The 47,689-nt window shown below is 54.4% G+C and carries 45 protein-coding genes; 29 read left to right on the top strand and 16 right to left on the bottom strand.

Features of this window, described 5'->3' with window-relative positions; translation table 11 throughout:
* Positions 1-61 precede the first annotated feature (61 nt).
* Entirely contained in the window at positions 62-1,342 is a 1,281-nt protein-coding gene (hemL, locus tag IM290_RS16950; protein ID WP_015572714.1) for a glutamate-1-semialdehyde 2,1-aminomutase, read from the bottom strand.
* A 177-nt stretch (positions 1,343-1,519) separates the two neighbouring features.
* Between hemL and clcA the strand changes: the two genes are divergently transcribed.
* Both clcA and erpA read left to right on the top strand, forming a co-directional pair.
* Entirely contained in the window at positions 1,520-2,920 is a 1,401-nt protein-coding gene (clcA, locus tag IM290_RS16945; protein ID WP_017383743.1) for a H(+)/Cl(-) exchange transporter ClcA, read from the top strand.
* Positions 2,921-3,005: 85 nt separating this feature from the next.
* Entirely contained in the window at positions 3,006-3,350 is a 345-nt protein-coding gene (erpA, locus tag IM290_RS16940; RefSeq protein WP_003856230.1) for an iron-sulfur cluster insertion protein ErpA, read from the top strand.
* 58 nt (positions 3,351-3,408) lie between these two features.
* On the opposite strand, the gene IM290_RS16935 is transcribed toward erpA, so the two are convergent.
* From IM290_RS16935 to mtnN, 3 genes are read right to left on the bottom strand one after another with little or no spacing between them, the layout of a single operon-like run.
* On the bottom strand, positions 3,409-4,032 hold the full coding sequence (locus tag IM290_RS16935; RefSeq protein ID WP_003856227.1) for a TRIC cation channel family protein: 624 nt from the start codon (positions 4,030-4,032) through the stop codon (positions 3,409-3,411).
* Between the two features lie 23 nt (positions 4,033-4,055).
* Complete coding sequence (btuF, locus tag IM290_RS16930; protein WP_017383741.1) at positions 4,056-4,865, bottom strand: vitamin B12 ABC transporter substrate-binding protein BtuF; 810 nt, start codon at positions 4,863-4,865, stop codon at positions 4,056-4,058.
* Positions 4,858-5,556, bottom strand: coding sequence for a 5'-methylthioadenosine/S-adenosylhomocysteine nucleosidase (gene mtnN / locus IM290_RS16925; protein ID WP_003856223.1), 699 nt, complete (start codon positions 5,554-5,556; stop codon positions 4,858-4,860). Before mtnN ends, btuF begins: the two co-directional genes overlap by 8 nt.
* 82 nt (positions 5,557-5,638) lie before the next feature.
* Between mtnN and dgt the strand changes: the two genes are divergently transcribed.
* The 3 genes from dgt (at position 5,639) to IM290_RS16910 (ending at position 10,023) form a co-directional block, all read left to right on the top strand.
* Entirely contained in the window at positions 5,639-7,153 is a 1,515-nt protein-coding gene (dgt, locus tag IM290_RS16920; protein WP_193041412.1) for a dGTPase, read from the top strand.
* A 132-nt stretch (positions 7,154-7,285) separates the two neighbouring features.
* Positions 7,286-8,719: a serine endoprotease DegP gene (gene degP / locus IM290_RS16915; protein ID WP_015572718.1), complete on the top strand. Its 1,434-nt coding sequence runs from the start codon at positions 7,286-7,288 to the stop codon at positions 8,717-8,719.
* Between the two features lie 146 nt (positions 8,720-8,865).
* Entirely contained in the window at positions 8,866-10,023 is a 1,158-nt protein-coding gene (locus tag IM290_RS16910) for a CdaR family transcriptional regulator (protein ID WP_003856217.1), read from the top strand.
* A gap of 89 nt (positions 10,024-10,112) precedes the next feature.
* Here the strand turns inward: IM290_RS16910 and IM290_RS16905 are convergent, their stop codons facing one another.
* The 4 genes from IM290_RS16905 to map all read right to left on the bottom strand — a co-directional run bounded on the left by IM290_RS16905 (position 10,113) and on the right by map (position 15,003).
* On the bottom strand, positions 10,113-10,502 hold the full coding sequence (locus IM290_RS16905; RefSeq protein WP_015572719.1) for a DUF3461 family protein: 390 nt from the start codon (positions 10,500-10,502) through the stop codon (positions 10,113-10,115).
* A gap of 111 nt (positions 10,503-10,613) precedes the next feature.
* The gene (dapD, locus tag IM290_RS16900) at positions 10,614-11,438 is read right to left on the bottom strand and encodes a 2,3,4,5-tetrahydropyridine-2,6-dicarboxylate N-succinyltransferase (protein ID WP_003856214.1); all 825 of its coding nucleotides are present in this window, start codon (positions 11,436-11,438) and stop codon (positions 10,614-10,616) included.
* A 32-nt stretch (positions 11,439-11,470) separates the two neighbouring features.
* Positions 11,471-14,146 carry a bifunctional uridylyltransferase/uridylyl-removing protein GlnD gene (gene glnD / locus IM290_RS16895; protein WP_032666890.1) on the bottom strand — a complete coding sequence of 892 codons (2,676 nt, stop codon included), beginning with the start codon at positions 14,144-14,146 and terminating at the stop codon, positions 11,471-11,473.
* Between the two features lie 62 nt (positions 14,147-14,208).
* Positions 14,209-15,003 (bottom strand): type I methionyl aminopeptidase, encoded by a 795-nt coding sequence (gene map / locus IM290_RS16890; protein ID WP_032652626.1) that lies wholly within the window; start codon positions 15,001-15,003, stop codon positions 14,209-14,211.
* Between the two features lie 321 nt (positions 15,004-15,324).
* Here map and rpsB point away from each other — a divergent pair, with 321 nt between their 5' ends.
* From rpsB to tilS, 20 genes are all read left to right on the top strand, one after another.
* Positions 15,325-16,050 (top strand): 30S ribosomal protein S2, encoded by a 726-nt coding sequence (gene rpsB / locus IM290_RS16885; RefSeq protein ID WP_003856207.1) that lies wholly within the window; start codon positions 15,325-15,327, stop codon positions 16,048-16,050.
* Between the two features lie 117 nt (positions 16,051-16,167).
* Positions 16,168-17,019 (top strand): translation elongation factor Ts, encoded by an 852-nt coding sequence (gene tsf, locus IM290_RS16880; RefSeq protein WP_015572722.1) that lies wholly within the window; start codon positions 16,168-16,170, stop codon positions 17,017-17,019.
* Positions 17,020-17,168: 149 nt separating this feature from the next.
* Positions 17,169-17,894 (top strand): UMP kinase, encoded by a 726-nt coding sequence (gene pyrH / locus IM290_RS16875; RefSeq protein WP_002889306.1) that lies wholly within the window; start codon positions 17,169-17,171, stop codon positions 17,892-17,894.
* Between the two features lie 167 nt (positions 17,895-18,061).
* Positions 18,062-18,619: a ribosome recycling factor gene (frr, locus tag IM290_RS16870; RefSeq protein ID WP_017383739.1), complete on the top strand. Its 558-nt coding sequence runs from the start codon at positions 18,062-18,064 to the stop codon at positions 18,617-18,619.
* 92 nt (positions 18,620-18,711) lie between these two features.
* The gene (gene ispC / locus IM290_RS16865) at positions 18,712-19,911 is read left to right on the top strand and encodes a 1-deoxy-D-xylulose-5-phosphate reductoisomerase (protein WP_015572723.1); all 1,200 of its coding nucleotides are present in this window, start codon (positions 18,712-18,714) and stop codon (positions 19,909-19,911) included.
* Between the two features lie 185 nt (positions 19,912-20,096).
* The gene (gene ispU / locus IM290_RS16860; protein WP_003856176.1) at positions 20,097-20,855 is read left to right on the top strand and encodes a (2E,6E)-farnesyl-diphosphate-specific ditrans,polycis-undecaprenyl-diphosphate synthase; all 759 of its coding nucleotides are present in this window, start codon (positions 20,097-20,099) and stop codon (positions 20,853-20,855) included.
* A gap of 12 nt (positions 20,856-20,867) precedes the next feature.
* Complete coding sequence (gene cdsA, locus IM290_RS16855; RefSeq protein WP_003856175.1) at positions 20,868-21,725, top strand: phosphatidate cytidylyltransferase; 858 nt, start codon at positions 20,868-20,870, stop codon at positions 21,723-21,725.
* A gap of 11 nt (positions 21,726-21,736) precedes the next feature.
* A complete protein-coding gene (gene rseP, locus IM290_RS16850; protein ID WP_023303108.1) occupies positions 21,737-23,089 on the top strand; it encodes a sigma E protease regulator RseP in 1,353 nt (450 codons plus the stop codon).
* 31 nt (positions 23,090-23,120) lie between these two features.
* Entirely contained in the window at positions 23,121-25,538 is a 2,418-nt protein-coding gene (bamA, locus tag IM290_RS16845; protein WP_003856172.1) for an outer membrane protein assembly factor BamA, read from the top strand.
* Between the two features lie 123 nt (positions 25,539-25,661).
* Complete coding sequence (gene skp, locus IM290_RS16840; RefSeq protein ID WP_006810039.1) at positions 25,662-26,156, top strand: molecular chaperone Skp; 495 nt, start codon at positions 25,662-25,664, stop codon at positions 26,154-26,156.
* A gap of 3 nt (positions 26,157-26,159) precedes the next feature.
* The gene (gene lpxD, locus IM290_RS16835) at positions 26,160-27,185 is read left to right on the top strand and encodes a UDP-3-O-(3-hydroxymyristoyl)glucosamine N-acyltransferase (RefSeq protein ID WP_015572726.1); all 1,026 of its coding nucleotides are present in this window, start codon (positions 26,160-26,162) and stop codon (positions 27,183-27,185) included.
* A 104-nt stretch (positions 27,186-27,289) separates the two neighbouring features.
* A complete protein-coding gene (gene fabZ / locus IM290_RS16830) occupies positions 27,290-27,745 on the top strand; it encodes a 3-hydroxyacyl-ACP dehydratase FabZ (protein ID WP_003856165.1) in 456 nt (151 codons plus the stop codon).
* A 3-nt stretch (positions 27,746-27,748) separates the two neighbouring features.
* The gene (gene lpxA, locus IM290_RS16825) at positions 27,749-28,537 is read left to right on the top strand and encodes an acyl-ACP--UDP-N-acetylglucosamine O-acyltransferase (RefSeq protein WP_023295949.1); all 789 of its coding nucleotides are present in this window, start codon (positions 27,749-27,751) and stop codon (positions 28,535-28,537) included.
* A complete protein-coding gene (gene lpxB, locus IM290_RS16820; protein WP_003856161.1) occupies positions 28,537-29,685 on the top strand; it encodes a lipid-A-disaccharide synthase in 1,149 nt (382 codons plus the stop codon). The genes lpxA and lpxB overlap by 1 nt, the downstream gene beginning before the upstream one ends.
* Positions 29,682-30,278 carry a ribonuclease HII gene (rnhB, locus tag IM290_RS16815; RefSeq protein WP_015572727.1) on the top strand — a complete coding sequence of 199 codons (597 nt, stop codon included), beginning with the start codon at positions 29,682-29,684 and terminating at the stop codon, positions 30,276-30,278. The genes lpxB and rnhB overlap by 4 nt, the downstream gene beginning before the upstream one ends.
* Positions 30,279-30,316: 38 nt before the next feature.
* Positions 30,317-33,799, top strand: coding sequence for a DNA polymerase III subunit alpha (dnaE, locus tag IM290_RS16810; protein ID WP_193041411.1), 3,483 nt, complete (start codon positions 30,317-30,319; stop codon positions 33,797-33,799).
* A gap of 12 nt (positions 33,800-33,811) precedes the next feature.
* Positions 33,812-34,771: an acetyl-CoA carboxylase carboxyl transferase subunit alpha gene (gene accA / locus IM290_RS16805; RefSeq protein ID WP_193041410.1), complete on the top strand. Its 960-nt coding sequence runs from the start codon at positions 33,812-33,814 to the stop codon at positions 34,769-34,771.
* A 100-nt stretch (positions 34,772-34,871) separates the two neighbouring features.
* Positions 34,872-37,004 carry a lysine decarboxylase LdcC gene (locus IM290_RS16800; RefSeq protein WP_015572729.1) on the top strand — a complete coding sequence of 711 codons (2,133 nt, stop codon included), beginning with the start codon at positions 34,872-34,874 and terminating at the stop codon, positions 37,002-37,004.
* Positions 37,005-37,070: 66 nt separating this feature from the next.
* Positions 37,071-37,460 (top strand): VOC family protein, encoded by a 390-nt coding sequence (locus IM290_RS16795; RefSeq protein WP_003856151.1) that lies wholly within the window; start codon positions 37,071-37,073, stop codon positions 37,458-37,460.
* A 58-nt stretch (positions 37,461-37,518) separates the two neighbouring features.
* Positions 37,519-38,805 carry a tRNA lysidine(34) synthetase TilS gene (tilS, locus tag IM290_RS16790; protein WP_193041409.1) on the top strand — a complete coding sequence of 429 codons (1,287 nt, stop codon included), beginning with the start codon at positions 37,519-37,521 and terminating at the stop codon, positions 38,803-38,805.
* A gap of 26 nt (positions 38,806-38,831) precedes the next feature.
* On the opposite strand, the gene rof is transcribed toward tilS, so the two are convergent.
* Positions 38,832-39,092: a Rho-binding antiterminator gene (rof, locus tag IM290_RS16785; RefSeq protein ID WP_003856148.1), complete on the bottom strand. Its 261-nt coding sequence runs from the start codon at positions 39,090-39,092 to the stop codon at positions 38,832-38,834.
* Entirely contained in the window at positions 39,079-39,279 is a 201-nt protein-coding gene (locus IM290_RS16780; RefSeq protein WP_003856146.1) for a YaeP family protein, read from the bottom strand. The genes rof and IM290_RS16780 overlap by 14 nt, the downstream gene beginning before the upstream one ends.
* Before the next feature lie 195 nt (positions 39,280-39,474).
* On the opposite strand from IM290_RS16780, the gene IM290_RS16775 reads away from it, so the two are divergent.
* Genes IM290_RS16775 through nlpE form a run of 3 tightly spaced genes read left to right on the top strand, consistent with a single transcriptional unit; the run spans position 39,475 to position 41,171 of the window.
* Positions 39,475-40,020, top strand: a complete 546-nt coding sequence (locus tag IM290_RS16775) for a YaeQ family protein (RefSeq protein WP_193041408.1) — start codon at positions 39,475-39,477, stop codon at positions 40,018-40,020.
* The gene (arfB, locus tag IM290_RS16770; protein ID WP_006810027.1) at positions 40,017-40,433 is read left to right on the top strand and encodes an alternative ribosome rescue aminoacyl-tRNA hydrolase ArfB; all 417 of its coding nucleotides are present in this window, start codon (positions 40,017-40,019) and stop codon (positions 40,431-40,433) included. The genes IM290_RS16775 and arfB overlap by 4 nt, the downstream gene beginning before the upstream one ends.
* Before the next feature lie 39 nt (positions 40,434-40,472).
* Positions 40,473-41,171: an envelope stress response activation lipoprotein NlpE gene (nlpE, locus tag IM290_RS16765; protein ID WP_063135050.1), complete on the top strand. Its 699-nt coding sequence runs from the start codon at positions 40,473-40,475 to the stop codon at positions 41,169-41,171.
* A gap of 45 nt (positions 41,172-41,216) precedes the next feature.
* Here nlpE and proS read toward each other — a convergent pair whose 3' ends face one another.
* The 6 genes from proS to metN all read right to left on the bottom strand — a co-directional run bounded on the left by proS (position 41,217) and on the right by metN (position 46,796).
* Positions 41,217-42,935 carry a proline--tRNA ligase gene (proS, locus tag IM290_RS16760; protein WP_045333695.1) on the bottom strand — a complete coding sequence of 573 codons (1,719 nt, stop codon included), beginning with the start codon at positions 42,933-42,935 and terminating at the stop codon, positions 41,217-41,219.
* A 112-nt stretch (positions 42,936-43,047) separates the two neighbouring features.
* Positions 43,048-43,755 carry a tRNA (N6-threonylcarbamoyladenosine(37)-N6)-methyltransferase TrmO gene (gene tsaA / locus IM290_RS16755; protein WP_193041407.1) on the bottom strand — a complete coding sequence of 236 codons (708 nt, stop codon included), beginning with the start codon at positions 43,753-43,755 and terminating at the stop codon, positions 43,048-43,050.
* Positions 43,752-44,156 carry an Rcs stress response system protein RcsF gene (rcsF, locus tag IM290_RS16750; RefSeq protein ID WP_015572735.1) on the bottom strand — a complete coding sequence of 135 codons (405 nt, stop codon included), beginning with the start codon at positions 44,154-44,156 and terminating at the stop codon, positions 43,752-43,754. The genes tsaA and rcsF overlap by 4 nt, the downstream gene beginning before the upstream one ends.
* 106 nt (positions 44,157-44,262) lie before the next feature.
* Positions 44,263-45,078, bottom strand: coding sequence for a methionine ABC transporter substrate-binding lipoprotein MetQ (gene metQ / locus IM290_RS16745; RefSeq protein ID WP_003856132.1), 816 nt, complete (start codon positions 45,076-45,078; stop codon positions 44,263-44,265).
* A gap of 40 nt (positions 45,079-45,118) precedes the next feature.
* Complete coding sequence (locus IM290_RS16740) at positions 45,119-45,772, bottom strand: methionine ABC transporter permease MetI (RefSeq protein ID WP_003856130.1); 654 nt, start codon at positions 45,770-45,772, stop codon at positions 45,119-45,121.
* Complete coding sequence (gene metN, locus IM290_RS16735; RefSeq protein ID WP_006810022.1) at positions 45,765-46,796, bottom strand: methionine ABC transporter ATP-binding protein MetN; 1,032 nt, start codon at positions 46,794-46,796, stop codon at positions 45,765-45,767. Before metN ends, IM290_RS16740 begins: the two co-directional genes overlap by 8 nt.
* Positions 46,797-46,984: 188 nt before the next feature.
* Between metN and gmhB the strand changes: the two genes are divergently transcribed.
* A complete protein-coding gene (gene gmhB, locus IM290_RS16730; RefSeq protein WP_193041406.1) occupies positions 46,985-47,551 on the top strand; it encodes a D-glycero-beta-D-manno-heptose 1,7-bisphosphate 7-phosphatase in 567 nt (188 codons plus the stop codon).
* Positions 47,552-47,689 lie beyond the last annotated feature (138 nt).

The raw sequence follows: 47,689 nt of genomic DNA, 5'->3' as shown, positions 1-47,689 counted from the left end.
TACTGGGGAACCCTCTCCCCCTGTGGGAGAGGGTTGGGGTGAGGGCATCAAGCCGCACATTTTACAGCTTCGCAAACACCTTACGCGCTGCGTCGATGGTGTTATTGATATCTTCTTCGCTGTGTGCCACGGACATAAAGCCCGCTTCAAACGCTGACGGGGCCAGATACACGCCTTCTTCCAGCATCAGATGGAAGAAGCGTTTGAAGCGTTCCACGTCGCATTTCACCACGTCCTGATAGCAGGTCACGGTTTTCGCATCGGTGAAGAAAATCCCGAACATCCCGCCGACGTGGTTTACCACCAGCGGAATACCCGCGTCTTCTGCGGCTTCCAGCAGGCCGTTTGCCAGCTGCGTCGTCCGGTCCGTCAGGGTTTCGTGGATACCCGGCTGCGCCACTTCGGTCAGACAGGCAAAGCCCGCCGCCATCGCAATCGGGTTACCGGAGAGCGTACCTGCCTGGTAAACAGGACCGGTTGGCGCCAGCGCGTCCATCACGTCCTTACGGCCGCCAAACGCGCCGACAGGCATGCCGCCGCCAATGATTTTGCCGAGGCAGGTCAGATCCGGCTCTACGCCGTAGTATGACTGTGCTCCCGCCAGCGCGACGCGGAAACCGGTCATCACTTCGTCGATGATCAGCAACGCGCCGAACTCATCGCACAGTGCGCGCAGGCCCGGCAGGAAATCCGGCTGCGGTGGAATACAGTTCATGTTGCCCGCCACCGGTTCAACGATGATGCAGGCGATCTCCTGCGGATACTGCTCGAACGCGGCGCGAACGGTGTTCAGATCGTTATAGGTGCAGGTCAGCGTGTGTTTCGCGAAATCAGCCGGCACCCCCGGGGAGTTCGGTTGACCGAGCGTCAGCGCGCCGGAACCGGCTTTTACCAGCAGGCAGTCGGCGTGGCCGTGATAACAACCTTCGAACTTGATGATCTTGTCACGACCGGTAAAACCGCGCGCCAGACGGATAGCGCTCATGGTCGCTTCGGTACCGGAGTTCACCATACGCACCATGTCCATCGTTGGCACCAGCTCGGTGACCAGCTCCGCCATTTTGACTTCCATCTCGGTTGGCGCGCCGAAGCTCAGGCCGCGCTGAGCGGCTTCAATCACCGCGTTGCGGATCGCCGGGTGGTTGTGCCCCAGTACCATCGGGCCCCAGGAGCCGACGTAATCGACATAGGCTTTACCATCCACATCATACAGATATGCCCCATCCGCACGTTCGATAAACAGCGGGGTGCCACCCACGCCGGTAAAGGCGCGCACGGGTGAGTTCACGCCGCCTGGGATTAGCTCGCGGGCTGCGCTGTAGAGGTTTTCAGACTTGCTCATGGCGTCGTTCCTGGTTCGTAGAAATAAGTTAAGGCAACTATTCTAAGTGATTCGGAAGAGGTTATAAAATTTTTGCCCCTCAGAAGGCTTAACAATTGTTAAGTATTTTTCAGGGGACGAGGGGATTGTCTCTGGTAGAATCCCTGCGGCCTTTTGTATGACGAAACAGAACAGGTAATGAACGAGAACACACCTTCTTTTGAACAACAACAGTTTACGCGCGCGAAGCACCGGGTCAGTATCCGGCGGCTGCTCAACCGTGACAAAACACCGTTAGCCATTCTGCTGGCAGCCGCCGTGGTCGGTACGCTGGCCGGGCTGGTGGGGGTCGCATTCGAGAAAGCGGTCAACGCGGTGCTCAACTGGCGCATAGGTACTGTCGCCAGCTTTGCCGATCGGGAATGGCTGGTCTGGGTGTGGGCCTTTGGCCTTTCGGCGCTGTTTGCCATGGTGGGGTATTTTCTGGTGCGTAAATTCGCACCTGAAGCAGGTGGCTCGGGGATCCCTGAAATTGAGGGGGCGCTGGAGGAGCTACGCCCGGTTCGCTGGTGGCGGGTGCTTCCTGTGAAATTTATCGGCGGGATGGGAACCCTCGGGGCGGGCATGGTGCTCGGTCGGGAAGGGCCAACGGTACAGCTGGGCGGTAACGTCGGGCGCATGGTCGGCGATCTGTTCCGTATGCGCAGCGCCGAAGCACGGCATACACTGCTGGCGACGGGGGCCGCAGCGGGGCTGTCTGCGGCGTTTAACGCGCCGCTGGCGGGTATCCTGTTTATCATTGAAGAGATGCGCGCCCAGTTCCGCTACAACCTGATCTCCATTAAAGCGGTGTTTACCGGCGTGATTATGTCGAGCATTGTCTTTCGCGTCTTTAACGGCGAAGGGGCGGTGATTGAAGTTGGCAAGCTGACCAATGCGCCGGTCAATACCCTGTGGCTGTATCTGGTTCTTGGGATGATTTTTGGCGTCGTCGGCCCGCTTTTTAACACCCTGATTTTACGGGCGCAGGATATGTTTCAGCGCATCCATGGCGGAAATACCACGAAATGGGTGCTGGTGGGAGGCCTGCTTGGCGGCGTGTGCGGGATCCTCGGTTTCATCGAACCGAATGCGGCGGGCGGCGGTTTCGGCCTGATTCCCATTGCCGCGGCGGGGAATTTCAGCGTAGGCCTGCTGCTGTTTATGTTTATTTCACGCGTCATCACCACGGTATTGTGCTTCTCCTCTGGCGCCCCGGGCGGCATTTTTGCTCCGATGCTGGCACTGGGGACGCTGCTGGGTACGGCGTTCGGGATGGCGGCGGCGGCAGGTTTCCCGGCCTACCATCTGGATGCGGGGACGTTTGCGGTTGCGGGAATGGGGGCGCTGCTGGCGGCCTCCCTGCGCGCGCCGCTGACCGGGATCGTACTGGTGCTGGAAATGACCGACAATTACCAGCTCATTTTGCCAATGATCATTACCTGTCTCGGCGCGACACTATTAGCCCAATTCCTGGGTGGAAAACCACTATACTCCACCATTCTTGCCCGTACCCTGGCAAAACAGGAAGCTGAACAGGCCCTGAAGCAGAATACTTGAATGAATTACCAGGGTATTAGATAATGACAAAAAGAATTGGGTGATTTTTGCCCAATAGCAGTCGCAGTATTCATGGGAGCATAAGATGAGTGATGACGTAGCGTTGCCGCTGGAATTTACCGAAGCAGCAGCGAAAAAAGTGAAAACCCTGATTGCCGACGAGGACAATCCGGATCTGAAACTGCGTGTTTATATTACCGGCGGCGGCTGTAGTGGCTTCCAGTATGGTTTTACCTTTGACGATCAGGTTAACGATGGTGATATGACTATCGAGAAACAGGGCGTCGCGCTGGTGGTTGACCCGATGAGCCTGCAATATCTGGTGGGCGGTTCAGTGGACTACACTGAAGGTCTGGAAGGTTCGCGCTTTGTGGTGACTAACCCGAATGCGACCAGCACCTGCGGGTGTGGTTCTTCGTTCAGTATTTAAGCCTGAATGCAGATTGTAGGCCCGGTAAGCGAAGCGCTACCGGGCTTATAAACGACGCCTATCTTGAATTTTCATCCAGCGCAAACGTCGGCAGCTTCAGGTGCCAGCGTATCGCCGCTAAACGGATCACCAGCGTGACCACCATCCCCAGCATCGCCGCATTCTCCAGCGGGACAGCAAAGGTGTAATACGCCGTGGCGTGAACAATCCCCCCGATGATACAGGCCGTCGCGTAGATTTCCGTTCGCAGGATCATCGGGACTTCTCGCGCCAGTATGTCGCGAATAATCCCTCCGCCCACGCCGGTTAACACGCCCATACAGATCGCCACCAGCGGGCCAGTCCCGGCAATAAAGGCTTTATTCACGCCTATTCCCACAAAGACCGCCAGACCGACGGCATCCAGCACCGGTAATATCCATTTTGGCAGTCTGCGAGGCTGACGAACCAGCACGATGGTTAACAGGCAGGTGACCATCGCCACCACCAGATCCGTGGGATCTTTTACCCAAAATACCGGGCCATTTGCCAGCGCCATATCGCGGATCGTTCCGCCTCCCACCGCCGTAACAACGCCGAGTACCAGTACGCCAAAAGGGTCCATGCGCAGTTTTCCGGCAAGCAAAACGCCGGAGATAGCAAAAACGGCTGTGCCAAGAATATCCAGCCAATACACGAGCATCGTTAAATCCTCGAAGGGGGTATTTATCTGTTTGAGTGACTCTCTGCCAGTTCGGCGCAGAGTTGTTTTGCGGCGAGGATAATACGCGGGCTGGCGCGTTCAAACCAGTCGCTGTTGAGTGCGATAACCGGAATTTTAAGCTGCCGATGCCAGAATTGTTCTATTTTAGGAATCTCGCTCGCATTTCCGACCACCACAATGGCCTGCGGTTGTCGCGCAAGAACCTGCTCACGACTGACCTGGGGCCAGGGAACCCGGCTTTCGGCAAAGATATTTTCACCTCCACAGGTTTCAAGCACCTGGTTCTGGATCGAGCCTTTCCCGGTAGTGAACAGCGGCTGGCTGCCAAATTGCAGAAAAACGCGTTGTTTCGGTTGCGTGCCGTATCGGGCTTTTAGCGCGGCATAGTCGTTGAGCATCTGCTGTGCAGCCTGCCCGGCGCGTTGGGGGGTAGGGCTGAAAGGCGCGAGGTCACGGAGGGTTTGCGCCACCTGTTCGATGCTCACCGCGTCCACCCATTTTACCGTTATTCCCAGCGAAGAGAGCTGGTTCACCTGCCGTTCGGCATTACCGCCGCGCCAGGCGAGGACCAGATCGGGCTTTAGCGCCACGATGCGTTCCAGGTTCATTCCCTGCCAGGTGGCAACCTGTTCGATATGGGCGGCCTGCGGTGGATAATCGGAAAAGCTGCTCACCGCAACGGGCGTGATCCCGGCGGCAAACGCCAGTTCCGTATTGGCAGGGGAGAGAGTGATCACCCGCGGTGCGGCGATGAGCCAGGCCGGAGCGAGCAGAAGCAGGGCGACCAGCGCCCTGAATGACACCTTACCCACGCGCCAGTTTCTGCACCAGGGTTTCCACCATCACGGTGGACTGTTTGGCCGCAACGGCCAGGAATTCGTCGAAGCTGATGTGGGACTGCTGGTCCGCCACGTCAGAGATCGCGCGAACGACCACGAACGGCACGCTGAAGTTATGGCATACGTGCGCGATGGCCGTGGCTTCCATCTCCACGGCCACAGCCTGCGGGAAGTTATGACGGATTTTCGCCAGACCGACAGAGCCGTTGATAAAGGCATCGCCGCTGACGATCAGGCCACGCACCGCATTGAGGTTCAGCTCGTTAATGCAGCTTTCAGCGGCGGCAATCAGCTTATCATCCGCTTTAAACCCGGCCGGGCAGCCCGGAAGCTGACCATATTCGTAGCCGAATGCGGTGACATCTGCATCGTGATAACGCGCTTCGTCGGAAACCACGATATCGCCCACTTTCAGCGTCGGCGCCAGACCGCCCGCAGAACCCGTATTAATGATAACGTCAGGCTTGCAGCGCTCAAGCAGCAGGGTCGCGCCCAGTGCCGCTGCAACTTTACCGATGCCTGATTTCAGCAGAGCCACGTCAACACCGTTCAACTGGCCGGTGTAGATCTCACAGCCACCGAGGGAGAGGGTCTGACGGTTCTCAATTTTGTCACGCAGCAGCGTAACTTCTTCTTCCATTGCACCAATAATGCCGATTTTCATAGATTTACTCGCGATGTGCCTTGTTAAGATGCATAGTCTATCATGCGGTTAAGGGGAAACGCATTCTCACGCGGGGGAGCACATGGCACCAATCGATTTTCGCACCAAAATTAACTGGCACCGACGTTTCCGTTCGCCACAGGGCGATAAGAGCGAACATGAGATCCTGCGCATTTTCGAAAGCGATCGCGGACGCATCATCAACTCGCCCGCCATACGTCGGTTACAGCAAAAAACCCAGGTGTTCCCGCTGGAGCGTAACGCCGCGGTGCGTACGCGGTTAACGCACTCCATGGAAGTGCAGCAGGTGGGGCGCTACATTGCGAAAGAGATCCTCAGCCGTCTCAAAGAGCAACGTCTGCTGGAAACCTACGGACTGGATGAACTGACCGGGCCGTTCGAAAGCATCGTTGAGATGGCCTGCCTGATGCACGATATCGGCAATCCTCCCTTTGGTCATTTCGGCGAGGCCGCCATCAATGACTGGTTTAAACAGCGGCTTTTTCCCTCTGACGCCATAAGCCAGCCGCTCAGCGATGACCGCTGTGTGGTACGCGATTTATGCCTGCGTGAAGGCGAAGATAGCATGAACGATCTGCGCCGTAAGGTGCGCCAGGATCTGTGTCATTTCGAAGGTAACGCGCAGGGGATCCGTCTGGTGCACTCCCTGATGCGGATGAATCTGACCTGGGCCCAGGTGGGCTGTATTCTTAAATACACGCGTCCCGCATGGTGGACCGGAGAAACGCCCGCCACGCATAGCTACCTGATGAAAAAACCGGGCTATTACTTATCGGAAGAAGCATACATCGCTCGGTTGCGTAAAGAGCTGTCTCTGACCCCTAATGGCCGTTTTCCATTGACATGGATTATGGAAGCGGCTGATGACATTTCTTATTGCGTGGCCGATCTGGAAGACGCGGTGGAAAAAAGAATATTCAGCGTCGAGGAGCTGTATCAGCATCTTCATGATGCCTGGGGAGAGCATGAAAAAGGTTCTCTGTTTGCGCAGGTCGTTGAGAATGCCTGGGATAAATCGCGTTCAAATTCGCTGAGCCGCAGTACCGAAGATCAGTTCTTTATGTATTTGCGGGTGAACACGCTGAATAAACTGGTGCCGTATGCGGCCGCCCGTTTCATTGATAATTTGCCGATGATATTTAGCGGGGAATTTAATCACGCCCTGCTGGAAGATGAGAGCAGTTTTAGTCAGCTTCTTGAATTATATAAAAACGTGGCTGTTCGCCATGTTTTCAGCCACCCGGATGTCGAACAACTGGAGCTGCAAGGATACCGGGTTATCAGCGGGTTGCTGGAGATTTATGGCCCGCTGCTCCAGCTGACGGTCGATGAGTTCAGTGAGCTGGTCGAAAATGAACGTGTTCGCCGCCTGCCGATTGAATCTCGTCTCTATCAGAAGCTTTCAACCCGCCACCGGCTGGCATACATTGAAGCCGTCAGTAAAATAGATCGCCATTCTTCCCAATGGCCAGTCATGGAATATTATTATCGCTGTCGTCTTATCCAGGACTATATCAGCGGGATGACAGATTTGTATGCCTGGGATGAATACCGCAAGCTTATGGCCGTTGAATAAGCCATGAGTTTTGTAAAGACGACCAATAAATTTTTACTTTTTCCATAAACTTAATCCCGGAACTAAGCGGTATAAAACGAATCTGAGTTACACAGCAATTTTGCGTTATCTGGTAAATCGAGATTGAGAAACATGAAAAAAACCACATTAGCAATGAGTGCACTGGCTCTGAGTTTAGGTTTAGCGCTGTCCCCTCTGGCGATGGCGGCCGAGACAGCTTCCTCGGCAGCGACTGCGCAGCAGATGCCAAGCCTGGCCCCGATGCTCGAAAAAGTGATGCCATCGGTGGTGAGTATTAACGTTGAGGGCAGCACGACCGTCAATACGCCGCGTATGCCGCGTAATTTCCAGCAGTTCTTCGGCGACAATTCGCCATTCTGCCAGGACGGTTCGCCATTCCAGAGTTCTCCGTTCTGTCAGGGTGGCGGCGCAGGGGATGACGGTCAGGGCGGCGGCCAGCAGCAGAAATTCATGGCACTCGGCTCGGGCGTTATTATTGATGCAGCGAAAGGCTACGTGGTGACCAATAACCACGTGGTAGATAATGCTAACACCATTAAGGTGCAGATGAGCGATGGCCGTAAATTCGATGCCAAAGTGGTCGGTAAAGACCCGCGCTCTGATATCGCGCTGATTCAAATCCAGGATCCGAAGAACCTGACGGCGATTAAGCTTGCCGACTCTGACGCGCTGCGCGTGGGTGACTACACCGTCGCCATCGGTAACCCGTTTGGTCTGGGTGAAACCGTGACCTCGGGTATCGTCTCTGCGCTGGGACGTAGCGGCCTGAACGCGGAAAACTATGAAAACTTCATCCAGACGGATGCGGCCATTAACCGCGGTAACTCCGGCGGTGCGCTGGTTAACCTGAACGGTGAGCTGATCGGTATCAACACCGCTATCCTGGCACCGGACGGTGGCAACATCGGTATCGGCTTTGCTATCCCGAGCAACATGGTGAAAAACCTGACTGCGCAGATGGTGCAATATGGACAGGTGAAACGCGGTGAGCTGGGGATCATGGGTACCGAACTGAACTCCGAGCTGGCGAAAGCGATGAAAGTGGACGCTCAGCGCGGCGCATTCGTAAGCCAGGTCATGCCGAACTCTTCGGCGGCTAAAGCCGGCATTAAAGCGGGTGACGTGATCACCTCTCTGAACGGTAAGCCGATCAGCAGCTTTGCCGCCCTGCGTGCGGAAGTTGGTTCTATGCCAATCGGCAGTAAAGTGACCCTCGGCCTGCTGCGTGAAGGTAAGCCGGTTAACGTGAGCCTGGAACTGCAACAGAGCAGTCAGAATCAGGTCGATTCCAGCACCATCTTCAGCGGTATTGAAGGTGCTGAAATGAGCAACAAAGGGGCAGATAAAGGCGTGGTGGTGAACAACGTGAAAGCGAACTCACCTGCTGCCCGTATCGGCCTGAAAAAAGGTGATGTGATCATGGGCGCTAACCAGCAGCCGGTGAAAAACATCGCTGAACTGCGCAAAATTCTCGACAGCAAGCCGTCCGTGCTGGCACTGAATATTCAGCGTGGTGATACCTCTATTTATCTCCTGATGCAGTAATCTTCTTAAGCCCCTGTTCGCAGGGGCTTTCTCTTTTCTGTGACCTTTCCCACAACTCCATACATCTCTCTCTGCCTTTGGGCATCTGCACAATGCAGCCTTAGCTGAACTTCCCTATGCTTGAGCTCTGCTCACGGGAGGGTTATATGGCTGGCTGGCATCTTGATACCAAAATGGCGCAGGATATCGTGGCGCGAACCATGCGCATCATCGATACCAATATCAACGTAATGGATGCCCGTGGGCGCATTATCGGCAGTGGCGATCGTGAGCGTATTGGGGAATTGCACGAAGGGGCGTTGCTGGTGCTCTCTCAGGGGCGCGTGGTCGATATCGATGACGCCGTGGCGAAACATCTCCACGGGGTCCGTCAGGGGATCAACCTGCCGCTGCGTCTGGAAGGAGAGATTGTTGGCGTTATCGGTCTGACCGGCGATCCTGAATCGCTGCGTAAATACGGCGAGCTGGTCTGCATGACGGCGGAGATGATGCTGGAGCAGTCGCGTCTGATGCATCTGCTCGCCCAGGACAGCCGCTTGCGTGAAGAGCTGGTGATGAATTTGATTCAGGCGGAGGAGCACACGCCTGCCCTGAGCGAATGGGCGCAGCGTCTGGGTATCGACCTGAATCAGCCGCGCGTAGTCGCCGTTATTGAGGTGGATAGCGGCCAGCTTGGTGTGGACAGCGCCATGGTGGAGCTACAGCAGCTGCAAAACATGCTGGCGACGCCGGAGCGTAACAACCTGGTGGCGATTGTCTCTTTGACGGAAATGGTGGTGCTCAAGCCTGCGCTTAATCAGTTTGGTCGCTGGGACGCGGAAGATCATCGTCGCCGCGTTGAGCTGCTCATCGAGCGCATGAAGGAGAACGGACAGCTCCGTTTTCGCGTCGCGCTGGGAAATTACTTTACCGGGCCGGGAAGTATTGCCCGTTCATGGCGAACGGCGCGCACCACCATGATGGTGGGTAAACAGCGCATGCCGGAGAGCCGCAGTTATTTCTATCAGGATCTGATGCTGCCGGTCCTGCTCGACAGCCTGCGCGGCGGCTGGCAGGCCAACGAGCTGGCGCGTCCGCTGGTGCGTCTGAAAGCGATGGACAACAACGGGCTGCTGCGCCGCACGTTGCAGGCGTGGTTCCGGCATAACGTGCAGCCGCTGGCAACGTCAAAAGCGCTGTTTATTCACCGTAATACGCTGGAGTATCGGCTTAACCGGATCTCGGAACTGACGGGGCTGGATTTAGGGAATTTTGACGACCGGCTACTGCTGTATGTGGCGTTGCAGCTGGATGAACAGAGATGATGCTGTTTGCCGGGTGGCGGCTTCGCCTTACCCGGCCTACATGCGTTCGTAGGCCCGGTAAGCGAAGCGCCACCGGGCAATAAAACGGCTCATTTGTTACGCGTCAATTTCTCAAGATCCGCTTCAATCTCGCTGATCTTATTGGTGACTACGCTTTCCAGGTGACGCAGGTCGTCAAGGATCTTACGTTTCAGATCGACTTCGCTGCGATCGCGCTGGCAGATTTGATCGAGTTCGTCGATCACGTAGCGCAGGTTAGGGCTGATTTCCTGTACTTCTTTATATCCCTGACCGATACCGTCAGCGACAACGGTCTTACGCTGGCGAGGGTATTTAAACTTCACGCTTTTGGCGAAGAACTCTCCTTTGTCCTTGTGAAAATAGATTTTCAAAATATCGTTATTGGCTTCCTGACGGAGACTATAACGATCAATTTCATCAGGATTGGTAATGCCCAGACTTTTCAGATTATCGTACATAGCGGTACCCTTGATCTCAACATAACCTATGAATAATTAACGAAAAAATCTATTTTCGCCACCTTCGGATATAAAAAAAGCGGGGTTGCCCCCGCTTTTTGTTATACCCGATTAATCGATGGTGCGCAGCAGTTCATTGATGCCCACTTTACCGCGCGTTTTTGCGTCCACTTTTTTCACGATGACCGCGCAATACAGGCTGTATTTGCCATCTTTAGACGGCAGGTTGCCGGAAACCACAACGGAACCAGCTGGAACGCGGCCGTAGTGAATTTCACCGGTTTCGCGATCGTAAATACGGGTGCTCTGGCCAATATAAACGCCCATGGAGATCACAGAACCTTCTTCGACGATCACGCCTTCAACCACTTCGGAACGTGCGCCGATGAAGCAGTTGTCTTCGATGATGGTTGGGTTAGCCTGAAGTGGCTCAAGAACGCCACCGATGCCCACACCGCCGGACAGGTGAACGTTTTTACCGATCTGCGCGCAGGAGCCGACGGTAGCCCAGGTGTCCACCATGGTGCCTTCGTCAACGTAGGCGCCGATGTTCACGTAGGATGGCATCAGCACGGTGTTGCGTGCGATGAAGGCACCCTGACGAACGGCCGCCGGTGGTACTACGCGGAAGCCCTCTTTCTGGAAGCGCGCTTCGTCGTAATCCGCAAATTTCATTGGCACTTTATCGAAGTAGCGGCTTTCTGCTCCGTCGATAACCTGGTTATCGTTGATGCGGAAAGAGAGCAGCACAGCTTTCTTCAGCCATTGATGAGTAACCCACTGACCGTCGATTTTTTCTGCCACGCGCAGCGCGCCGGAATCCAGCAGGGAAATAACCTGGTTTACCGCTTCACGGGTCACGGTATCCACATTTGCCGGAGTGATGTCGGCGCGACGCTCAAAAGCGGACTCAATAACGTTCTGTAACTGCTGCATTGTTTACTCTTTCCATTTCACTAAAAAACACGTCACCCTTTATCGTTTGGATTGAGGGCTGCTGTCAACCGTTGTTGCACTTCAAGTTGCAGGTCATTATTAAGGGCACGCCGGTCGGCCGTCGCGATTATAAATAAATCTTCTACTCGTTCGCCAATGGTTGTAATTCGGGCGCCGTGAAGCGAAATTCCCAGATCGGCAAAAACCTGACCGACGCGGGCGAGCAGCCCTGGCTGGTCGAGCGCAATCAGCTCAAGGAACGATTTACGGTCGGTATGGGTTGGCAGGAAATTGACCTCGGTATCGACGGTAAAGTGGCGCAGTTTTGCCGCCTGACGACGCGGCTGCGGAGGTTGCCAGCTGCGCTGCGTAATCGCCTGCTCGAGGCCAAAGCGTATCCCCTCATGCCTGTCCGACGACAGCGGGCTGCCGTCCGGCTCCAGCACAATAAAGGTGTCCATCGCCATGCCGTCGCGGGTGGTAAAAATCTGCGCGTCGTGAACGCTCAGGTTACGCCTGTCCAGCTCGGCACAGACCGCTGCAAACAAATAAGGCCGGTCCGGGCTCCAGATAAAGATCTCCGTCCCGCCGCGCGTGGCCTGTGGGCTGAGCAGAATCATCGGTTTTGTCAGGTCGTGCTTCAGCAGATGCCGGGCGTGCCAGGCAAGCTGGTTTGGGCTGTGGCGCACAAAGTAGTTGGCGCGACAGCGCGCCCAAATCTGATGCAACGCCTCTTCGTTGATGTTATCCATGCGCAGCAGGGCCAGCGCCTGCAACTGATGGTGGCGTACACGCTCGCGCATGTCGGGGGTGTTCTGCATCCCGCGACGCAGCTGTTTTTCGGTGGCGAAGTAGAGTTCGCGCAGCAGGCTCTGCTTCCAGCTGTTCCACAGGGTTTCGTTGGTGGCGCAGATATCGGCTACCGTCAGGCAGACCAGGTAGCGCAGGCGGTTCTCCGTTTGCACTTCCTCGGCGAACTGCTTGATCACTTCCGGATCCTGAATATCACGACGCTGAGCGGTAACTGACATCAGCAGATGATGGCGAACCAGCCAGGCGATAAGCTGCGTTTCACGCGAGTTCAGGCCGTGCAGCTCGGCAAATTTCAGCACGTCCTGGGCACCGAGCACGGAGTGGTCGCCGCCGCGACCTTTGGCGATATCATGGAACAGGGCGGCGATCAGGATCAGCTCCGGGTGCGCCAGACGTGGCCACAGATCAACGCACAGCGGATGGCGGGAGCGCGTCTCTTCTTTAGCGAAGCTTTCCAGCTTCAGCATGACGCGGATCGTGTGCTCATCTACCGTATAGGCGTGAAACAGGTCGAACTGCATCTGCCCGACAATATGCGACCACTGGGGCATATAGGCCCACAATACGCTGTGACGGTGCATCGGCAGCAGACCGCGGCTGACGGCGCCCGGATGACGAAGCATGCTCAGGAACAGCGAGCGCGCCTCCGGGATGTAACACAGCGGCTGCTTCAGATGGCGTCGTGCATGGCGCAGATGACGCAGGGTGGTGGAGTAGATCCCGGTGATCGTGCTGTTGCGCACCATGGTGTAGAACATTCGCAGGATCGCTTCCGGTTCACGAATGAACAACGTTTCGTCGCGCAGATCGATAAGCGTGCCGCGCAGCTGAAATTCGTCATCAATCGGACGCGGTTTTTCGTCTGCCGTCAGCGCGAGGATCGCCTCATCGAACAGCTGTAACAGCATCTGGTTGAGCTCAGAGACGCGGCGGGTGACGCGGAAGAAATCCTTCATCATTTGCTCGACCGGCTCGTTGCCCTCGCCCTGGTAATTCAGGCGCTGCGCCACGCTGAGCTGTCGGTCAAACAGCAGGCGGTTATCGTAGCGGGTGACTTCCAGGTGCAGGGCAAAACGGATGCGCCACAGCAGATGCAGACACTCATTGAGTTCGTTACGTTCGGCTTCGGTCAGAAAACCAAACCCGACCATTTCGTCCAGCGATGTTGCCCCAAAATGGCGACGGGCGACCCATTGCAGGGTGTGGATATCGCGCAGGCCACCGGGGCTGCTTTTAATATCCGGTTCGAGATTATAGCTGGTACCGTGATAGCGCTGGTGGCGCTGGTTTTGTTCTTCGACTTTCGCGGCGAAGAATTTTTCCGAAGGCCAGAAGCCGTCGCTAAAGATGTGCTTTTGCAGTTCGAGGAACAGCGCCACGTCGCCAATCAGCAGGCGGGTTTCAATCAGGTTGGTGGCGACGGTCAGGTCAGATAACCCTTCCAGCAGACACTCTTCCAGCGTGCGTACGCTGTGGCCCACTTCCAGCTTTACGTCCCAGAGCAGGGTCAACAGTTCACCGATTTTCTGCGCCCGATCGTCCGGCAGTTTTTTACGGCTTAAGATCAGCAGGTCTATATCAGAGAGCGGATGCAGTTCACCCCGGCCATAGCCGCCGACCGCAACCAGCGCGACGTCGCTCACCTGTCCGAAACCGTAGTCGATCCACAGACGTTGCAGGAGCTGGTCGATAAATTCGGTGCGCGCTTCAATGAGCTGCTCGGCTGAAACGCCTGCGTCAAATGCGTTACCCAGCCAGCGATGGAAAACCTCCATGTGGGCTTTGATATGCGCGCAGGTCAGCTCATGTGGTGGCCAGACGCCCGGGTTATCAGGCTGGTCGGGGAGGGTGGGAAGTGCTGTGTTAGCATACTGTTCGGGTAAGAGATTACTCATCGTGCGCCACCCATAAGAAAAAGCTATCGCCATTAAAAAAGCCGGCATTCGCCGGCTTCTTATCACTCAATGTTCGTCAGTATCGCCGGGATGGTGTCATCCTTGCGCAACGTCATAATTTCGCAGCCGTTGTCTGTAACCACAATAGTATGCTCGTACTGGGCAGACAAGCTTCTGTCTTTGGTTTTTACCGTCCAGCCATCTTTCATGGTACGGATGCGGTAATCACCCGCGTTGACCATTGGTTCGATAGTGAAGGTCATGCCCTTTTGCAGCACTACGCCGCCGTCGTCTGCATCGTAGTGCAGAACCTGCGGTTCTTCATGGAACACACGACCAATACCGTGACCGCAATATTCGCGCACCACGGAGAAACCTTCCGCTTCCACAAATTTCTGGATTGCGGCGCCGATGGTGCGCAGGCGGATGCCCGGCTTCACCATTTTCAGCGCCAGGTAGAGGCTCTCTTGCGTCACTTTGCACAGACGCTCGCCCAGAATCGTCGGCTTGCCAACGATGAACATCTTAGAGGTGTCGCCGTGGTACTCGTCTTTAATCACGGTAACGTCGATGTTGACGATGTCGCCATCTTTCAGCAGTTTTTCGTTGTCCGGAATGCCGTGGCAAACCACTTCATTAATAGAGATGCAGACGGATTTCGGGAAACCGTGATAGCCAAGGCAGGCGGAGACCGCGTGCTGCTCGTTGACGATATAGTCGTTACAGATGCGATCCAGTTCGCCAGTGCTGACGCCCGGTTTCACAAACGGCTCGATCATTTCCAGCACGTCCGCGGCCAGACGACCGGCGACGCGCATCTTTTCAATTTCTTCAGGTGTCTTAATAGAGATAGCCATGTAATCTGTCCATCGGTGTCGATTTTTTCGACAATACTAGTGTAAGTGTTGTCAATGGTATCAGTCAGGCGCACCCCGTGCCAAATTGAGAATCATTAACAGCACACTCCGCCAACAATTATTGGTTTCTGGCCGTGTTTTGTGATATAAAGCGCGCCGGACTTCCGATCCATCTCAGATACACAGGCTGGACGGGAGCGACAAATCTCACTTTGTGTAACAACACACACGTATCGGCACATATTCCGGGGTGCCCTTCGGGGTCGGTAATATGGGATACGTGGAGGCATAACCCCAACTTTCAATATAGAGGTTTTAAACATGGCAACTGTTTCCATGCGCGACATGCTCAAGGCTGGTGTTCACTTCGGTCACCAGACCCGTTACTGGAACCCGAAAATGAAGCCTTTCATCTTCGGCGCACGTAACAAAGTTCACATCATCAACCTTGAGAAGACTGTACCAATGTTCAACGAAGCCCTGGCTGAGCTGAACAAGATCTCTTCCCGTAAAGGTAAGATTCTGTTCGTTGGTACTAAGCGCGCTGCAAGCGAAGCTGTGAAAGATGCTGCTAACAGCTGCGACCAGTTCTTCGTGAACCATCGCTGGTTGGGCGGCATGCTGACCAACTGGAAAACTGTTCGTCAGTCCATCAAGCGCCTGAAAGATCTGGAAACCCAGTCTCAGGACGGTACTTTCGATAAGCTGACTAAGAAAGAAGCGCTGATGCGTACTCGTGAACTGGACAAGCTGGAAAACAGCCTGGGCGGTATCAAAGATATGGGCGGCCTGCCAGACGCGCTGTTCGTAATCGATGCAGACCACGAGCACATCGCAATCAAAGAAGCTAACAACCTGGGTATCCCGGTATTCGCTATCGTTGATACCAACTCCGATCCGGACGGTGTTGACTTCGTTATCCCGGGTAACGACGACGCAATCCGTGCTGTTAGCCTGTACCTGAGCGCTGTAGCTGCTACCGTTCGTGAAGGCCGTTCCCAGGATCTGGCTTCTCAGGCGGAAGAAAGCTTCGTAGAAGCTGAATAATAAGGTTTTACCCCTTATTAGTACCGTGTATGAATAGGGGCCCATTATCGGCCCCTTTTTTCAATTTATACTGTTTGGCTCCCGGCCGGGCAGTTCACATCTCCCGAGGATTTAAGAATGGCTGAAATTACCGCATCCCTGGTAAAAGAGCTGCGTGAACGTACTGGCGCAGGCATGATGGATTGCAAAAAAGCGCTGACCGAAGCGAACGGCGACATCGAGCTGGCAATCGAAAACATGCGTAAATCCGGTGCGATCAAAGCAGCTAAGAAAGCAGGCAACGTTGCTGCTGACGGCGTGATCATCACCAAAATCGACGGCAACTACGGCATCATTCTGGAAGTTAACTGCCAGACTGACTTCGTTGCTAAAGATGCTGGTTTCCAGGCATTTGCTAACAAAGTTCTGGACGCAGCGGTTGCAGGCAAAATCACTGACGTTGAAGTTCTGAAAGCACAGTTCGAAGAAGAGCGTGTAGCGCTGGTTGCTAAAATCGGTGAGAACATCAACATCCGTCGCGTTTCTTCCCTGGAAGGCGATGTTCTGGGCTCTTACCAGCACGGCGCGCGTATCGGTGTTCTGGTTGCGGCTAAAGGCGCTGACGAAGAGCTGGTTAAACAGCTGGCAATGCACATCGCTGCAAGCAAACCAGAATTCGTTAAGCCAGAAGACGTGTCTGCTGAAGTGGTAGAGAAAGAGTACCAGGTTCAGCTGGACATCGCGATGCAGTCTGGTAAGCCAAAAGAAATCGCAGAGAAAATGGTTGAAGGCCGCATGAAGAAATTCACCGGCGAAGTTTCTCTGACTGGCCAGCCTTTCGTAATGGATCCAAGCAAGTCTGTTGCTCAGCTGCTGAAAGAGCACAACGCTGATGTAACTGGCTTCATCCGCTTCGAAGTGGGCGAAGGCATCGAGAAAGTTGAGACTGACTTCGCAGCAGAAGTTGCTGCAATGTCCAAGCAGTCTTAATGATTGAAAAGGAGCCGCCTGAGGGCGGCTTCTTTTTGTCACCCGTCTCACGAAATCAGACAGGCTCCAGTATCGCTGTGCTGATTTGCGACATATCATGTCGCCAGAATTAACCCCATCTTAATCGTTGACAGTCTCAGGAAAGAAACATGGCTACCAATGCAAAACCCGTGTACAAACGCATTCTGCTTAAGCTGAGTGGCGAAGCGCTGCAAGGATCGGAAGGCTTCGGTATTGACGCAAGCATCCTTGATCGCATGGCACAGGAAATCAAAGAACTGGTCGAACTGGGTATTCAGGTTGGCGTGGTCATTGGCGGTGGCAACCTTTTCCGTGGTGCTGGTCTGGCGAAAGCGGGGATGAACCGCGTAGTGGGCGACCACATGGGTATGCTGGCAACCGTGATGAATGGCCTGGCGATGCGTGATGCGCTTCATCGCGCCTATGTGAACGCTCGCCTGATGTCCGCTATTCCTTTGAATGGCGTATGCGATAACTACAGCTGGGCAGAGGCCATCAGCCTGCTGCGCAACAACCGCGTGGTGATCCTCTCCGCCGGTACGGGTAACCCGTTCTTTACCACCGATTCCGCAGCCTGTCTGCGCGGTATCGAAATCGAAGCCGATGTGGTGCTGAAAGCGACCAAAGTAGATGGCGTGTTTACTGCCGACCCGGCAAAAGATCCTTCAGCGACCATGTACGATCAGCTGACCTACAGCGAAGTGCTGGAAAAAGAGCTGAAAGTGATGGATCTTGCCGCCTTTACGCTGGCTCGTGACCACAAACTACCGATCCGTGTCTTCAACATGAACAAGCCTGGCGCGCTGCGTCGCGTTGTTATGGGCGAAAAAGAAGGCACTTTGATCACGGAATAATTTCCGTCGGCGATAAATACAGGTAAGATTCCGCTTTATTTCGACGTGGTATCTTACCCGGGCGCGCCTTTGGCGTTGTCATGAATTAAACGCGACTATACTTAGCACACCTGTAGCGCTGTGCTGGCGGATAGTCTGCCTGAGACAAGTTTTCAAGGATCCGTAACGTGATTAACGACATCAGAAAAGATGCTGAAGTACGCATGGAAAAATGCGTAGAAGCGTTCAAAAACCAAATCAGCAAAATCCGTACTGGCCGTGCTTCCCCAAGCCTGCTGGATGGCATCATCGTAGAATATTACGGTACGCCAACGCCTCTGCGTCAGCTGGCGAGCGTGACGGTAGAAGATACCCGTACCCTGAAAATCAACGTGTTCGACCGCTCAATGAGCCCGGCCGTTGAAAAAGCGATCATGGCATCTGACCTGGGTCTGAACCCGAGCTCAGCCGGCGCGGATATTCGCGTTCCACTGCCTCCGCTGACGGAAGAGCGTCGTAAGGACCTGATCAAAGTAGTTCGTGGTGAAGCTGAGCAGGGTCGTGTTTCCGTACGTAACGTGCGTCGCGATGCGAACGATAAAGTGAAAGCCCTGCTGAAAGAAAAAGAGATCAGCGAAGACGACGATCGTCGTTCTCAGGACGACATTCAGAAAATGACCGACGCGGCCATCAAGAAAATTGATGCGGCGCTGGCAGAAAAAGAAGCGGAACTGATGCAGTTCTGATTTTCGCTGTACACTGATAAACGCCGTTCAGAAGGACATTGAGTCTTGCTGGCGGCGTTTTGCTTTTATCTGGTCTAACTTTTGGGCATCTCATGAAGCATCTCACTCTCCTCGGCTCGACCGGCTCTATCGGTTGCAGCACTCTCGACGTTGTACGTCATAATCCTGACAGCTACACCGTGGCCGCGCTTGTGGCCGGAAAAAACGTGCAGCGAATGGTCGAACAGTGCCTGGAGTTTACCCCCCGTTTTGCGGTGATGGATGACGAAGAGAGCGCCCGCCAGGTGAAAGCGCTGTTGCAGGAGAAGGGCTGCCGTACCGAGGTACTCAGCGGGCAACAGGCGGCGTGCGATATGGCCGCGCTTGATGAAGTTGATCAGGTCATGGCGGCAATCGTCGGGGCGGCGGGTCTTCTGCCGACGCTTGCCGCTATTGATGCGGGTAAAGATGTCCTGCTTGCGAACAAAGAGTCGCTGGTCACCTGCGGACGCCTCTTTATGGAAGCGGTAAAACAGCGTGGGGCGCGTCTTTTGCCGGTCGATAGCGAACACAACGCGATTTTTCAGAGTTTACCTCAACCTTTTCAACAAAACCTGGGGTACGCTGACCTGGAGCAGAATGGCGTTGTGTCGATTCTGCTTACCGGGTCTGGTGGCCCGTTCCGTGAAACGCCACTGTCTGAATTGAGCGCAATGACGCCGGATCAGGCGTGTCGTCATCCGAACTGGTCAATGGGGCGTAAGATCTCCGTCGATTCGGCCACCATGATGAACAAAGGTCTGGAATACATTGAAGCTCGCTGGCTGTTCAATGCGTCGGCGAAACAGATGGAAGTGCTGATCCACCCGCAGTCGGTGATTCACTCGATGGTGCGCTATCAGGACGGCAGCGTGCTGGCCCAGCTGGGCGAACCGGATATGCGTACGCCTATTGCTCATACGATGGCGTGGCCAAACCGCGTAAAATCGGGCGTTAAGCCTCTCGATTTTTGTAAGCTGAGTTCACTGACGTTTAGCGAGCCTGATTACGACCGTTATCCCTGTCTGAAACTGGCGATGACGGCCTTCGATCAGGGGCAGGCGGCGACAACGGCGCTTAATGCAGCCAATGAAGTGACCGTTGAAGCATTCCTGAATCAGCAGATCCGCTTTACTGACATCGCCGCGTTGAATTTATCCGTGCTGGAGATAATGGATTTGCGTGAGCCGCAGAGCGTGGAAGAGGTGCTGGCCGTGGATGAACAGGCACGCATTGTTGCGCGTAAACAGGTGACACGTCTCGCAAGCTGGTGATAAAGCAAGCACTAGTCGTCGTGCTATTTGTTAGCGTTGGGCTTCAGTGATATAGTCTGCGCCACCTGATCGCAGGTATTTGGCTTTAAGTGGTCAGGTAAGCCGTGGTTTGACACGGCTTTTTTATGTATAGGCTTCAGTATTCCTGTGTACCGTTAAATCCTTTCAGGGACTAAAAACGCGTTATGTTGTCTGCGAATCAACCAATAAGCGAAAACTTGCCAGCACATGGCTGTCGCCATGTTGCAATCATCATGGATGGCAATGGCCGCTGGGCGAAAAGACAAGGGAAGATACGAGCCTTTGGGCATAAAGCTGGGGCGAAATCTGTTCGCCGCGCCGTCTCTTTTGCCGCCAATAACGGCATTGATGCGTTAACGCTCTATGCTTTTAGCAGTGAGAACTGGAATCGACCTGCGCAGGAAGTGACTGCGTTGATGGAACTGTTCGTGTGGGCGCTCGATAGTGAAGTAAAAAGCCTGCACCGCCACAACGTCCGCTTGCGTATTATTGGCGAAACCAGTCGTTTTAACTCACGTTTGCAGGAACGGATTCGCAAAGCAGAAGCGCTGACGGAAAATAATACCGGCCTGACGCTCAATATCGCGGCGAATTACGGCGGACGCTGGGATATTATCCAGGGGGTTCGGCATTTGGCTGAGCAGGTTCAGGAAGGGCTGTTAAGACCCGACCAGATTGATGAAGAGGCGCTGAGTCAGCAAATCTGCATGAATGAACTGGCACCCGTGGATTTGGTTATAAGGACAGGGGGGGAACATCGCATAAGTAACTTTTTGCTGTGGCAAATTGCCTACGCCGAACTTTACTTTACGGATGTTCTTTGGCCAGATTTTGATGAACAAGACTTTGAAGGTGCGCTGCATGCCTTTGCCAATCGAGAGCGTCGTTTCGGCGGCACCGAGCCTGGTGGCGATAACGCCTGATGGGGGTAGCTTTTGCTGAAGTATCGCCTGATTTCCGCTTTTGTATTAATACCCGTCGTCATCGCAGCGCTGTTTTTACTGCCTCCGGTGGGATTCGCTATTGTTACGCTGGTGGTGTGTATGCTCGCCGCGTGGGAATGGGGGCAGCTTAGCGGCTTTACCTCGCGCACTCAGCGGGTATGGCTGGCGGTACTCTGTGGTTTTTTACTGGCCCTGATGCTGTATACCTTGCCTGAATATCATCATGATGTTCACCAGCCGCTGGTTGCCGGATCCTTATGGATATCGCTGGCCTGGTGGATTGCTGCGCTTGTTTTAGTGCTTTTCTATCCGGGCTCTGCGGCGATCTGGCGTAACTCTAAAGTGTTGCGCCTTATTTTTGGTCTGCTCACGATTGTTCCGTTTTTCTGGGGTATGGTTGCGTTGCGCGCCTGGCACTATGACGAAAACCACTACAGCGGCGCGATATGGCTGCTTTATGTGATGATTCTCGTCTGGGGGGCTGACTCCGGGGCCTATATGTTTGGTAAACTGTTCGGCAAACATAAACTGGCGCCAAAGGTTTCTCCGGGCAAAACCTGGCAAGGCTTCATCGGCGGCCTGTTTACGGCAGCGATTATCTCCTGGGGCTATGGCGTCTGGGCGAATCTTGAGGTTGCCCCCTCGACGCTGCTGGTATGTTCGATTTTCGCGGCGCTGGCATCGGTGCTGGGTGATTTAACCGAGAGTATGTTTAAGCGTGAAGCAGGGATTAAGGACAGTGGTCACCTGATTCCAGGACATGGCGGAATACTGGATCGCATTGACAGCCTTACCGCGGCTGTTCCCGTATTTGCTTGCCTGCTTTTACTGGTGTTTGGGACGATATAACGGAAGGTTTTATGCTGAGCATTCTCTGGAATCTGGCGGCGTTCATTGTTGCACTGGGTGTACTGATTACCGTGCATGAATTTGGCCATTTCTGGGTTGCCCGGCGCTGTGGTGTGCGGGTGGAGCGATTCTCGATTGGCTTTGGCAAATCGCTCTGGAAGCGCACCGATAAGCATGGCACCGAGTTTGTCATTGCTCTGATTCCCCTGGGCGGCTATGTCAAAATGCTCGACGAACGCGTTGAGCCTGTCGCCCCGGAACTTCGCCATAGCGCGTTTAACAATAAAACTGTTGGACAACGTGCTGCCATCATCGCTGCCGGCCCGGTAGCCAATTTCATCTTCGCTATCTTCGCTTACTGGCTGGTGTTTATCATCGGCGTGCCTGGCGTGCGCCCGGTCGTGGGCGAAATCACTACGGGTTCTATTGCGGCAACGGCGCAAATTACACCGGGAATGGAACTTAAAGCGATTGATGGTATCGAAACCCCTGATTGGGATGCCGTGAGGTTACAACTGGTTGCCAAAATTGGTGATGAGCAGACAACCGTCAGCGTATCGCCATTTGGTTCCGACCAGCGGCAGGAAAAAGTGCTGGATTTACGCCACTGGCGCTTTGAGCCAGACAAAGAGGACCCTGTCGCCGCACTCGGGATTCGACCGCGCGGCGCGCAGATCGAGCCGGTATTAGCCGAAGTACAGGCCAAATCGGCAGCGAGTAAAGCAGGTTTACAAGCGGGTGACAGGATCGTTAAAGTCGATGGTCAGCCATTAACACAATGGATGACCTTTGTTACTCTGGTGCGCGATAATCCAGGCAAGCCGCTCGCGCTGGAAGTGGAAAGGCAGGGGAGTTCGCTCTCACTGACTCTCACCCCGGATACCAAATCGGGCGGCGGTAAGGCGGAAGGGTTTGCAGGCGTTGTGCCGAAAGTGATCCCACTGCCAGATGAGTACAAGACAATACGCCAGTATGGGCCGTTTAGCGCCATCGTTGAGGCCACGGATAAAACATGGCAGCTGATGAAGCTTACGGTCAACATGTTGGGGAAATTGATAACCGGTGATGTGAAACTGAACAACCTCAGTGGGCCAATTTCGATTGCTCAGGGGGCTGGGATGTCAGCGGAGTTCGGGGTGATTTACTATCTCATGTTCCTTGCGCTGATTAGCGTGAACCTGGGGATAATCAACCTGTTCCCGCTTCCCGTATTAGATGGGGGCCATCTGCTGTTTTTAGCGATTGAAAAGCTAAAAGGCGGACCGGTATCCGAGCGAGTTCAAGACTTTAGTTATCGCATTGGCTCGATTTTGCTGGTGCTGTTAATGGGGCTTGCACTTTTCAATGATTTCTCTCGGTTGTAAGAGAGTTAGTTAGGAAGAACGCATAATAACGATGGCGATGAAAAAGTTGCTCATAGCGTCGCTGCTGTTTAGCAGCGCGACCGTATACGGTGCTGACGGGTTCGTAGTGAAAGATATTCATTTCGAAGGCCTTCAGCGTGTCGCCGTTGGTGCGGCCCTCCTCAGTATGCCTGTGCGCCCCGGCGATACGGTTAATGATGAAGATATCAGTAACACCATCCGTGCTCTGTTTGCCACTGGCAACTTTGAGGACGTCCGCGTCCTGCGCGATGGTGATACGCTGGTGGTTCAGGTAAAAGAACGTCCAACGATTGCCAGCATCACTTTCTCCGGTAACAAATCGGTGAAAGACGACATGCTCAAGCAGAACCTTGAGGCATCGGGTGTTCGTGTGGGGGAATCTCTGGACCGCACAACCCTTGCAGACATTGAAAAAGGTCTGGAAGATTTCTACTACAGCGTCGGTAAATACAGCGCGAGCGTTAAAGCGGTTGTTACACCGCTGCCACGTAACCGTGTTGACCTGAAACTGGTCTTCCAGGAAGGTGTTTCTGCGAAGATCCAGCAGATCAACATCGTGGGCAACCACGCGTTCAGCACCGACGAACTGATCTCCAACTTCCAGCTGCGTGACGAAGTGCCGTGGTGGAACGTGGTAGGCGATCGTAAATACCAGAAACAGAAACTGGCGGGTGACCTTGAAACCCTGCGCAGCTACTATCTGGATCGCGGTTACGCCCGTTTCAACATCGATTCAACTCAGGTGAGTCTGACTCCGGACAAGAAAGGTATCTACATTACCGTTAACATCACAGAAGGCGATAAGTACACGCTTTCGGGTGTTGAAGTCAGCGGCAACCTGGCAGGACATTCAGCTGAAATTGAATCTCTGACCAAAATTCAGCCGGGCGATCTGTACAGCGGATCTAAAGTCACCAAAATGGAAGACAGCATTAAGAAGCTGCTCGGCCGTTATGGTTATGCGTATCCGCGTGTGCAAACGCAGCCGGAAATTAACGACACGGATAAAACCGTTAAGCTGCACGTTAACGTTGATGCGGGCAACCGCTTCTACGTGCGTAAGATCCGCTTCGAAGGTAACGATACCTCTAAAGACTCCGTTCTGCGCCGTGAAATGCGCCAGATGGAAGGGGCATGGCTGGGAAGCGATCTGGTAGATCAGGGTAAAGAGCGTCTGAACCGTCTGGGCTACTTTGAAACGGTCGATACCGATACTCAGCGTGTACCAGGTCGTCCGGATCAGGTTGATGTTGTTTATAAAGTTAAAGAACGTAATACCGGTAGCTTCAACTTCGGTATTGGTTACGGTACTGAAAGTGGCGTTAGCTTCCAGGTCGGTGTTCAGCAGGATAACTGGCTGGGTACGGGCTACTCTGTCGGTATCAACGGGACGAAAAACGACTACCAGACCTACTCTGAGTTCTCCGTTACCAACCCATACTTCACCGTCGACGGTGTAAGCCTGGGCGGTCGTATCTTCTATAACGACTTTAAAGCGGACGACGCGGACCTCTCCTCGTATACCAACAAGAGTTACGGTCTGGATGGTACGCTCGGCTTCCCGGTTAACGAATACAACACCTTGCGCGCAGGTTTAGGGTACGTGCATAACGACCTGTCCAACATGCAACCGCAGGTGGCGATGTGGCGTTACCTGGACTCCATCGGTCAGTCGGCGAGTACGTCCAGCGATGATAACGGTTTCGCCGCGGATGACTTCACCTTCAACTACGGTTGGACCTACAACCGTCTTGACCGTGGCTACTTCCCGACGGAAGGTTCACGCGTCAACCTGAACGGTAAAGTGACTATCCCGGGCTCGGATAACGAGTTCTACAAGGTCACGCTGGATACAGCGTCCTACTTCCCAATTGATGAAGATCACAAGTGGGTTGTTCTGGGTCGTACCCGTTGGGGTTATGGTGACGGTATTGGAAGCAAAGAACTGCCGTTCTATGAAAACTTCTACGCCGGTGGTTCAAGCACCGTGCGTGGCTTCCAGTCCAATAACATTGGTCCGAAAGCGGTTTATTACGGCGGTAATGACGAAGATAACTGCGCAAGCCGTGATCCTAAGCAAGTATGTAGCTCTGATGACGCAGTAGGTGGTAACGCTATGGCCGTGGCGAGCCTCGAGTTCATCACGCCTACGCCGTTTATCAGTGATAAGTATGCGAACTCCGTGCGTACCTCCTTCTTTATGGATGCAGGTACGGTGTGGGACACCAACTGGGAGAACACCGCCCAGATGCGTGCGGCGGGGGTTCCGGACTACAGCGATCCGAGCAACATTCGCATGTCCGCAGGTATCGCATTACAATGGATGTCACCGCTGGGGCCGTTGGTCTTCTCTTACGCCCAGCCGTTTAAGAAATACGATGGAGACAAAGCGGAGCAGTTCCAGTTTAACATTGGTAAAACCTGGTAATAATCCGCTGCAATGGAATGCGTTGGCAGTGTAGCGCTGACAACCGGCGATCGGTAACACGGTCGCCTTGCCACGCAAAGAACGGTACCCCTCGGGTGCCAATGGGATGGTAAGGAGTTAATTGTGAAAAAGTGGTTATTAGCTGCAGGTCTCGGTTTAGCGATGGCAACTTCTGCTCAGGCAGCGGATAAAATTGCAATCGTCAACATGGGTAATTTGTTCCAGCAGGTTGCACAGAAAACCGGTGTTTCTGCAACGCTGGAAAACGAATTCAAAGGCCGTGCGAGCGAACTGCAACGTATGGAAGGTGATCTTCAGTCCAAGATGCAGCGTCTTCAGCGTGATGGTTCTACCATGAAAGCGAGCGAGCGCAGCAAACTGGAAAAAGACGTCATGTCTCAGCGCCAGACCTTCTCTCAGAAAGCACAGGCTTTCGAGCAGGATCGTCAGCGTCGTTCTAACGAAGAGCGTGGCAAACTGGTGACGCGTATTCAGTCTGCCGTTAAAGCAGTAGCAGCCGATCAGAGCATCGATCTGGTTGTTGATGCGAACGCCGTTGCATTCAACAGCAGCGATGTTAAAGACATCACCGCTGATGTTCTGAAACAGGTTAAATAAGTAATGCCTTCAATTCGACTGGCTGATTTAGCTCAGCAGTTGGATGCAGAATTACACGGTGATGGCGATATCGTCATCACCGCTGTTGCGTCCATGCAATCTGCTAAAGCAGGCACTATTACCTTCATGGTAAGCCCTAAGTACCGTGAACACCTGGCCCAGTGCCAGGCGTCTGCCGTTGTGCTGACGCAGGACGATCTTCCGTTTGCCACTAGCGCTGCACTGGTAGTGAAAAATCCCTACCTGACCTATGCGCGCATGGCCCAAATTCTTGATACCACGCCGCAGCCGGCACAGAACATTGCAGCCAGTGCTGCGATTGATCCGACGGCTCAGCTGGGTAACAACGTATCAGTCGGCGCAAACGCCGTTATCGAATCCGGCGTTGTTTTGGGTGATAACGTGGTGATTGGCCCTGGCTGCTTTGTTGGAAAAAATACGAAAATTGGCGCAGGGTCTCGTCTGTGGGCCAATGTCTCTGTCTACCATGAGGTTGAGATTGGCGAGAATTGTCTCGTACAGTCCAGCACGGTGATTGGTTCTGACGGATTTGGTTACGCCAACGATCGGGGTAACTGGGTTAAGATCCCTCAGCTGGGTCGCGTGATTATCGGCGATCGTGTGGAGATCGGCGCTTGTACAACTATCGACCGCGGTGCGCTTGACGACACCATTATTGGTAACGGTGTTATCATAGACAACCAGTGCCAGATTGCACATAACGTTGTGATTGGCGACAATACCGCAGTTGCGGGTGGTGTTATCATGGCAGGCAGCCTGAAAATTGGCCGTTACTGCATGATTGGCGGTGCCAGCGTGATCAATGGCCATATGGAAATATGCGACAAAGTCACGGTGACGGGGATGGGTATGGTGATGCGTCCAATCACTGAGCCTGGCGTTTATTCCTCAGGTATTCCGCTGCAACCGAACAAGGTCTGGCGTAAAACAGCTGCACTGGTGATGAATATTGATGATATGAGCAAGCGACTCAAAGCGATTGAGCGCAAAATCGATCAACAAGACTAAGCGTTCATCCGTTTAACGCTAAATTTCCCGGCCTGTCGGCTTTGTTTATAAACCGGCAGGCCGTGTTATTATTGCTACTTAGTACATTTGACAGGAAGAGTATTTTGACTACTGACACTCATACTCTGCATATTGAAGAGATTTTAGAACTTCTGCCGCACCGCTATCCGTTTTTACTGGTAGACCGTGTGCTGGATTTTGAAGAAGGTCGCTTTCTGCGCGCAGTGAAAAATGTCTCCGTTAACGAGCCGTTCTTCCAGGGGCACTTCCCTGGTAAGCCTATCTTCCCGGGTGTATTGATCCTGGAAGCGATGGCACAGGCTACCGGTATTCTGGCGTTTAAAAGCGTAGGTAAACTGGAACCGGGTGAACTCTATTACTTCGCGGGTATCGATGAAGCGCGCTTCAAGCGTCCGGTCGTGCCTGGTGATCAAATGATCATGGAAGTCACTTTTGAAAAAACGCGTCGCGGCCTGACTCGCTTCAAAGGCGTAGCTATGGTTGACGGCAAAGTTGTTTGCGAAGCGACAATGATGTGTGCGCGTAGCCGGGAGGCCTGATACGTGATTGATAAATCCGCCTTTATTCATCCTACCGCCATTGTGGAAACGGGTGCCATCATTGGTGCCAACGTCCACATTGGCCCGTTTTGTATTGTTGGACCCCATGTCGAAATTGGTGAGGGTACAGTACTGAAATCTCACGTTGTCGTGAATGGTCATACCACCATTGGCTGCAACAATGAGATCTATCAGTTCGCCTCCATCGGCGAAGTTAACCAGGATCTTAAGTATGCTGGCGAACCGACCCGCGTGGAAATCGGCGATCGTAACCGCATTCGCGAAAGCGTCACCATTCATCGTGGTACAACGCAAGGCGGTGGATTGACGAAGGTGGGCAGCGACAACCTGTTTATGGTTAATGCGCACATTGCGCACGACTGTACCGTGGGTAGCCGCTGTATTCTCGCCAACAACGCAACGCTGGCGGGACACGTATCGGTCGATGATTTCGCAATTATTGGCGGCATGACCGCAGTCCATCAGTTCTGCATCATTGGTGCACACGTGATGGTCGGCGGATGCTCCGGTGTGGCGCAGGACGTCCCACCGTTTGTGATTGCGCAGGGCAACCATGCCACGCCGTTTGGCGTGAACATCGAAGGTCTCAAGCGTCGTGGTTTTAGTCGCGAAGCGATTACTGCCATCCGCAACGCGTACAAACTGCTGTACCGTAGCGGTAAAACGCTGGAAGAGGCGAAGCCGGAAATTGCCGAGCTGGCGAATAAGCACCCTGAAGTGAAGATGTTCATGGAATTCTTTGAACGTTCAACCCGTGGTCTGATTCGTTAATGGTCGACAGTCGTCCGCTTACCATCGCCCTGGTCGCCGGAGAAACCTCCGGCGATATTCTTGGTGCAGGTCTTATCCGCGCGCTTAAAGCCCGTGTACCCAATGCCCGCTTTGTGGGTGTGGCTGGGCCGCTGATGCAGGCCGAAGGCTGTGAAGCCTGGTATGAAATGGAAGAGCTGGCTGTGATGGGCATCGTCGAAGTGCTGGGCCGCTTGCGTCGCCTGCTGCATATTCGCGCCGACCTTACCCGCCGCTTTACCGACCTTAAGCCCGATGTATTTGTCGGCATTGATGCGCCTGATTTCAATATTACCCTTGAAGGGAACCTGAAAAAGCAGGGGATCAAAACTATCCATTACGTCAGTCCGTCCGTATGGGCGTGGCGACAGAAACGCGTTTTCAAAATCGGACGGTCCACCAATCTGGTGCTGGCTTTTCTGCCTTTCGAAAAAGCGTTTTACGACAGATTTAATGTCCCGTGCCGTTTTATCGGTCATACCATGGCGGATGCCATGCCGCTGGATCCGGATAAAAACGCGGCGCGTGACGAACTGGGCATCCCGCATGATGTGCACTGTCTGGCGCTGCTGCCAGGGAGCCGGGGTGCGGAAGTTGAAATGCTCAGTGCCGATTTCCTGAAAACGGCGCAAATTCTTCGCAAGACTTATCCCGATCTTGAAGTGGTCGTGCCGCTGGTGAATGCCAAACGCCGCGAGCAGTTTGAGCGTATCAAAGCCGACGTCGCCCCGGATCTTCACGTCCGCCTGCTGGACGGAAAAGGGCGGCAAGCCATGTTTGCGAGTGATGCCGCACTGCTGGCTTCCGGCACGGCTGCTCTGGAGTGTATGCTGGCAAAATGCCCAATGGTGGTCGGTTATCGCATGAAGCCGTTTACCTTCTGGCTGGCAAAACGTCTGGTAAAAACAGATTACGTATCCCTGCCAAACCTGCTTGCGGGTCGCGAACTGGTGAAAGAGCTCTTGCAGGATGAATGCCAGCCGCAGGCACTGGCTGATGCATTACTGCCGCTGCTGGCCAACGGTAAAACCAGCCACCAGATGCATGATACCTTCCGTGAACTGCATCAACTGATCCGCTGTAATGCTGATGAGCAGGCGGCCGATGCGGTGCTGGAGTTAGCACAATGATGGAATTTATTTATCCCCATACCCACCTCGTTGCCGGTGTGGATGAAGTCGGTCGTGGCCCGTTAGTGGGTGCCGTTGTGACCGCGGCGGTGATCCTCGATCCAGCCCGCCCGATCGTTGGCCTGAACGACTCGAAAAAACTGAGTGAAAAGCGTCGCCTGGCGCTGTTCGATGAAATTAAAGAAAAGGCACTGGCCTGGAGTCTCGGGCGCGCAGAGCCGGATGAGATCGACGATCTGAACATTCTGCACGCCACCATGCTGGCGATGCAGCGTGCCGTTGCTGGCCTGAAGATTGTGCCTGAGTATGTGCTGATCGACGGTAACCGTTGCCCGGCGCTGCCAATGCCTTCCATGGCTGTTGTTAAAGGCGATAGCCGCGTCGCAGAAATCAGTGCGGCGTCAATCATTGCCAAAGTGACGCGCGATGCCGAAATGGCCGCGCTGGACCTCACTTATCCCGCGTATGGTTTCGCCCAGCACAAGGGATATCCAACGGCTTTCCATCTGGAAAAGCTGGCTGAACATGGCGCAACTGAACATCATCGGCGCAGCTTTGGCCCGGTGAAACGCGCGCTGGGACTGGTGTCCTGAATCAAGACGCAAGCAATTAAGTAACGCGGGATTTGAAGATGGCTGAACCACGTTTCGTACACCTGCGGGTGCATAGCGACTACTCCATGATCGATGGGCTGGCAAAGACCGGGCCGCTGGTAAAAAAGGCGGCCTCGCTTGGCATGCCTGCGCTGGCGATCACCGATTTTACCAACCTGTGTGGCCTGGTGAAGTTCTACGGAACGGCGCATGGCGCAGGATTAAAGCCCATCGTCGGCGCGGATTTTCACGTGCAGAGCGACCTGCTTGGGGATGAGATGACGCAAATTTCCGTGTTAGCCATGAATAACACGGGTTATCAGAACCTCACTCTGCTGATCTCAAAAGCCTACCAACGCGGTTACGGCGCACTGGGTCCATGGATTGACCGCGACTGGCTGGCGGAGCTGAACGAAGGTTTGCTGCTGATCTCCGGTGGCCGTATGGGAGATGTCGGCAAATGTCTGCTGCGCGGTAATAATGCGCTGGTGGATCAGTGCGTCTCGTTCTACGAAGAGTATTTCCCGGATCGTTATTACCTGGAGCTGATCCGTACCGGGCGTGCGGATGAAGAGAGCTACCTGCATGCGGCCGTCGCCCTGGCGGAAGCGCGTGGCCTGCCTGTGGTGGCCACCAACGATGTGCGCTTCCTTGAGGCGGTTGATTTTGACGCGCATGAAATTCGCGTCGCTATCCACGACGGTTTCACCCTTGACGATCCGAAACGTCCGCGCAACTACTCATCGCAGCAGTACATGCGCAGCGAAGAGGAGATGTGTGAGCTCTTCTCGGACATCCCGGAAGCGCTGGAAAACAGCGTAGAGATTGCCAAGCGCTGTAACGTCACCGTGCGTCTTGGCGAATACTTCCTGCCGCAGTTCCCGACGGGAGACATGACCACCGAAGATTTCCTGGTCATGAAATCGAAAGAGGGTCTGGAAGAGCGTCTGGAATTCCTCTTCCCGGATGAAGCGGTCCGTAAAGAGAAACGTCCTGAATATGACGAGCGCCTGGATATTGAACTCCAGGTGATCAACCAGATGGGGTTCCCTGGCTACTTCCTGATCGTGATGGAGTTCATCCAGTGGTCGAAGGATAACGGCGTGCCGGTAGGTCCGGGCCGTGGTTCCGGTGCGGGATCGCTTGTGGCCTACGCGCTTAAAATTACCGATCTCGATCCGCTGGAATTTGACCTGCTGTTCGAACGTTTCCTCAACCCGGAACGTGTCTCCATGCCCGACTTTGACGTCGACTTCTGCATGGAAAAACGCGACCAGGTGATTGAGCACGTGGCCGATATGTACGGTCGTGATGCGGTTTCGCAGATCATCACCTTCGGTACGATGGCCGCGAAAGCGGTTATCCGCGACGTGGGCCGCGTTCTGGGCCACCCGTACGGTTTTGTCGATCGTATCTCTAAGCTGGTGCCGCCCGATCCGGGCATGACTCTGGCGAAAGCCTTTGAAGCTGAACCTCAGCTGCCGGAAATCTACGAAGCCGACGAAGAGGTCAAAGCGCTGATCGACATGGCGCGCAAGCTGGAAGGCGTCACGCGTAACGCCGGTAAGCATGCGGGGGGGGTGGTTATCGCCCCGACCAAAATCACCGACTTTGCGCCGCTGTACTGCGACGAAGCGGGCCAGCATCCGGTCACCCAGTTCGACAAGAACGACGTAGAATACGCCGGGCTGGTGAAGTTCGACTTCCTCGGCCTGCGTACGCTGACCATCATCAACTGGGCGCTGGAGATGATCAACGCCCGTCGCGAGAAGAACGGCGAGCCTCCGCTGGATATCGCGGCTATCCCGCTTGATGACAAGAAAAGTTTCGACATGCTGCAACGCTCGGAGACGACAGCCGTCTTCCAGCTTGAATCCCGCGGCATGAAAGATTTGATTAAGCGTCTGCAACCAGACTGCTTCGAAGATATGATCGCGCTGGTGGCCCTGTTCCGTCCGGGGCCGTTGCAGTCGGGGATGGTAGATAACTTTATCGACCGTAAACACGGGCGCGAAGAGATTTCCTACCCGGACGTGCAGTGGCAGCATGAAAGCCTGAAACCGGTACTGGAGCCAACCTATGGCATCATCCTGTATCAGGAACAGGTCATGCAGATCGCCCAGGTGCTTTCTGGTTATACCCTTGGCGGCGCAGACATGCTGCGTCGTGCGATGGGTAAGAAAAAGCCGGAAGAGATGGCCAAGCAGCGTTCCATCTTTGAGGATGGGGCGAAGAAAAACGGCGTCGATGGCGAACTGGCGATGAAAATCTTCGACCTGGTGGAGAAATTCGCCGGGTACGGATTTAACAAATCCCACTCCGCCGCCTATGCTTTGGTTTCGTATCAAACGCTGTGGCTGAAGGCTCACTATCCCGCTGAGTTTATGGCGGCGGTAATGACCGCCGATATGGACAACACCGAGAAGGTGGTTGGTCTGGTAGACGAGTGCTGGCGCATGGGGCTGAAGATCCTGCCGCCGGATATTAACTCTGGCCTGTACCATTTCCACGTTAACGATGACGGAGAAATCGTCTATGGGATCGGCGCGATCAAGGGCGTAGGTGAGGGGCCGATCGAGGCGATCATCGAAGCGCGTAACAACGGCGGCTATTTCCGCGAGCTGTTCGATCTGTGCGCCCGCACCGATACCAAAAAACTGAACCGCCGGGTGCTGGAAAAACTGATCATGTCCGGCGCGTTTGATCGGCTGGGGCCACACCGCGCCGCGCTGATGAACTCGCTCGGCGATGCGCTGAAAGCAGCCGATCAGCACGCGAAAGCGGAAGCCATTGGCCAGGCGGATATGTTCGGCGTGCTGGCGGAAGAGCCAGAGCAGATTGAGCAGTCTTATTCCAACTGCCAGCCCTGGCCAGAACAGGTGGTGCTGGATGGGGAGCGTGAGACGTTAGGCCTGTACCTGACGGGGCACCCGATCAACCAGTATCTGAAAGAAATTGAGCGCTATGTCGGCGGCCACAGGCTTAAAGACATGCATCCGACAGAACGTGGTAAAATCACCACGGCTGCGGGGCTCGTGATTGCTGCAAGGGTAATGGTCACCAAGCGCGGCAATCGTATCGGCATCTGTACCCTGGATGACCGTTCCGGGCGTCTGGAGGTGATGTTGTTCACCGACGCGCTGGATAAATACCAGCAATTGCTGGAAAAAGACCGCATACTTATCGTCAGCGGACAGGTCAGCTTTGATGACTTCAGCGGGGGGCTTAAAATGACCGCCCGCGAAGTGATGGACATTGACGAAGCCCGGGAAAAATATGCTCGCGGGCTTGCTATCTCGCTGACGGACAGGCAAATTGATGACCAGCTTTTAAACCGACTCCGTCAGTCTCTGGAACCCCACCGCTCGGGGACCATTCCAGTACATCTCTACTATCAGAGGGCGGATGCACGTGCGCGGTTGCGCTTTGGTGCAACGTGGCGTGTCTCTCCGAGCGATCGTTTACTGAACGATCTCCGTGGCCTCATTGGTTCGGAGCAGGTGGAACTGGAGTTTGACTAATACAGGAATACTATGAGTCTGAATTTCCTTGATTTCGAACAGCCGATTGCAGAGCTGGAAGCGAAAATCGATTCTCTGACAGCCGTGAGCCGTCAGGATGAAAAACTGGATATTAACATCGACGAAGAAGTGCATCGTCTGCGCGAAAAAAGCGTAGAACTGACGCGCAAAATCTTTGCCGATCTCGGCGCATGGCAGATCGCCCAGCTGGCGCGTCATCCACAGCGTCCGTACACCCTGGATTATGTCCGCCTGGCGTTTGACGAATTTGACGAACTGGCAGGCGACCGCGCATACGCTGACGATAAAGCTATCGTCGGCGGTATCGCGCGTCTGGATGGACGTCCGGTGATGATTATTGGTCATCAGAAAGGCCGTGAAACCAAAGAGAAAATCCGTCGTAACTTCGGTATGCCAGCACCAGAAGGCTACCGTAAGGCCCTGCGTCTGATGGAGATGGCTGAGCGTTTCAATATGCCTGTCATCACCTTCATCGACACGCCGGGTGCTTACCCGGGTGTTGGCGCTGAAGAGCGCGGTCAGTCTGAAGCCATCGCACGCAACCTGCGTGAGATGTCTCGCCTGAAAGTGCCGGTCATCTGTACCGTTATCGGTGAAGGTGGGTCTGGCGGTGCGCTGGCAATTGGCGTGGGCGATAAAGTGAATATGCTACAGTACAGTACCTATTCCGTTATCTCTCCGGAAGGCTGTGCCTCCATTCTGTGGAAAAGTGCCGATAAAGCGCCGCTGGCTGCTGAAGCGATGGGCATCATTGCCCCACGTCTGAAAGAGCTGAAGCTGATCGACACCGTTATCCCTGAACCGCTGGGTGGCGCGCATCGTAAGCCGGAAGTGATGGCTGCTTCCCTGAAAGCGCAGCTGCTGGCGGATCTGGCAGACCTCGACGTGCTGAGCACAGAAGATCTGCTCAACCGTCGTTATCAGCGTCTGATGACCTACGGTTACGCGTAAGCCTCACAATTATCCTAAAAGCCGCACATTGTTGCGGCTTTTTTTATACCTGCCGTTTACCTTAACTATGCTTATCTGATGTTTTTCAAGGAGGTAAACCATGAACATCATTGCCATCATGGGGCCACACGGCGTCTTTTATAAAGACGAACCCATCAAGGAGCTGGAGCAAGCCCTTAAAGCACGTGGATACCAGCTGATCTGGCCGCAAAACAGCGCCGACCTGCTGAAATTTATCGAACACAATCCGCGCATCTGTGGCGTGATATTCGACTGGGACGAATACGACATGGAGTTGTGCAGCGATATCAATAAGCTCAACGAATATCTTCCGCTGTACGCGTTTATCAACACTCACTCGACCATGGACGTGAGCGCGCATGATATGCGTATGGCGCTGTGGTTCTTCGAATACTCACTCGGCGTTGCCGAGGACATTGCGACCCGCATTCAGCAGTACACCGGTGAATACCTCGATAACATCACACCGCCGTTCACGCGCGCGCTGTTCACCTATGTGAATGAAGGGAAGTACACCTTCTGTACGCCAGGCCACATGGCGGGAACAGCCTATCAAAAAAGCCCGGTGGGATGTCTGTTCTACGATTTCTTCGGCGGTAACACGCTGAAGGCGGATGTGTCGATTTCGGTCACCGAGTTAGGCTCTCTGCTGGATCATACCGGCCCGCATCTGGAAGCCGAAGAGTACATCGCCCGGACCTTTGGCGCCGAGCAAAGCTACATGGTGACCAACGGTACCTCAACCTCGAACAAAATCGTCGGGATGTACGCCGCGCCTGCCGGCAGTACGCTGCTGATTGACCGCAACTGCCATAAATCACTGGCGCATTTGCTGATGATGAGCGACGTGGTGCCGCTCTGGCTGTCGCCTACGCGTAATGCGCTGGGTATTCTCGGCGGCATTCCTCGCCGTGAATTCGCGCATGAAGCCATTGAAAATAAGATCGCGGCGATCCCCGAGGCAAGCTGGCCTGTGCATGCGGTGATCACCAACTCCACCTATGACGGGTTGCTTTACAACACGAACTGGATCAAGCAGACGCTCGACGTGCCGTCGATCCACTTTGACTCCGCGTGGGTGCCTTACACCAATTTCCACCCGATTTACTCGGGGAAAAGTGGGATGAGCGGTGAGCGGGTGCCTGGCAAGGTATTCTTCGAAACGCAGTCGACGCACAAAATGCTGGCCGCGTTTTCCCAGGCGTCTCTCATTCACATCAAGGGCGAGTACGACGAGGACACCTTCAACGAAGCCTTTATGATGCACACGACCACGTCGCCGAGCTACCCGCTGGTGGCGTCCATCGAAACGGCGGCGGCGATGCTGCGCGGTAATCCGGGTAAACGCCTGATCAATCGTTCGGTGGAACGGGCGCTGCATTTCCGAAAAGAGGTTCAGCGACTTAAAGATGAAGCGGACGGCTGGTTCTTTGATATCTGGCAGCCGGAAGAGATTGATGAAGCAGAATGCTGGCCCGTCGCGCCGGGGGAGAGCTGGCACGGTTTTCGGGATGCCGATGCGGACCATATGTTCCTCGATCCGGTTAAGGTGACGATCCTGACGCCGGGCATGGATGAGCAGGGCGTGATGGGTGAGGAAGGGATCCCGGCGGCACTGGTGGCGAAGTTCCTTGATGAGCGCGGCGTGGTGGTGGAGAAAACCGGCCCCTATAATTTGCTGTTCCTGTTCAGCATCGGGATCGATAAAACCCGCGCGATGGGGCTGTTGCGCGGACTGATGGAGTTTAAGCGTGCATATGATCTGAACCTGCGGGTGAAGAATATGCTGCCGGATCTCTACGCGGAAGATCCTGACTTCTATCGCAATATGCGTATTCAGGATCTGGCCCAGGGGATCCACAGGCTGATCCGCCAGCACGATCTGCCGCGCCTGATGTTGCAGGCATTTGATGTTCTGCCTGAAATGAAGCTGACGCCGCACAGGGCGTGGCAGCGCCAGGTGAAAGGGGAGGTTGAAACCGTTGAGCTGGAGAACCTGGTCGGGCGGGTATCGGCCAACATGATCCTGCCTTATCCGCCGGGCGTGCCGCTGCTGATGCCGGGTGAAATGATCACTGAGGAGAGCCGGGCGGTGCTCGATTTCCTGCTGATGCTCTGTTCGGTGGGGCGCCACTATCCGGGCTTTGAAACGGATATTCATGGCGCGAAACGCGATGATAACGGCGTGTACTGGGTGAGAGTCCTAAAATAAAAGGGTCTGCTTGCCAGAGGCGGGTTGTCGGTTGTAACGTTCAGGGCATCATAAAAAGGAGAAACTATGCTGGGTTTAAAAGCGGTTCATCATATTGCGATCATTGCCACCGATTACGCGAAAAGTAAGGCATTCTACTGCGACGTTCTCGGCTTTACGCTGTTGAGCGAGGCCTACCGTGAGGAGCGCGACTCCTGGAAAGGCGATCTGGCGTTAAACGGACAATATGTGATTGAACTGTTCTCTTTTCCTTTCCCGCCAGCGCGTCCTTCACGCCCGGAAGCCTGCGGCCTGCGCCACCTGGCCTTCAGCGTCGATGACCTGGACAGCGCGGTAAAACATCTGGAAGCCCACGGCGTGGCCTGCGAAGCGATTCGTGTCGATCCCTTTACCGATAAACGTTTCACTTTTTTCAACGATCCGGACGGGCTGCCGCTGGAGCTTTACCAGCAGTAATCGCCGTCATGTGTGATAATGCCCGTTCAGTTCGGGCATTTTTTATGTGTAATTTCCTATGACCTTACCCGCTATCGCGCACGCCGTTTCACCCTATCGCCAGCTGCTGGTGGGGTTCAGCGGTGGCCTGGATTCCACCGTTTTGCTGCACCGCCTTAAGCTCTGGCGCGACCGTGAGCCTGACGTCCAGCTGCGGGCGATGCATATCCATCACGGCTTAAGCCCCCATGCCGACGACTGGGTAGCGCACTGCGAAGCGGTGTGTTCAGGGTGGGCGATCCCGCTGATCGTTGAACGCGTCACGCTTGAGGATGAGGGGCTGGGTATTGAGGCGCAGGCGCGGAAAGCCCGCTACGCCGCGTTTTCCGGCGCATTACAGCAAGGGGAAGCGTTGGTCACCGCGCAGCATCTGGACGACCAGTGCGAGACGTTTTTACTGGCGCTCAAGCGGGGCAGCGGGCCTGCGGGATTATCTGCCATGCCTGAGCGCGCAGATTTTGCTGAAACAGAGCTCATCCGCCCGCTGCTGGGTGAGACGCGCGCATCACTGGAAGCCTGGGCGCAGCAGCATCATCTGTTTTGGATTGAAGACGAGAGCAATCAGGACGACAGTTACGACCGTAACTTCCTGCGCCTGCGCGTCTTACCGCTGCTGAGTGAGCGCTGGGCGCATTTTTCCGAAGCGGCGGCCAGAAGCGCCATGCTGTGTGCTGAACAGGAAAGCTTGCTGGATGAGTTGCTGAGCGAGGAGCTGGATACGCTGACTACCGCTGACGGTGCCCTGAACATTGCGCCGTTGAAGGTGATGAGCCCCGTGCGCCGGGCTGCTCTGATTCGTCGCTGGATGGCTTACCACCGTGCGGTTATGCCGTCCCGGGCGATGCTCAACCGTATCTGGGAGGAAGTTGCACAGGCGAGGGAAGATGCCGCCCCGTGTATACACCTGAATGGTTATGACGTCAGGCGCTATAAAGGGCAACTCTGGTGGGTAAAATCTGTGCCGTCGCTGGCTGACGTTGTGCTCGACTGGCCGTCGCCGGAAAAAGCATTAACGCTACCGATGAATGCCGGTGTCGTTGCGTTAAGCCATTCGGGCAATGTGCGTCTACCTGAGCCGGACGAGAACGTCACTATACGCTTCAGGGCCAGCGGCATGCTGCATATCGTCGGGCGTAACGGCGGGCGTAAGCTGAAGAAAATCTGGCAGGAACAGAACGTTCCGCCCTGGCGACGTGATACCACGCCGCTTCTGTTTTACGGCGACACGCTCATCGCGGCGGCAGAGGTGTTCATCACTGAAGAGGGGTGGGCTGAAGCGGGTGTTAATTTTGAATGGAAAGCGTAACGGGCAGCCTGGCTGCCCGTTGGTTATCAGGATTCGCTCACCACAACGGTGCCGATTTCCGGATGGCTGAAACTGGCAATTTTGTCGAGGCGTAGCTCACGCGTTGCACCTGCATCTTCCACAACTAGGTATTCCACATTTTTACGGGAAACCAGATCGCTGGCCTTTGCCTTTAGCACTTCGCCATCTTTTAGCTCCAGCGTCAGTATTAAATGATGCTGGCAGGCGAGTTCGAGGTTGTCATAGTCATCACAATTGATGGGTTGATAGGTATCATTCATCGACATAATCGCTCACCAGTAAATTCGCCGCAGCATACGCTGCTTTTTCCCTGACCGATTCAGAAAGGCTCTCATCAGAGGCCACTTCATTTAGCACGTTCAATACACAGCCCAACGCATCCGGAATGTACCCCAGATCTCCGCTGGCGATCTCCGCATACCGTCTGCGAATCAACTCACAATAATTATTCACATCACCTCCTGCCAGCGTACTGACTTACTGTGAGATATCATTAAGCCTACGAAGTTAAACTCGGTTTAGCAAGGTGACTATACCATACTCATTTAAGCAATATCAGCGCCTTGATAAGAGGGAGCCACCACCTCGTAACAGCCTTTTGCCGCGGTTTTCGCTACAATGTATGCCTGATTCGAAAGGAGTTCTCTCATGGCGCTGAAAGCGACAATTTATAAAGCTGTGGTCAATGTGGCGGATCTTGACCGTAACCAGTTTCTGGATGCGTCATTGACGCTGGCGCGTCACCCTTCTGAAACCCAGGAGCGCATGATGCTGCGCCTGCTGGCGTGGATTAAGTATGCCGACGAGCGTCTGCAATTTACCCGTGGTTTAAGCGCGGAAGATGAACCGGAAGCCTGGCTGCGCAACGATCATCTGGGTATCGATTTATGGATTGAGCTTGGCCTGCCGGATGAACGCCGGATCAAAAAGGCCTGCACCCAGTCTGCTAAAGTAGCGTTGTTTGCCTACAACCAGCGAGCGGCGGAGATCTGGTGGCAACAAAATAAAAATAAATGTGTGCTGTTCAAAAATCTTACCGTCTGGTATCTGGATGATGAACAGCTGGCGCAGCTGAGTGCGTTCGCCAGCCGGACGATGGCGCTACAGGCGACGATTCAGGACGGCGCCATCTGGCTTTCCGATTCTCAGAATAATCTGGAAATTCATCTCACGGCCTGGCAGCCCGCATCATGATTGTATTGTCCCGAAACGTCAGCATCCCTGATAACGAGCTGGAGATCACCGCCATCCGGGCCCAGGGAGCAGGGGGACAGCACGTTAACAAGGCCTCAACGGCTATCCATTTGCGCTTTGACATTCGGGCCTCCAGCCTGCCAGAGTATTATAAAGAAAGCCTGCTTGCCGCCAGCCATCACCTGATCACCAGCGAGGGTGTGATGGTGATTAAAGCGCAGGAGTATCGCAGCCAGGAGCTTAACCGGGAAGCGGCAATAGCCCGGCTGGTCGCGGTCATTAAAGAGCTGACGGCTGTACAAAAAAGTCGCCGGGCAACACGTCCAACGCGGGCATCGAAAGAACGTCGGTTGTCATCGAAGGCGCAGAAATCCACCGTAAAATCACTGCGTGGCAAAGTCCGTCACCCATAATGTGACGAAAGGGATACCCTTTTTCATAAGGAAAGTATTGTGAAAAAAGCATTATTATCAGCGCTGGCCGTGACAAGCCTGTTCGCGCTTTTTGGCTGTAATAACCGTTCAGAAACGCAGGTACTACAGCCAACGCAAAATGAAGAATTAAAGCCGATGCAGCAAAGCTGGCGCGGCGTATTACCGTGTGCAGATTGCGAGGGCATCGAAACCTCTCTGTTCCTGCAAAAAGATGGCACCTGGGTCATGAACCAGCGTTACCAGGGGGCGAAAGAACCGTCTTCTTTTGCATCTTACGGAACATGGGCGCGTACGGCTGAGAAGCTGGTATTGACGGATACCACGGGCGATAAAACCTTCTTCCGCGCCAAAGGCGAGGGGATGGAGATGCTCGATCGCGAAGGCAATCCGATTGAATCCCAGTTCAACTACACGTTGGCCCCGGTGAAAGCGACCCTGCCAGCCACCCCAATGGCGATGCGAGGGATGTATTTCTACATGGCGGATGCGGCGATCTTCACTGACTGTGCAACCGGGAAGAAAGTCAGCGTGGCGAACAATGCCCAGCTGGAGCGAGACTATGCCGTCGCGCGCGGCAACGACAGTAAGCCAGTGTTGCTGACGGTTGAAGGGCATTTTACGCTGGAGCCAAACCCGGATAGCGGCGAGCTGGTGAAAACGCTGGTGGCAGATAAAGATGCGAAGTTTGCTGCGGGGAAAGACTGCGGAAGCAAATAAGATATAGCCATTAAAAAACCCCGCACTGGCGGGGTTTTTTGTTTCTTAACCTTTGATGGCTTTCACCAGGTAATCAAGAATATCTCCCGTCTTGATCATCTGTTTTTCGCCGTTGCGACGGTATTTGTATTCAATCTCGTCGCTGTCGAGGTTACGGTCGCCAATGACGATGGTGTGTGGAATACCGATCAGTTCCATGTCAGCAAACATCACGCCAGGACGCTCTTTACGGTCATCCATCAGCACGTCGATACCTTTCGCGCTCAGCTCAGCGTAGAGTTTCTCAGCCAGCTCCTGCACGCGGTAAGACTTGTGCATGTTCATTGGCAGGATCGCCACCTGGAACGGCGCGATGTTATCCGGCCAGACGATTCCGCGTTCGTCATAGTTCTGCTCGATAGCGGCAGCAACAACGCGCGTTACGCCAATGCCGTAGCAGCCCATGGTCAGAACCTGGTTACGGCCATCTTCGCCCTGAACGGCAGCGTTCATTGCGCGCGAGTACTTATCGCCCAGCTGGAAGATGTGGCCTACTTCGATACCGCGTTTGATCATCAGGATACCCTTGCCGTCCGGGCTTGGATCGCCTGCGACCACGTTACGGATGTCAGCCACTTCCGGCGTCGCCACGTCACGATCCCAGTTGATGCCGAAGTAGTGTTTACCGTCGATGTTTGCGCCCGCAGCGAAGTCGCTCATCGCCGCAACGGTGCGGTCAATGACCACCGGAACAGGCATGTTCACCGGACCCAGAGAACCAGGACCTGCATTCACCACGGCGCGGATCTCCGCTTCCGTTGCGAAGGTCAGCGGGCTGGCAACCTGCGGCAGCTTCTCGGCTTTCACTTCGTTCAGCTCGTGATCGCCTCGTACCAGCAGGGCAACCAGTGGATAAGCGCTACCTTCAGCCGATTTCACCAGCAGGGTTTTCACGGTTTTTTCGATCGGCAGAGTAAACTGCTCAACCAGCTCGGCGATAGTTTTCGCGTTTGGCGTATCAACCAGCGTCATCTCTTGCGTTGCCGCGCCGCGTGGTTCTTTCGGTGCCAGCGCTTCTGCAAATTCGATGTTCGCGGCGTAATCAGAGGAGTCAGAGAAGATCACATCGTCTTCGCCGCTCTGCGCCAGAACCTGGAATTCATGGGAGGCGCTACCGCCGATTGAACCGGTATCAGCCTGTACAGCACGGAAATCCAGCCCCATGCGGGAAAAGATTTTACTGTAGGCCGCGTACATTTTGTCGTAGGTCTCTTGCAGCGATTCCTGAGAAGTATGGAAAGAGTAAGCATCTTTCATCAGGAACTCGCGAGAACGCATGACGCCAAAGCGTGGGCGCACTTCGTCACGGAACTTAGTCTGGATCTGGAAGAAGTTCAGCGGCAGCTGTTTGTAAGAGCTCAGCTCGTTACGGATCAGGTCGGTGATCACTTCTTCATGCGTTGGGCCGAGAACGAATGGACGATCGCCACGATCGGCAATACGCAGCAGTTCAGGACCGTACTGCTCCCAGCGACCGCTCTCCTGCCACAGTTCAGAGGGCTGAACGACCGGCATTAACACCTCGATAGCACCGGCGTTGTTCATCTCTTCACGCACGATGTTTTCGACTTTTTTCAGGACGCGCACGCCGGTCGGCAGCCAGGTGTATAACCCGGAGGCCAGCTTGCGGATCATCCCGGCGCGCAGCATCAGCTGGTGGCTGATCACCTCGGCGTCGGCAGGTGTCTCCTTCAGAGTGGAGAGCAGATATTGGCTAGTACGCATGTTGTTACGGTTCCATTTCGACGATTGGAACAGGCTGAAACACCAGCCTGACACAAAAAAAGTGGTTTAGTTTACCAGTGTGGCAAAGATGCCAAAAGAGAGGAGAACAAAATTACCTGGGTTCCAGGGCAAACACTTCAAAACCCGCCGCAGTCACGCGCCAGCGCACGTTAAAGTCCAGCAGCCAGACGGCGTACGTTTTGCCGGCTTCCTCTTCTTTGCGGTAGGCGGGTCGGGGGTCCTGCGCCAGCACTTCAACGATAAAGTCACGCAGGCGAGGATAACGCTTTTCCAGCTCGCTGATTTGCATTGTAATTTCAGACGTGAAGTGAACCGCCATATCTGCCTGCGGTGCGTCCTGAGCATAGCTTGCCCGGGCATCCGGCAGCGCTTCGGCGAAGGGCAGGTAAGGCTTAATATCTATGACCGGCGTACCATCAACCAGGTCAAGGCTACCTAACTCCAGGATCACCTGATCTTTCTGACAACGTATGCCTTTCAGCTCGACCAGCGACATCCCGATGGGGTTGGGACGAAAGGTTGAGCGGGTGGCAAAGACACCCATTCTGGCATTTCCGCCCAGACGAGGCGGACGCACGGTGGGACGCCAGCCGCCTTCCATGGTCTGGTGAAACACAAAGACCACCCATAAATGGCTGAACGCCTCAAGCCCGCGCACTGCATCGGCCTGATTATACGGCGCCACAAGATGAAGCTCGCCGCCGCCGTTAATGACCAGACCCGGCTGACGCGGCACGGCGAACTTTTCTTTATAAGGGGAGCGGATAACGCCTATCTGCTCGAACTGAAATGAACTCATTTCGCCGTAATGTTAAGCGCAGAACCGATACATACCGCCTGGCGATAGCAACCTGGTGTGCCGCTGGTGACTTCGCAGCTGTGCAGCAGCACCGCGTTGGCTTTCATTTTCGACGCGTTGATTTGCATACGCTTGCGGGCTGTCGGAATATTGGGTGGGGAGTCCTGATTCGTTGCCTGGCAGGATTCGCCGCTCACTTCGCCCAGTTCACGGAATGGCTTACCGACCAGCTCGTCGGCTTTGGTAATAATACGTACCGGCGCAGCGCGAGGCGCTTTCGGTTTTGCTGGCTCCGCTTTTGGCGGGGTTGCAGTGCTTTGAACAGGTTCAACAGGAGATCTGCTTAGCATAGAACAGCCGCTCAGCATCAGTGCTAAAAAACAGATCGGTAAAGCACGCATAATAATTCCTCAGTGGATAATCAAAACGTCAGATATTGAAGCAGTTGACCGCACAAATGACAAGACGGGCAAATGCCCGTCTTGATGATATTACACTGCCGGGAGATTACCAGCCTTTAACCGCGCCGCCGTTAAACACCTTATTGGCTTCCTGGTACACTTCTTCAGACTGATATGCCTGTATGAATTTCTTCACATTCTCCGCGTCTTTGTTGTCTTCGCGAGTCACGATCAGGTTGACGTACGGGGAATCTTTATCTTCAACGAAGATGCCATCTTTCGCTGGGGTCAGGCCGATCTGGCTGGCGTAAGTGGTGTTGATCACGGCCAGGGCGATCTGCGCATCGTCCAGAGAACGTGGCAGCTGTGGTGCTTCCAGCTCAACAATTTTCAGATTTTTCGGGTTTTCGGTTACGTCCAGAACGGTCGGTAACAAGCCAACGCCTTCTTTCAGTTTAATCAGGCCCACTTTCTGTAGCAGAAGCAGGGAACGGCCAAGGTTGGTTGGGTCGTTAGGGACGGCAACCTGTGAACCCGGCTGGAGTTCATCCAGAGATTTAATTTTCTTGGAGTAACCGGCAATCGGGTAAACGAAGGTGTTACCGACAGCAACCAGTTTGTAGCCGCGATCTTTGATCTGCTGATCCAGGTACGGTTTATGCTGGAAGGCGTTAGCGTCAATGTCGCCTTTGCTCAGCGCTTCGTTCGGCAGAACGTAATCGTTGAAGGTCACCAGTTCAACGTCCAGGCCATATTTCTCTTTAGCGATTTTCTGCGCGGCCTCAGCAACCTGCTGTTCTGCACCGACGATAACGCCTACTTTGATGTGGTTTGGATCTTTTTCGTCCTGACCGCAACCCACCAGTGCCAGCGAGCCAATCAGTGCGCCTACTGCTGCGAAGGTCTTAAATTTAAACGCCATGTTATATCCTTAACTCGTCGAGTTTGTGTTGTTTGTAACGTTATTTATGCGTAACAGCCCGGACGATACGATCGCCAGAGAATTGAATTAAGTAAACCAGCACAACCAGCAATACCAGAACGGTATTCATTACGGTAGCGTTATAGCCAATATAGCCGTACTGATATCCAATCTGGCCTAAACCGCCAGCACCTACGGCGCCGCCCATTGCGGAATAACCGACCAGGGTGATAAGCGTGATGGTTGCTGCGTTCACCAGCCCAGGCAGCGCCTCTGGCAGCAGAACTTTGCGAACGATCTGCATTGGCGTCGCACCCATAGCGCGGGAAGCTTCGATCAGGCCGGTTGGGATTTCCAGCAGGGCGTTTTCCACCATACGGGCGATAAACGGTGCCGCGCCTACGGTCAGCGGGACAATTGCTGCCTGCAAACCAATCGACGTCCCGACGATCACGCGCGTAAACGGAATCATCCACACCAGCAGAATAATGAACGGAATAGACCGGAAAATGTTCACCAGCGCAGAGAGCGTGCGGTACAGCTTCGCGTTTTCAATAATTTGACCCGGGCGCGTAACGTACAGCAGCACGCCGACCGGCAGCCCAATCACAAAACCAAAGAAGCCCGATACGAAGGTCATTGCCAGCGTTTCCCAAACGCCGCGAACCAGTAGCCACATCATCGGCTCAGACATAACCCAGTACCTCTACTTTTACGTGATGTTCTTGCAGCCAGGCAATTGCCGCCTGGGTTTCTTCCTGTGTGCCGTGCATTTCCGTCAGCATAATGCCGAACTTCACGCCACCGGCGTAGTCCATCTGCGCGCTAATAATGTTGTTATTCACGTTAAAGCGACGCGCGGTTTCGGACAGCAGCGGTGCGTCAACGGACTGGCCCGTGAACTCCATGCGCAGCATCGGGACGCTGTCAGGCGTTGCGTCTGTTTTTAAACGTTCCAGATAATCTTCCGGAATATCCAGATGCAGTGTGGACTGAATGAACTGCTGAGCCAGCGGCGTTTTCGGGTGCGAGAAGACTTCACTCACCGTGTCCTGCTCAATCAGCTCACCGTTGCTGATGACCGCCACGCAGTCGCAGATGCGTTTCACTACATCCATTTCATGCGTAATAAGGAGAATCGTCAGGCCCAGGCGACGGTTAATGTCTTTTAACAGTTCCAGAATAGAGCGCGTGGTGGCCGGGTCTAACGCGCTGGTGGCTTCATCGCACAGCAGCACCTTAGGATTGCTTGCCAGCGCGCGGGCAATGGCCACACGCTGTTTTTGCCCACCGGACAGATTTGCCGGGTAGCTATCATGCTTGTCGCCCAGACCAACAAGGTCGAGCAGTTCGGTGACGCGACGCGTAACTTCTTCTTTCGGCGTGTTATCCAGCTCAAGCGGCAGGGCAACGTTGCCGAACACGGTGCGGGATGCCAGCAGGTTAAAGTGCTGGAAAATCATGCCAATCTGGCGACGCGCTTTGGTGAGTTCTTTTTCTGAGAGAGCGGTAAGCTCCTGGCCGCCAACTTCTACGCTGCCCTGGGTTGGGCGCTCAAGCAGGTTAACACAACGGATCAGCGTACTTTTACCCGCACCCGATGCGCCAATGACGCCATAAATCTGACCAGCAGGCACATGCAGGCTGACGTTGTTCAGCGCCTGAATGGTTCGGTTCCCCTGCTGGAACACTTTGGTGATATTGGAAAGTTTAATCATTAGATTATTTTTATCGTAAGTAAGTTAGCCGTGGCATTTTCTTCTGCCAGATACGGGGAATGACCGTAAACAAAATGGATGTTAAGGCATCCAGACGTCTAAATCAATCCACCTCTGTGCGATGAGCACTTTATTGCGCTGCGATTCATGAGATACTAGCTGAACAAGCCTTTTTCAGGAGCAAACCGGTGGCAAAATCTGTACCCGCAATTTTTCTCGATCGTGACGGCACTATTAATGTGGATCACGGTTACGTCCATGAGATTGATGAGTTCGAGTTTATCGAGGGCGTAATAGATGCCATGCGCCAGTTGAAAGAGATGGGCTATGCGCTGGTGGTGGTGACTAACCAGTCCGGTATCGCCCGGGGTAAATTCACCGAAGCGCAGTTCGAGACGCTGACGGAATGGATGGACTGGTCTCTGGCCGATCGTGGCGTCGATCTTGATGGCATCTATTATTGTCCGCATCACCCGCAGGGAAGTGTAGAGGCGTATCGTCAGATCTGTGATTGCCGTAAGCCACACCCGGGCATGTTTATCTCTGCACAGGAATTCCTGCACATTGATATGGCCGCATCTTATATGGTGGGCGATAAACTGGAAGATATGCAGGCAGCAGCGGCGGCAGGTGTAGGTACCAAAGTATTAGTGCGTACCGGTAAACCGGTCACCCCAGAAGCAGAAAATGCAGCCGACTGGGTGATAACTAGTCTGGCAGAACTGCCAAAAGAGATTAAAAAGCACCAAAAATAGGCGTTTTGGCGAAAAGGTGAGCGGTTGAAATAAAAATGCATTTTTCCGCTTGTCATTCCTCGGCGGCTCCCTATAATGCGCCTCCATCGACACGGCGGATGTGAATCACTTCACAGATAACCCGGTCGGTTGAAGAGA

The sequence above is a fragment of the Enterobacter cloacae complex sp. S1 genome (genome assembly GCF_014930525.1).
Classification (GTDB): domain Bacteria; phylum Pseudomonadota; class Gammaproteobacteria; order Enterobacterales; family Enterobacteriaceae; genus Enterobacter; species Enterobacter hormaechei_C.
The sequence above is the reverse complement of the archived record's forward strand: the minus strand, read 5'-3'. Positions and strand labels throughout refer to the sequence as shown.

What these genes read in the sequence shown, in the direction of transcription:
- hemL (WP_015572714.1), bottom strand. Translation starts at nt 1,342, where the DNA reads ATGAGCAAGTCTGAAAACCTCTACAGCGCAGCCCGCGAGCTAATCCCA.
- IM290_RS16775 (WP_193041408.1), top strand. Translation starts at nt 39,475, where the DNA reads ATGGCGCTGAAAGCGACAATTTATAAAGCTGTGGTCAATGTGGCGGAT.
- erpA (WP_003856230.1), top strand. Translation starts at nt 3,006, where the DNA reads ATGAGTGATGACGTAGCGTTGCCGCTGGAATTTACCGAAGCAGCAGCG.
- pyrH (WP_002889306.1), top strand. Translation starts at nt 17,169, where the DNA reads ATGGCTACCAATGCAAAACCCGTGTACAAACGCATTCTGCTTAAGCTG.
- IM290_RS16740 (WP_003856130.1), bottom strand. Translation starts at nt 45,772, where the DNA reads ATGTCTGAGCCGATGATGTGGCTACTGGTTCGCGGCGTTTGGGAAACG.
- map (WP_032652626.1), bottom strand. Translation starts at nt 15,003, where the DNA reads ATGGCTATCTCTATTAAGACACCTGAAGAAATTGAAAAGATGCGCGTC.
- IM290_RS16795 (WP_003856151.1), top strand. Translation starts at nt 37,071, where the DNA reads ATGCTGGGTTTAAAAGCGGTTCATCATATTGCGATCATTGCCACCGAT.
- ispU (WP_003856176.1), top strand. Translation starts at nt 20,097, where the DNA reads ATGTTGTCTGCGAATCAACCAATAAGCGAAAACTTGCCAGCACATGGC.
- ispC (WP_015572723.1), top strand. Translation starts at nt 18,712, where the DNA reads ATGAAGCATCTCACTCTCCTCGGCTCGACCGGCTCTATCGGTTGCAGC.
- IM290_RS16800 (WP_015572729.1), top strand. Translation starts at nt 34,872, where the DNA reads ATGAACATCATTGCCATCATGGGGCCACACGGCGTCTTTTATAAAGAC.
- arfB (WP_006810027.1), top strand. Translation starts at nt 40,017, where the DNA reads ATGATTGTATTGTCCCGAAACGTCAGCATCCCTGATAACGAGCTGGAG.
- rcsF (WP_015572735.1), bottom strand. Translation starts at nt 44,156, where the DNA reads ATGCGTGCTTTACCGATCTGTTTTTTAGCACTGATGCTGAGCGGCTGT.
- tsaA (WP_193041407.1), bottom strand. Translation starts at nt 43,755, where the DNA reads ATGAGTTCATTTCAGTTCGAGCAGATAGGCGTTATCCGCTCCCCTTAT.
- metQ (WP_003856132.1), bottom strand. Translation starts at nt 45,078, where the DNA reads ATGGCGTTTAAATTTAAGACCTTCGCAGCAGTAGGCGCACTGATTGGC.
- tsf (WP_015572722.1), top strand. Translation starts at nt 16,168, where the DNA reads ATGGCTGAAATTACCGCATCCCTGGTAAAAGAGCTGCGTGAACGTACT.
- metN (WP_006810022.1), bottom strand. Translation starts at nt 46,796, where the DNA reads ATGATTAAACTTTCCAATATCACCAAAGTGTTCCAGCAGGGGAACCGA.
- proS (WP_045333695.1), bottom strand. Translation starts at nt 42,935, where the DNA reads ATGCGTACTAGCCAATATCTGCTCTCCACTCTGAAGGAGACACCTGCC.
- rnhB (WP_015572727.1), top strand. Translation starts at nt 29,682, where the DNA reads ATGATGGAATTTATTTATCCCCATACCCACCTCGTTGCCGGTGTGGAT.
- IM290_RS16935 (WP_003856227.1), bottom strand. Translation starts at nt 4,032, where the DNA reads ATGCTCGTGTATTGGCTGGATATTCTTGGCACAGCCGTTTTTGCTATC.
- IM290_RS16910 (WP_003856217.1), top strand. Translation starts at nt 8,866, where the DNA reads ATGGCTGGCTGGCATCTTGATACCAAAATGGCGCAGGATATCGTGGCG.
- degP (WP_015572718.1), top strand. Translation starts at nt 7,286, where the DNA reads ATGAAAAAAACCACATTAGCAATGAGTGCACTGGCTCTGAGTTTAGGT.
- glnD (WP_032666890.1), bottom strand. Translation starts at nt 14,146, where the DNA reads ATGAGTAATCTCTTACCCGAACAGTATGCTAACACAGCACTTCCCACC.
- dapD (WP_003856214.1), bottom strand. Translation starts at nt 11,438, where the DNA reads ATGCAGCAGTTACAGAACGTTATTGAGTCCGCTTTTGAGCGTCGCGCC.
- accA (WP_193041410.1), top strand. Translation starts at nt 33,812, where the DNA reads ATGAGTCTGAATTTCCTTGATTTCGAACAGCCGATTGCAGAGCTGGAA.
- IM290_RS16905 (WP_015572719.1), bottom strand. Translation starts at nt 10,502, where the DNA reads ATGTACGATAATCTGAAAAGTCTGGGCATTACCAATCCTGATGAAATT.
- lpxD (WP_015572726.1), top strand. Translation starts at nt 26,160, where the DNA reads ATGCCTTCAATTCGACTGGCTGATTTAGCTCAGCAGTTGGATGCAGAA.
- tilS (WP_193041409.1), top strand. Translation starts at nt 37,519, where the DNA reads ATGACCTTACCCGCTATCGCGCACGCCGTTTCACCCTATCGCCAGCTG.
- rpsB (WP_003856207.1), top strand. Translation starts at nt 15,325, where the DNA reads ATGGCAACTGTTTCCATGCGCGACATGCTCAAGGCTGGTGTTCACTTC.
- dgt (WP_193041412.1), top strand. Translation starts at nt 5,639, where the DNA reads ATGGCACCAATCGATTTTCGCACCAAAATTAACTGGCACCGACGTTTC.
- rof (WP_003856148.1), bottom strand. Translation starts at nt 39,092, where the DNA reads ATGTCGATGAATGATACCTATCAACCCATCAATTGTGATGACTATGAC.
- lpxB (WP_003856161.1), top strand. Translation starts at nt 28,537, where the DNA reads ATGGTCGACAGTCGTCCGCTTACCATCGCCCTGGTCGCCGGAGAAACC.
- dnaE (WP_193041411.1), top strand. Translation starts at nt 30,317, where the DNA reads ATGGCTGAACCACGTTTCGTACACCTGCGGGTGCATAGCGACTACTCC.
- rseP (WP_023303108.1), top strand. Translation starts at nt 21,737, where the DNA reads ATGCTGAGCATTCTCTGGAATCTGGCGGCGTTCATTGTTGCACTGGGT.
- clcA (WP_017383743.1), top strand. Translation starts at nt 1,520, where the DNA reads ATGAACGAGAACACACCTTCTTTTGAACAACAACAGTTTACGCGCGCG.
- mtnN (WP_003856223.1), bottom strand. Translation starts at nt 5,556, where the DNA reads ATGAAAATCGGCATTATTGGTGCAATGGAAGAAGAAGTTACGCTGCTG.
- bamA (WP_003856172.1), top strand. Translation starts at nt 23,121, where the DNA reads ATGGCGATGAAAAAGTTGCTCATAGCGTCGCTGCTGTTTAGCAGCGCG.